Genomic DNA, 57,671 nt, shown 5'->3' with positions numbered 1-57,671 from the left:
GGGTAATGATCTTCATATCCCCATGATGGACCACACTCGTATGCAAATTCGCCTGATTTCCGAAGGACTCCACCGCTGCTTTCAGGCGCGTCAGTCCGAGCTGCTCCACCAGAGGCTTATTGTTTTTCAGCGTCAACCGGATTTCCTCAATACCTTCTTTGGATATGCCAATCGCATTTTGAAGGAGCACGCTAGCGGTGGCAGGATCGTTATCAAGAAGCCGTTTGGCGGCTTCCATCTGAATCAGCGCTCCCGTCATTGCATGTCCGAGACCGTCATGGATTTCCTGCGCAAGGCGGTTGCGCTCCTCCAGCTTCACCATATATTCCGAGGTGCGGGCAAATTCATAGTTATCATTCTGCTTTTTTGTCAGCCGCTGCAGATCATGCCGCATCCTGTCGATCGCCGCATCCTGTCGGTCCACCTTGTCCATATACCGCCGGATCAGTGTGTAATTCAAGAAACTGAGCAACGCAATAAACGCATAGTTCGTCAGCAAAAGGTCTCGCAGGAACAGGGCGGGCAGTAGAGCCGCCGCCAGCAGGGCCGGATATTTATTCCGGATATGGAATGAAGCAATCTCATACATATTTAGCGGGAGTAAAAGGATAAAGTTAGGCTCTTCATACCATGCGCAGCCCAAAACATACGCAATAATAAGCAAAAGCACACCTTGCTTCAGCCGCGGATCCTTCACAATATGCTGCACCAGGTTTAGGGCAATATAGATTAAAAAGAATAAGATTAACCATCTACCCGATTGATCAGAACCAAAATACGTAATAATAACGATATATATGAGCAATATGATCTTTGTGCCGGTAGTCCATAGCTCCATTTGCAATCACGACCTTTCCGTCCTAACGGATTTTACCCGTCAGATAATAGATCGCGATCTGCGTCCGGTGCGAAAGTGCCGTTTTATTCAATATGGACGTGATATAATTGGCGGTTGTCCCTTCGGAAATAAACAATTCCTTTGAGATTTCCTTGTTGGACAGCCCCTGCGCAATCAGGGACATGACACCCAATTCCCGCTCCGTAAATTGACTGCGGTCGAAAGGACTCGCGGCATGGGAGCCATCCTTCTCCGGATGATCGCCCTGTTTTTGTTTTCCTTCGGCAGCAGACAGGCTGGGACAATTGCCAACTTTAGGCTCCTGGCCGCCAAGCATCTGGGATTTCAGCTTATCCAGCACTACGTCCTGGAGGACGCTGTGACCGTTATGTACACTCTTAATCGCATCGCGGATCCGCTCCGGATCGTTGTTCTTTAGCAGATATCCCTTCGCACCGAAGCGGATGGCATCCAGAATATATTCATCATCTTCGAACGTGGTCAGAATAAGCGGCTTGGTTGCTGTCTGCTCGTTGATCAGCCTCGTGGCTTCTACACCGTTCATATTCGGCATCCGCACATCCAGCAGAGCGACATCCACTTCATGCGAACGGCAGTAATCTACAGCCTCCTGGCCATCACCAACCGTAGCAAGCACTTCAAATTCCCCGAATGTATTCAGAATAATCTTCATCCCTTCCCGGATGAATGAATTGTCATCAGCAATCAATACACGAATTTTCATCATACACCCCCTTGTGGTCATTATTGTAACCGAAGGATGTATTTTATTGGAAGGGGGGAATTCAATCATCCCAGTCTCATTTCATAGACCGATTCTTCTTGCGCTGTATCCTCGAACCACTCCTTGCCTGCATATACGAAACCGATTTTCTCAAGAATCTTGTAAGAATCCAGGTTATTCGGATCAACAGAGGCATGAATGCGTTTCACGCCGCTATTTCCTCTGGCAATTTCCAGGCAGGCCTTCGCCGCTTCGGTCGCATATCCCTTTCCCCAGCTGGACTTGGCAAAATGATAGATAAGTTCGACCTCTTGAATTTCCCCAGATACATTAAAGCCGCAGGCACCCATGACCGTTTCCGTTTCTTTCTCCACAACGGCGTAAACGGATAAGCCCTTTGCTTCATGACATTCGCGGTACGCCTTTAAGATCAAAGGCAGCTTATCATGCGGGGCAGCGCCAAGGCAGTAGCGCATGACTTCTTCGTCTCCCCAGAACTTCTTGGCGGCTTCCGCATCTGTATCCTCAAATGCACGCAGTATGATGCGTCCGGTATCATATATAGCCTTCATAAACCTTTCCCCCTGTACAAGAACCCCTTAGACTCTTTATGGAAACTATTGTAACCTAAAGCTGGATTTCACTAAAATAGCTCCTCCTTGTTTCAGCCAAAAAAAAGGTACAGCGTGCATGTAATACAGCAGCTGTACCTTTTTACCTTGTTGTCATATGTGCAGTTTAGCCTTTGCTGGCACCCGATGTTAATCCGTCTACAAGCAAACGTTGCAGGAAAATAAACAGGATGGTGATTGGAATTGCAATAAGAACAGACCCTGCGGCAAACGCCGGGAAGTTCGTATTCTGATTCGAGGCAACCATATCATACAAGCCGACCGCAAGCGTCCAGTTTTCCTTCGTCCGCAGTACGAGCCTCGCAAAAATATAATCAACCCAAGGTCCAACGAACTGCGTCAGCGCCAAATAAGTAATCATCGGCTTCGACAGCGGCAGGATAATCCGCGTGAAAATCATCCAGTTGCTCGCTCCGTCGATTTTGGCTGCCTCGTCCAGCGTGCGCGGAATGGTGTCCAAAAACCCTTTGGCGATAAATGTCCCTCCGAGAGGAGCACCGGCTGCATATACAATAATGAGCGCCAGATGTGTATCGAGCAAATGCCATTCCTTAAGTAAAAGGTAGATGGCGATCATGCTCATGAATCCCGGGAACATTCCGAGGATCAAAACCGTCGACAATGCCGTTTTGCGTCCGCGGAAGCGGAAACGTGAAACCGCATAACTGGTCAACAGGGTGAGCAGTACACCGATAATCATGGACAATATGGCGATTTTCAGGGTATTCATATACCATTGGCCAAACAAAATGCTTTTGGAATGAAACAATTCCCGGTAATGATCCAGCGTTAAACTCTCTGGAATCAGGGTTTTGCTGTACAACGATTTACCGGACCGGAATGATCCCAGGAGCACCCAGAGCGCAGGATAGATCGCAACTACCGACATGATGATTAAAATGATATAGCTCAGCCCCAAACGGAAGCCTTTTTTCACTTTACGTCCGCTCATTGGATCATATCCTCCTCTTTAAATGACTTGGTCCGGCGATAGTTATAGATAGAGAACGTAGCAATGATCAGGAATATAATGATGCCGACGGCGGAAGCCATATTGTATTTATTCTGATCCAGCGTCAGTTTATACAGCCAGGTTACGAGCAGATCCGTCGCACCCGCATATTGGTAGTCCCCGACGACGGGATTCCCGTTCGTTAACAGATAAATGGCGCCGAAGTTGTTGATATTGCCTGCAAACTGCATGATCAATGTAGGCGCCGTCGAGAACAGTATCATCGGCAGCGTCACGATGCGGAACTTTTGATACCCGCTTGCGCCGTCGATATCTGCCGCTTCGTACATATCCTTCGGAATCGTCGTCAGTACCCCCATGATCAAAATCATGGAAACCGGAATACCAACCCACATGTTGACGACAATGACGGTGACTTTAGCCCAAAATGGGTCTGTTAGCCATGGCAGGCCGCCTAACCCCAAATATCCGAGATATTGGTTGATCGGGCCGAACTGGCCGTTAAACATGTTTCTCATGACAAGCAGCGAGATCAGCTGCGGGATTGCATAAGGAATAACCAGAATCGTCCGCCACAGCCCCTTGAATTTGATGCCCTGCTGGTTAATCAAAAGCGCCACGAGCAGGCCGCCCAAATAGGTGGTAAATGTGGACAGAATTGCCCAGATAATAGTCCAGCTCAGAACGCCGAAAAAGGTATGGCTCCACGTCTTGAGGGTTAACAGATCCCGGAAAGTCTGAAATCCTACCCAATCGACGAGTTTAGCCGGAGGAATATGATTCGGTGCCGAATAGTTCGTAAATGCCAGCATGATCATAAAAATGATCGGCATGATCGTAAAAAACAAAATACCGATCGCAGGCAGGCTCAGAAAAGACTGCGCGAATTTATAGTCCATAATGTACCGGACCGACTGCTTAAAGCTGTTAGGCTTTATGCCTTTTTCCCGGTTTTGCGCCGTTTTGTAGGCATCCCGGACATTCATGATGTACAAGATGATAAACAAAACAAAAAATAAAAGCGTAATCAAGCTTTGGACCAAAATAAAAATGGAGTGGTCCCCATCAAGCCACTTGCCTTTGACCAGTCTCCGGGGTGCATCTCCGAGTGTGACGATCCCCCATAAAGATCTGCCTAAATTTCCGCTGAAATAAAAAATCCCCCAAGCCTCGACAAGCAGGAAAATGACGCCCTTGATGAACTGGCGGTTATATATTTGTCCCAGTCCCATGCTTAAAATCGACAGTATCGTTGCCTTACTGCGGTGCCTTTGCATCAGCCCTCTCCCCTCCCCGAATTCTAAGAAAAACGAACTCAACGCTACGTAGGAAAACCGTCTTTACTGCATATCCCTTGCAGCCCAAACGCCTTCTAAGGTGAATCACCCGCCGCTCACCGAGCGGCGGGTGGGTTCATCATTATTTTCAAACCATTGCATTGATTACTTGGTGGCGCCGTTGTTCAAATCTTTGATTTGCTGTGCAGCCTTATCCATGGCTGTTTTTGGATCCATGTTGTTATCCCAAATTTCTGGAAGAGCTGCGTTCACAGGGCTCCATACGTTGCCCATTTCAGGAATGGAAGGCATTGGCTGAGAGTTTTTGGCTTGCTCTGCAAATGCGGATACATATGGATCGTTTTTGATTTGGTCGGCTTCCAGAGCTTCATTGTTCGTAGGGATGGAGCCGACTTTTTCGTTCAGCAGCAATTGAGCATCTTTGGTCGATGCAAATTCAGCGAATAATTGGGATGCGTTTGGATACTTCGTAAACGAGTTTACATACCAAGCTTTGATGCCGGAGAAAGAAATAGCCGTTTTGCCTCCGATAGACGGAATCGGAGCGATGCCCAGATTATCACCGAGGGCTTTCTTATAGCCGCCAAGCTCCCATGGTCCGTTGATATCCATGGCTACGTCGCCGGAGTTAAACAAACTGCGTTTGATATCCGGATTGATGTCGCCGCTCTTCACAGGCAGAATGGATTTCAGTTCCTGGTATACTTTCAAGCTTTCCAAAGCGCCTTCGTTGTTGATGCCGATATCGTCTTTGTCGGTGCCGTTCTTGCCGAAAATGTATCCGCCGGTCGTTGCGATGAACGGATAGTTGAAGTACATATTGCCCGTTTCCCACATGATGGCGTATTTTTTCTTCGCGTTATCCGTAAATGTTTTACCGAAGGCGATGACGTCTTCAAACGATTTTGGAGCTTCTTTTACAATGGACTTATTGTAGTACAGGGCATAGGTTTCAGCCGCTCTTGGATATCCATACAGCGTACCGTCATAAGTTACGCCTTGAATGGAAGCCTCAGTATTGTTCTTGGTCGTTTCATCTTTAAATGTATCGTTTGCAAGCAAAAGTCCTGCTTCCACGGCTCTGCCCAGGTTATCATGCGGGAAAATGACAACGTCAGCAGCAAGGCCCGAAGGTCCGTCCTGGGACAGCTTCGTAACTTGGTCCGTCGGTGCTACTTCTTCGATTTTGACAGGCACGTTATATTTTGCAGTGAATTGTTTTGCGATCTCGTCCGTGTACGCTCTCTCGTCTTTACTTTCCCAAACAACGATCGAAGCTCCATCCTCAGGCTTCAAAGCCTCAGTGGTTGTGGATTCATCCTTGTTATCCGTAGCAGGCGCTGTTGTATCTGTATTGGTGCCGGACGTTGCCGGCTCCTCTGCAGTCTTACTTGAGCTGCCGCATGCTGTAATTGAGAATGCCATGGTCAGCGTTGCAGCCAGTGCCATAACCTGTTTTATTTTCATTTCAAAATAACCCCTCTCCAAGATATAAACTTGTACGCATCCGATTACAGCGCAAACGATTTCACAAAAAGGATGACTGATCTCTTTTGTATGTATTTAGACCATATCTCATGAATAATTTGTCAGGTAAGCGCTTTAATCATGCGTTTATCATACACAATGCGTAATATTTTGTAAAAACGTTTGCACAGTGTATTTTAAGCCATATATGCCCATTCTACGGTTATTATCTAGGAATATCTCCAAATATCACATGATTCCTGTTAATTTCATCTTGTATTATTGTAAAACGACTGTGGAATAAGCTGGAAGGATTACAGTATTTTTGTGCATTGACGCGGTGCTGCTGCTGTTTCTGATTATTTTCCCGAAAGAGGACAGGTCTGCTGAATCCAACGGAATATCCTGTGGTTGACCTGACAGGTTGTGCAAAACAAGCACAGTTTGTTGTGCACTTCTGCGCACAAAAGAAACGATTGCCGGATTTTTCGTATCCACGCTTTTCAAATCTCCATCCCGAAGTGCAGGCAGCTCATTTCGCCAATGGATCAGGTTCCGGTACGCGGACAATAGTGAATCCGCTTGCCTTGTTTGGATCTCCACATTGGAAGTTGCTTGATCCGCACCGCTGACGGCCCGGTTTTCCCAGGTGGTCTGTCCCTTTTCCCCGCCACTCTTCGTCCAGGCAAATGGTTCGCGGATATGCTCATCGGGCTTTACGCCCTGCATGCCAATTTCCTCACCGTAATAGATAAACGGGTTCCCTGGAAGCGTGAGCAGCAGTGCCGCCGCCATTTTGGCGTGGTTTGTATCCTTACCGAGCTGGCTCATCACCCGGTCCTGATCATGATTGGACAAAAAGACGGCATCAACGAATTGATTTTGGGATTTGTCCATGTAGAACTGGTTGGTTCGTTCCAGCGTAAAGCCAAGATTATTATCCTTCTCCTGCTTGACCGCACTGATTATGCTGTCCGCGAGGTTAAAGTCAAAGGCAGAATTGAACGCGCCGTCCAAATATGGGGCGACAACCGCTGCTGACTTCTCCCATATCTCACCGACCATATAGGCTTCCTTGTTCACGCTATCCATGCTGCTGCGGAATTCCTGCCACCATGCGGTGTTTTTGGCTGTGGTTGCCGTACCGCGATCGCTTTGCAGGTTCTCGTAAATATGCTTGGCTCCATCCACCCGAAAACCGTCAATGCCAAGCTTCAACCAGAACTGGCCGATGTTTTCAATTTCCTTGCGGACTTCCGGATTATCGAAATTGAGATCAGGCATACCTTCCCAGAACGTCCCGAGATAATGCGTACCGCCGCGTTCAAACCACGGATTGCCGCTGCCGGCTGCGCTCGTACCCGATGGACTGATTCCCTGGTCCTCTGCCCATACGTACCAATCGCGGTATTTGCTGTTTTTGTCTTTGCTGGCCTCAAGAAACCATGGATGCTTCACACTGGTATGATTGACAACAAGGTCCATAATGACCTTGATTCCACGCTTATGCGCTTCCTCCACCAGCTTTTTCATGTCCTCCAGCGTTCCGTAATCGGGATTAATATTCCGGTAATCGGTAATACCATAGCCATGATAGCTTGGCGACGGATTGACCGGCATCAGCCAGATTCCGCCTACTCCCAAATCATCATGGGTATCCGGATTGCCGTCATTGAGATAGTCCAGCTTCTCCGTCAATCCCTTGAGATCGCCGATCCCGTCTCCATTTGAATCATAAAAAGACCGGACGAATACCTCGTAATACACGGTCGAGGACTGCTCATGAATTGCGGCTTGCGTCCCTTTTCCGTTCTCGGAAGCGGATGCCCCTTTCACCTGTGATTTGTCTGATGGCTCCGTCTGCTTCACACCTGTATCCTGACCCGTTTGCTGTTCTAAAGGCACGGCTGTTTTCTCCCCGCTGCTGCAGCCGGCAAGCAGTGAGCCCGCCAACATCGCTGCTGTCATACCTGTTCCAAAACGCTTGAATGCCTTCGCATGTGATTCTTTAAACTTCGGTTTTTTTAACTTTGGATTCATGCCATCCTCCTTGGTTAGAGCGCTTTATGATGTTCCTTATTACGCAGAATACGCTGTACAAAAACGTTTGCGCAACCACTTTTTCTTGATATTTACATTTTCATCCGTTGAATGGCCGGTTCCAAAACAAATTTATGCCCTTATTTTCCCTTTACTCGGGTTTTAGCCGGTTAAGCTCATGCTTATGCCTCAAAATCCGCACTTTGTTGCTATTTTCTGTGAATATCACTGGGGACATGAGGAACCATATTTACAAGCCCCAGGGATTTGGATTAAGATATCAAGTGTAAAATAGCACAATCAGGGGAACTGGCGTTCCTATGAAATTAAGAACGCAAACGGTTCCACAGGGAGGTAATAATGTCTGTAACGATAAAAGATGTCGCCAAAAAAGCGGGCGTTTCCCCCTCCACCGTGTCCCGTGTGCTGTCGAATAACACCAGAATCAGCCGTGAAACATCCCAGAGAGTACGGGATGTGATGGAGGAGCTCGGATATCATCCGAACATTATGGCCAAAAGCCTTGTCTCGCGGACCACGGAAAGCATTTGCGTGATCCTGCCGAAGCCCGCTGAAGAGCTGTTTCTGAATATGTTCTTCATGGAGCTGATCCGCGGGATCGTCACCCAGGCCAATCGCTCGGGATACGATGTACTGATTAGTTCCGGCGGCAGCGAGCAGGAGGAAATTGAAGCGGTATCACGCCTTCTGAAGGGAAAACGGGTCGATGGAGCCATACTGCTGTACTCCCGCAAGGATGATCAGGTTGTTGAATTTTTGAAAAATAACCAGTTTCCGTTCGTCCTGGTCGGACGGAGCGAGAAATTCCCAGACATTCTGTCCGTGGATAATGACAACGTCCAGGCCGCCTACGATGCCACTAAGCACCTGATCTCGCTCGGCCATCAGCGCATCGGCTTTGTCAGCGGTCCGCCGAACCATATTGTATCGCGTGACCGCATGAAAGGTTATGTCACCGCGCTGGAGGAAGCCGGACTTGAGAAGCGCAAGGAATGGATCGTCGAAGGCGAATTTTTGCAGGAAAGCGGCTACCGTGCCATGTCCTTTTTCATGAATCTTCCCGAGCGGCCAACCGCCTTGGTTGTGGTGGATGATCTTGTATCCCTCGGCGTTTTACGTGGATTGTATGAGCTTGGCTACAAGGTTCCTGAGGATTTATGCATTGTCAGCTTTAACAATCTTTCGATTGCCGAATTATCGACACCTCCTGTCAGCAGCATGGATATCGGCATTTATAATCTTGGATATACCGCTTCGCAGGCATTGATTCAATCCATCCAGCATGAGGGGGAAAGACAGTTCCAAAAGCGTCATATCATCCCGCATCGGCTGGTTATCAGAGAATCATCGTTATATTCGCCGCCTAAAAAGCCATGATTACTGGTATTCCTGCCAGCAACTATAAAAACGTCAGATAGATCAACCATTTTATCGCCTGGTAGAACCCTTTTAAAAATTTCCTCTTGACGACCGGGCCTGTTTGACGTTATTTTCACAGAAGAAGAACCTTTCCTTATTTCAGGAATCATTCTCGAGAAATAGGGAATTATGTTATAAAATATACACAGACTGGATTTCGTAAAATCCGTGAACAGGTGAAGCATCTTTGGTGCTTCATTTATTTTCAGAAATTGTTCAAACGTTTGCACAACTACCAAGGAGGACTTCTTCCATGACACTTCATACTCCGATTCGAGCTTGTCTGTTTGATCTGGACGGCGTACTTGTCGATACTGCGAAGTATCATTTTCTGGCCTGGAAACGGCTCGCCGAGGAACTTGGCTTTACTTTTACAGAGCATGACAACGAGCGCCTGAAGGGCGTCAGCCGAATGGCTTCGCTCGATATTTTGCTTGAGATTGGCGGAGTTTCGCTTGATGACGAAACGAAGATTTCGCTCGCCGAGAAAAAGAATGGATGGTACGTAGATTATATATCGCATATGGATGAATCAGAGATTCTTCCGGGTGCGCTAGCGTTCTTACAAGATCTGAAAGCAGCCGGCATTCTCGTTGCTCTTGGTTCAGCCAGCAAAAACGCATTGACCATCCTGAACAACACCAAGATGGTACCTTACTTCGATGCCATTATTGACGGAACGAAAACGGCCAGTGCCAAGCCTGATCCGGAAGTATTCCTGCTGGGCGCGAAAGAGCTGAATGTCAGCCCTTCCGAATGCATCGTGTTCGAGGATGCCGAAGCCGGCATTGAAGCAGCGATCCGCGCTGGTATGCGCAGCATCGGAATAGGCTCCAAGGCTACACTTGGCCGCGCTGATGAAGTCGTTCCCTCCCTGCAGGAAATGTCGATCAGCCGGCTGAACGATATTTTCCCGGCTCAGTAATTCGGGTTATTTCCCTGGAAATCGAAAATAAATGACATCAAGTCTTCGCAAAATACAGAATACAACCATGTTGAATCAATTTCATATACCTTCAGCCGCTTCAATCAAGGCTATATATAAATCCAAACGGTTTTATTGGTCTATATATAGTTTCAATATTATCGTTTTAGTGAGTTATGAAATTGATTCGTTTATTTCTAAATAAGCTACCCTACAATGTTTTCAAAGGAGCCGGTTACTGTGAAGCAATATTTAAAGCTCGATAAATGGAACATCATCGAAGAGGATTTCCAGCTGCATCAGCATGAAATCTCTGAAAGTATTTTCAGCATCGGAAATGGATACATGGGCCAGCGCGCCAATTTTGAAGAAGCCTACAGCGGTCCATCGCTGCAAGGCAGCTATATGGCAGGCGTTTACTATCCCGACAAAACACGTGTCGGCTGGTGGAAGAACGGCTATCCGGAGTATTTTGCCAAAGTGCTGAACAGCACCAACTGGATCGGTATCAACATTGATATTGACGGACAACCGCTGGACCTCGCCACCTGTACTGTTAAAGATTTTTCGCGGGTGCTGAACATGAAGGAAGGTACGCTTTCCCGCAGCTTTACCGCTGAACTGGAGGGCGGCAAGGAAGTTCGCGTTGAATCACTGCGCTTTGTTAGCATGACCCGTCATGAAATCGGCGCGATCCGCTATGCCGTTACCCCGCTCAATTTCAGCGGAACGCTTACCGTAACTCCATACCTGGATGGTGACGTACAAAATAAGGACTCTAATTACGAGGAAAAATTCTGGGCAGAGGTCTCTAAGGAATTCGGTGAAAACGATGCGGCATTAACCATAAAGACCAAAAAGCTCGACTTCCATCTCACCTCGGTAATGAAGTTTGAAATCAGCAAAAACGGTGAACCACTGACTTTTGAAGCTGAACAAATTGAAAAAGAAAAATACGTGGGATCCCGCGTACAGATTCAAGCCGCAGAGAACGAACAGATCGTTATTTATAAGTATGTGGCCAATGTTACTTCCCGCGACTTTGGCTTTGGACAGCTGGTCGATGCCGCGCGCGGTGCACTTCAAAGCGCTGTAGAGGCCGGATTTCAGGAACTGCATAAAGAGCAGATTCAGGCATGGGCCGACAAATGGCGCGACAGCGATATCGTGATTGAAGGCGATGTGGCTGCGCAGCAGGCGATCCGCTTTAACATTTTTCAGCTGAACCAAACCTACAGCGGCGAGGACGACCGTCTGAATATTGGACCGAAGGGCTTTACCGGTGAAAAATACGGCGGCAGTACCTACTGGGATACCGAAGCTTATTGCCTGCCGTTCTACCTGAGCACAGCAGACTCTTCCATCGCCCGCAACCTGCTCATCTACCGCTACAAGCATTTGGAAAAAGCGAAGGAAAACGCGCGCAAGCTTGGTTTCACCAAAGGAGCCCTCTACCCGATGGTTACCATGAACGGCGAGGAATGCCATAATGAATGGGAGATTACCTTTGAGGAAATCCATCGTAACGGCGCCATCGCTTATGCGGTTTACAACTATGTGAATTATACCGGGGACTTCGATTATCTGGGCCAATACGGTCTGGAAGTTCTCGCTGAAAATGCCCGATTCTGGGAGGAACGTGTTAACTACGTGCCAGCCAAGGATCAATATGTGATGCTCGGCGTGACAGGTCCGAACGAATACGAAAATAACGTCAATAACAACTGGTATACGAACCGCATCGCCTCGTGGACCATGGAATATACACTGGAAGTGCTGGATTACCTGCGCGAAAATGAACCTTCCCGCTATAATGAGCTCGTGGAGAAGCTGCATTTGACCACAGATGAAACAGAGAAATGGCATGAGATTATTGATAAAATGTACTACCCTTACGATCCTGAACGTGAAGTCTTCCTGCAGCAGGACGGCTTCCTGGATAAAGATCTAACGCCTGTAAAGGATCTCGATCCCAAGCATCTGCCACTGAACCAAAACTGGTCCTGGGACCGGATTTTGCGCTCTGCCTACATCAAACAGGCTGATGTCCTGCAGGGTCTCTTCTTCCTGGGCGACCGCTATGATCTGGCCACGAAAAAGCTCAATTTCGACTTCTACGAGCCGCTGACGGTACATGAGTCCTCCCTCTCCCCTTGTGTACACTCCATTATGGCGTGTGAGCTCGGTTACAAGGAGAAGGCTTATGAAATGTACCTGCGTACCTCGCGCCTTGATCTGGATAATTACAACAATGATACCGAGGATGGATGTCATACGACCAGTATGGCCGGTACGTGGATGTCCGTAGTTCACGGCTTCGGCGGCCTGAAGGTCAAGGATGGCGTTCTGCAGCTGAACCCGTTTAACCCGGGACACTGGAAGTCCTTCTCTTTCAAAGTGATGTTCCGCGGCTCGCGCCTCAAGGTAACGGTTGGCGAACATGATGTGATTGTGGCCAACGAATCCGAAGTGCCTGCCGATATCAACGTGTATGGCAAAGATTATACGGTCGGCGGTATGGGCAACGTAAAAGTCGCACACTAAGATAGAGACTTCTAACGATGTACTTCACAAGAGACGGACCGCATTGTACGGTCCGTCTTCTCTTTTACGCGTTGTGGTAAAGAAAGAGCGGCACAAGCTTAAACGCTTGTGCCGCTCTTATATTGCAGGTTTTCCTTTGGGGTATTTTACCCCGACTGTATTGTATAAAACCGGGTTCTGAACCAACAACCAGAATGTATAATAAAGGTATTCGTTACTCATGGATAGAATATGTATATGTATGGATATGTAAAATACAACGCAGGGTGATTTCAATGAAATTTCTAACTATGTACCGAGACGAACCGATGTGGTTTAGAGTCGTTTGGATGGGTGCGGTGATCGCCATGATTGTCCTCTTAATCATCGGTCGTTGGAGATACGTTCCATTATGCGCCTCTATCTTTTATGTCTTTTTTTCCATCCGCCATTGGAAGAACAAAGAAGAAAACAAACGGATTCCTTATCTTATCACTGCTATATTATTCTTCATTTCCTTTCTGGGAATGATTGGTGTGATATAGACAAATCCCTAAACCAAAAACCGTAGCCCCTCACAGGACTACGGTTTTCATTTTTCCATATGTAGTTGTTACACGGCCCGCTGTGCATCAAATGGAGGACGGTCGGAGGGTTTGCCGAACAAATAGCCTTGGGCAAGCTGAATGCCAGAATTACGGCAAAATTCAAACTCCTCCCGGCGTTCAATGCCTTCAGCAAGCACGTGGCCGCCAAACTTTTCAGCCCGGTCAATGATATTCAGGATTTGATCTCTTTTGGCAGCGTCCTGATCACAGCAGTCGATCAAGCTGCGGTCAATCTTCACATAATCCGGTTTCAACATCGACATCACTTCCATCGTCGAGTAGCCGGATCCCACATCATCCAGTGCCACCTTCATCCCATGATCGCGATACGCCTTGAAAATTTGGAGGAGGTGATCCATGTTAACGATTTTTTCCGTTTCCACCACTTCAAACACAAAGTCTTCAGGATCCAGGTGCAACCGGTCAATGGTTTTAAAGGTATGACTCAGGCAATATTCAGGATTATATATGGATGATGGCAAGAAATTAATAAAGCGTTTGATGCCCTTCGGCAGCCACTCCGCGCTGGTCTCGATCGCCGAAATTCGGGCTGCCCGGTCCAGGAAGGAGTGCATCCCGGTTTCCCTGGCGATTTCAAACAATTGGTACGGTTGAAAATGAATACCGTTTGGCGCAGGACGCAGCAGGAACTCGAAGCCGACTATTTTCTCCGAAATATCGACAATGGGCTGCATATGGCTTGAAAATTGCCCCTGTTGAATAATGTCCACCACGTTATAATGATTCATTCTCGCCCTCATCTGGGCGAGTGAAATCCAAGGACTGCTGCTTTCATCCCGCCCCCGGCCTGTAATGGAAATGGACGTTGCCTCCACGATATCTGCCGGAAGTATGTACAGGCTATGCATCAGTTCAAGAAGTTCATCCTTCGTATCGTAAAATACAATGATATCCTCAACGCCTGTTTCCGATGCAAGTTGTTTTTCATGGATGACTGCAGATACCAGATGATGTCTAGGCTTGAATCGGACCCTTCCTTGATCTTCTACAGGTTGTATGGGGGCGCATCCGCTGCAGTTCATGTAGTTCCTCCTTGGCATATTTTGCCGAAAATTGTTGATTTGATTATAGCACGGCGCCCTCAATTTGTGTGTGAGGTTTTGTTAATTTTAAACAATATTTTAACAAAACAAGGCCGACGGTTAACCTTAACCGTCGGCCTTGTTCTTTGGCTATAACATATGTCACATATGACTTAAGGGATCAAAATTTGTTGTCCAATTTTAAGGCCACGGACATTGTTGATTCCATTTGCCTTTGCAATTTTTTTCCAATCCACGCCGAACTGAAGTCCGATGCGGTAGAGATTGTCGCCCTTCTTGATCACATAAACCTTGCCGTTTGTAGACGGTTTGGTCGGTTCAGGTTTAGGCTCAGGCTTGGTTGTCGGCTCGGATGGCTTTGCCGGAACCGTAGGAACCGAAGGAGTTTGTGGCTTCTCTGGCTCTGCCGGAGTCGTTGTTGGCTCTGTGGAAGGAGCTGCTGCGCTTACGGACAGATCCAGGCCGTATTTGGCAAAACCATTTTCAGCGGCACCAACATACGACATATTCTTGCTTTTCGCTACCAAATCCTTTGCATCCGGAGAGGAAGTGAATGTTACATCCAGCTTCTTGTCGACCTGAGCAAACGACCAGTTGTTGTCCGCGGAAGGATTGATCGTTTCGTTTTCGCGGATGTAGTCAATAATAACCTGACGGTTTTCGTCCGGAGCTGCCATGATAATGCGCTTGCCATCCGGATTGGCCAATTTGGAGGACGAAGCACGGTAGTTGTTTGTTGCCACAACAAATTTTTGCTTCAGATCGATTGGCTTGCCATTGTACTGCAGGTTTTTGATACGGTTGGCATCGGCGTTTACCAAGCTACCTTTAAGATCATATTTTACTGGCTGTGTCACATCGATTTGGTACGTCACGCCATCAATAACATCATAGTTGTATGTTGGGAAATCATTATTGATAAGCGGTTGTTCCGTTGTTTTGGAAGGATCGATCTGGTTGAACTGTCCAGCGGACCATTCGAGCCAGTTTTTCACTTCTTCGCCAGTCACGACTACAGCGTGTACAGTGTTCGGATACACGTAGAGGTCAGAGACATTCTTAATCGCGATTGTTCCTGCCGGAATATTTGTATAATATGAAGCGCCTGAGCGTCCGCCTGCTTTAAATGGAGCTCCTGCAGAGAGAACTGGAAGGTTTTCGTATTCAGTACCTTTCAGGTTCTTTTCAACATACCATTTTTGCGCGTTGGTCACGATTTGGATAGACGGATCATCTTGCACAAGTGCGAAATAGCTGTTAATGGGTGCAGTGGTTTTGCCTACAGGGCCGCGAACGTAATCGATGGTTGCGTCATGCTCTGTTTTAACGGCGTCTACGATCTCTTGATCCGCATCCACCAGTGCTTTTTTAGTGGCTACATCATAAACGGCACGGGTTTCGGTTTTGGAGTCACTTACCTTCCATTTGCCGTCTACCATTTCGAGGTCCAGATCGATAATGCCGAGGTGGTCACCCCAATATCCAGGTTCAACAGATGGCACGCCATTGATGGTTCCCTTGTCGAGATCCACACCTTTTTTGCCTTTGAACTCAGCGCTTGGGAATGTTTTATGGGCATGTCCGAACATGATCGCATCGATGCCTTCAACCTGGCTCAGGTACAGAACGGAGTTTTCCATCAGCTCGGTTTGCGGAATATCCTCAAAGCCGGAGTGAGGAATCGCGACGATCACGTCGGCTCCTTCTTTTTTCATCTGAGGGATGAATTTCTTAGCCGTTTGGATGATGTCTTTTGCGATAACCTTGCCTTCAAGATTCGCACTATCCCACTGCATGATTTGAGGAGGTGCAAATGCGATAACGCCAACCTTAACGGTTTGCTCCTTGCCGTTCTCATCAATCACTTTCTTGTCCAGTATGGTATAAGGGGTAAAATAGTTCACATCATTGCTGTCATCTTTATCCCCGTCGTCTTTGTAAATATTGGCGTTAACGATCGGAAAGTTTGCTCCCTTTTCAGCCAGCTTCAGAAAATCGAGTCCGTAGTTAAATTCATGGTTCCCTACGCCGCCCGCATCATAACTCATTAAATCCATCGCTTTATATACCGGATGAGTTTCGCCCGGCTTGAGCGGGTTTACTTTAGCCACGTAATCTCCGAGCGGATTGCCCTGAAGAAGATCACCGTTGTCGAACAGCAGGCTGTTTTTTGCTTCTTTACGCGCTGCATTGATCAGGCTGGCTGTTTTGGCAAAGCCGTATTCGTCCGTTGGCTTGTCTGCATAGTAATCATAGTTGACCATATTCACATGCAGATCCGATGTTTCCATCAAACGGAGCTTTACTTTGGAGCCTGTACTACCGTCTGCGTACGCAGAAAACGGGAGCGCCAATACGTTGAATGCAACGGCGGCGGCGGCAATACTTTTTACAACTTTTTTACGGGACTTCGACATTTTACCCCTCCTAAATATATGTACCTCAAAAGTACAATGCACGGACCGTTTTGTAACCGTTCTCTAAAATAACCACCGGTTAAATCCTTCTATGGTCCAATAGTAGTTTATATCGATTCCATCCCAAAATAAAGACAAAAACACCCATTTGTAAAAAAATAATACCTGGGACCCTGTCCCAGGTATTATACAAGATTTTACATACTGGCTTTTAGTTCGAAAACACTAGCACAAATGGCTTTTCTACTCAATCCACTCATGTTTTTCCCCGTTGTCTGATGTGTATTCAATCCGCACCGGCTTGATCTTGAGAATGACATAGTCCGGGTCCTCGGGGCCTGAAAATGTCATTTTGAACTCCGGTTTCCAGATCTGCTTGCGAAGTTCATCGTTATCCGAAATACTGCAGACGCCTTCGATTTCCACGACATCCTTGGTACCGCCCTTCTCATATCCGAGAAGCAGGGAAACATGCGGATTTTCCTCAAGCTCCTCCACCTTATGGGTTTTGCGGTCGGTCACCATATGTATGCTCAACCCCTGATTATAGAGCGCCATATAGCGCTGCTTTGGCCGATTGCCTTCAACGGTGGCAAAGGAGCAGAATTCATTATGATCCATAATTTTCGCAATATTTTGTTCCATTTCAATTTTAGCTTCCATTCGCTATCATTCTCCTATCCATTGATAAATAGCTTTCATGCACGTATATGTAGTGTACCCTTTCCGAATTTGGATGAACCGTTCAGGAGAATTTTACAAGAATCGGTGACGCAGGAGATATGGCTTGGTATGATGAGGATGAGAAAACGTTTGTCATAAATACTATAAGAAGGAGCTCATCATGAAACGGTTATTATGGATAGGATGTTTATCCTACTTTCTGATTGGTCTGGCCCATGTCGTGCTCGGTTCAGTACTTCCTGTACTTCTCGAGCATTACGGCCGTGAATACAGCGAAGGCGGGACGCTTATTTTCACCCAGTTTGCCGGTTTTCTGGCAGGGGTGCTTGTCTCTCCTTTACTTAATAAACGATTCGGCAAAAGAGGCGGTTTGCTGATTGCGGTTTCCCTGCTTTGCGCAGCCGAGCTTGCTTACATGCTCCTGCCACCGTGGGGGTGGTTGTACCCTATAGCCGCATGCGCCGGTTTTGGCTTCGGCATGATTGAGGCAGTGATCGGAACGATTATTATTGCAGCCATTAAGGAAAAAACGGCGGTGGCCATGAGCCGTCTTGAAGTCTTTTTCGGTGTGGGAGCCATGCTCATGCCGCTCATCGCAAGCGGATTAATTACGCAGGGCTGGTGGCGTTTTTCCTTTCTCGTCATTTCTTTGTTTTCACTTGTCACCTTTTTCTTCTGGACCAAAAGCTCCTTTGGTGAAACCATTGATGCCGAGCTCGGCATGAAGCAGCTGACAGCATCCATCAGCGGTTCAAACACCGAGGTCATTAGTGAACCCAAGAAGCCTTTTCCCTATCAGGGTAAATCCCTATGGATTCTGCTGATGTTCATGCTGTTCTTCTTTATTTATGTCGGGACTGAGATGAGTCTTGCCAACTTTATGCCTGCCATATTGATTGAGAAGCTTGGTATGAAGGAAGCCGGAGCGGCGCTCAGCGTCACCTGTTTCTGGATCGCCATGTCTGTGGGACGGATTTTCGCAGGTACAGTCGCTGAACGCATTCATTACCGGGTATACGTATTTTTCAGCTGCGCGGTGACGCTGGTCCTGCTGGCCATCTTCCCTCTTACCTCAAGCGTCTGGTCAGCCTTTACCGTTATTTTGCTGCTTGGTCTGTTCATGTCCGGCATTTTCTCCATCGCTCTTGTCTTTGCGAGTAAAATGCTTGCGGGAAGCGAGGAATCTACGCCGAGCATCCTCATTGCTTCCGGAGGGGTGGGTGGTGCGCTGCTTCCACTGGTTATCGGCTGGTGCATGGATCATCTCCAAGTAAACCAAACGGCCTGGCTGCTGGCGGTCTTCACGCTTTTCATGGTTGCTCTAAGCTTTGCGGCATTCCAGATCCAGCGCAAACAGCGCGCATATAAAGAGCAGCAAGTGATTCAGGCTGGCTCGTAGCCAAAATAACTAAATCACCAATTCGTAACTGCAAGCCATCCATCTTACACTTTAAAGCGTCCCGGATCCGGGACGCCTTCTTCACTATGCAACCCTTACCTCATCTTGGATATTCCACCACTGATCAGATTCACCTTAATATCAATGTTATCGATACTGCTTGGATCCAAGGCTATTTTTTCCTTGGTGTTCAGCTTATGCCACTCCTTCGGCATACTGCGAAAGAATTTTGCCGATAGCCCATAAGCATCCACGTTCATATCCAAGCCCTTCAAGTAAGTCTTCATAATTTCATCTTTAATTTCCTTAGTAGCCTGCAGTTCAAGCTGTCTCTTATGAAGGCTGGTGCTCAATTGCGGGAGCGTGGCCTGCATGGATACTTTGATGTCGAACGCGGGCTTGCCCTGTTTCAGCTTTGGATGTACGGAGGTTTTAAGCTTATTCATGACCATCAATGCCTTTACTTTCTTTTCTTCCTTGATCACCAAGGGCGTCCTTTTCGTCCTTTTCTCCAGCCATCGAAGCCCTAATATATCATTGCCCTCCAGGCAGCCCCGGTATTGCTGATTATCCAAAAAACAGACTCCGGTCATGCTGATGTTAGGAGAAGGTTTTTTGTTATCGTACCAGCCTGACTTAATATCCAGATAAGGCAACAGCACCGTCTCGCCTTTCTCTTTCCACTTCCTTATAAAGTTATACAGATACATCGGAGCGATGATTGAGTTCTGTTCATACGTATGCATTGGGCTATTAAGCTGCGAGTAGATCACGGATAAATCACTGATTGATGCCGTATTGAGTACTTCTTCGATAGGTTCCTTGGTCGCCATGGTCCAAACCGTATAACGAAATTCATAATACCGGTCCCATACTTCCAAAACCTGTGTAATTAAGCCGCCCTTCAAGGCCGCCTCGCTAAATACAATCGTTTTCACATTGCTCCAGACAATCCTTTGCGGGCTTGAATTGTACAGATTGAAGATCGCGGTATCAAACGAATCTCCCTCCGCTCTCCCTACGGATGTCTTCTGCGCCTGGGTCTGCCCCGACTCTTTCTTGGCAATGCCGCTGAAGTTAACCATTTGGATATAAACCACGACTTTGTCTTTTACATAGTCAACTCCGAGTGTATTTACGTAAATCATATGCTCGATTTCCCTTGCACCCCAGCAGCCCGTCAGCAGCGTGGAGAAAAGCGCGGTGACAAGAATGCATCGGATTATTTTCATGCTCATTCTCATCCTTTATTTTCCGAGTTGTCGGTGAATTTCCCCTTGCCCCACGGCATTCTGAAAAAAACTTTATATATGTCCTTAAAGCGCGGCGGAGATACTGGAGACAGATAGTAGGTGCCGAAAGAACGCAGATTAACCAAAAAGAGGACCAGAGCCAGCAGACTTATTAACGTACCAAACAGACCTAGAATTCCGCAGATTAAGAGCACGGCAATACGAACCAAGCTGACAACGCTGACCAGAGGCTGGTTCACGAGCGTAAATGTGGCGAGTACAGAAATCGCTGTAACCACAATCGTGCCGGGAGCAGCAATGCCGGCACTGATGGCTGCTTGACCGATAATTAACCCGCCCACAACCGAAAGAGTCTGTCCGAACGAAGAGGGCAATCTCATTCCCGCCTCCCGGAATATCTCGAACAAAAGGAGACTGACCACTGCTTCCAAAGGAGCCGGTAGAGGCACGCCTTGTCTGGAATTCACTATGGTTGCAAGTAATGTAAAAGGAATCTGGTCTTGGTGGAACGTCGTGATTGCCGTCCAAAACCCAGGCAGAAATATGGAGAGCAGCACTCCGCATATCCTTAAAAGCCTCGTGAATGCAACAAAGATATTAACGTTATGGGCATCCTCCGATGTATTGAGCAGAAAATTAAAAGTCGCCGGTCCTATAATCACTGTCGGTGAGCCGCCCATCACCAGTATAAACTTGCCGTGGAGCAGCGAATTGACGGCATAGTCCGGCCTTCCCGTGTAAGACATCCGCGGAAAAAAGGAGAAACCCATCAAACTTTCTTCCAGCTGGGTACTGCTGACGAGCCCTTTGATTTGTACACGAGACAGCTTGGCCTTAATCTCATCGAGAACATGCTGCTGAACCGTGTCTTTTAGGTATAACAGATGAACTTTCGTAGCCGTCTGGGACCCAATCGTGAATTCTTCAACCGCCAGTAACTCGGTTTTGATCCTTTTCCGAATCAAAGCAATATTGGTAAATGTATCTTCCGTGAAGCCATCTCTGGGTCCCCTTGTCGACACTTCCGTATTCGGTTCCTCCGGCGTCCGTTTGGGCGGATCGGCCAAGGTCACGGAGTAGAATTGATTCGAGGGCTTAAAGATCAGCAGGAGATCACCATTCAGCACGGTTTCTCTCATCGATGCTTCCACCTGATCCGTTTGAAGGGTATTCATGTGAAATGGAATTTTTTGTTCCAGATTCATTTCACTTGTTTGGAATATATCCTCCGGAATATTTTTTAATTCGGGTATGATGTATTGCTCCACTTTATTGACATTGCATAGTCCCTCGCAATAAACCAAGTGTACGGTATAGTCCGAATTCGACAAGGCGATTGTCCTTCTCTGAATGTCCGCGCTTGAACCGAATAGCCGTAAAGCCGTTTCTTCAAGTGTTTGGTTTTCCTTTTGATCATGCTCCTTCAAGACGTCACCTTCCCCTTTCGGTGGGCCAAACTCGCCAGCCCGGCAATAATCACTGAAAATATCAGCACTCCCCATAAAGAAAACGGAAGCACGTAAAAAGACATCATCTTTAGGAAGAATTTATCGCTAAAAGGGATGGTTGAGAACACGGCGACGGCCAAAAAAATGCAGCCAAGTATCCATATCTTCCCCCTTTTACTTTTAATTTGAAATATATCGAGAATGAGAAACATGGCCAGGGAAATTCGCAGAAATGCACCGCTGAACCATTGGTACACGCTGAAAAAATCCAAATGCTCGATGTAGCGGCCAATCATCAGCAATCTCCATTCCTCATACGCAGGAAAGCGGAGCTTATCGGCTTCATCCGCACCAAATTCAACAATCGAGCCGATAATCGGACCCATCGTGAGACCCAAGAGAAGCAGAATCATGATCATATAGGATAGATATGTCAGGCGCGACTTGATGTGATGCTGCAAAAACAGAAGCATGATGACCTCAGCAAAACCGGCTCCTGCATATACGGCCCCGTTCCAAACCGGCTGAATGCCGTGTTCCATCATCGGCCGTAATAAGGAATAATCCTTGTGAGGCGTGTTCGACAGCATTACAAAAAAACCCAGCACAACCACAAAGGGCAGCAGGATGCCTGCGGTATGGGCCAAGGAATGGATACCCAAATAAGCGTTTGTCGCAGAAATCAAAAGGAACAAGAAGGTGAATACCACAATGGGCGTCTCCGGAGAGAAGGTCAGATGGATCCAGTACACGGTGTCCCTGGTTGTAAGCGTACATATGGCAAATAGATATACGCCCGTGATACCTGCAAACATGCGGCCTACTATGGGGTGGTAAGCTTTCGAAAGCCATTCAAACAGATGCTGCTTATTGGTTTTGGCACTGCTGATATGCAGGATAAAAATCCAGACCAGCGCACATGCACTAGCCAGAAGCACGGAAATCCAAGCGTCCCGTTTAGCTGCATCCAGCATAATAGGAATGATAATAACATGATTCAGAAGGCCTGTACTGAGCATAATGATCATGACGGATTGCGCAAATGATATGGGTGCTTTTATTTTCCTCATCCTCCTAAATAGACCAGGGCCTCTCCTCCATCCTTATAATGGCATTTACCTGAAGATTTATACGCCTTCTTTTAGGGCCTTAGCGGGAATGGATTGAATTCCTGCAGAGTTAAGACTATAATACACATTGATATACCCGTAACTTCATAAGAATCCGGGGTGCTGGAATTGGCCGGCTGAGATTGTATCCCTTCAAGATACTGACCCTTAAACCTGATCTGGGTAATGCCAGCGTAGGAAAAGCATCGTCATGGCGCTTCGCCATGCCCATCTTGCGCCCTAAGCGTCCCGTATACGGGGCGCTTTTTTGTTGAATGATAGAGTCATCGGAAGACATAGGCTGTCATGATTCTCTTATTCAACTCTCAGATATGGAAGGAAACGATTCTGCTGCAATGAAGGGGAGAAACCTGGTAAGGAGAGAGAAAAAATGAAAACGAAGAAGATCGGACTGCTTCTACTAGCCTTTCTGCTCATGCTGGTAGCTGCCGGCTGTGGAAGCAAGAACGCCCAAACGACGGATGCGGGCAAACCATCCGGTGAATCATCCTCCGCTGCGGATGGAACTGGAACCAAGAAGCTCAAGGATGTGAAGGTCGTCCTGGACTGGACGCCGAATACGAACCATACCGGATTGTACGTAGCTAAGGATCAGGGCTATTACGAAGAAGAAGGCCTGAATGTCGAAATCGTGCAGCCCGGCTCTGGTGGAGCGGATGCCATGGTGGCATCCGGCAAAGTGCCCTTTGGCGTCAGCGTTCAGGAGAACGTGACCCAGGCGCGTACGCAAGGCGTGCCTTTGGTATCGATCGCGGCCGTCATTCAGCATAATACATCCGGTTTTGCCGCTCCGGTGGACCGGAACATCAAGAAGCCAAAGGATTTTGAAGGCAAAACCTACGGCGGCTGGGGCTCTCCTGTCGAGCAGGCCGTGATCAGCTCGATCATGGACATCGACAAAGGTGATGTGAGCAAGGTCAAAATCGTTAACATGGGCGAAGCGGATTATTTTACAGCCGTGAAGCGTGATATCGATTTTGCCTGGATCTTTTACGGATGGACCGGTATTGAAGCCGAGCTGCGAAAACAGCCGCTTGATATGCTGTATGTGAAGGACTTCTCTGACAAGCTGGATTACTATACACCGGTTCTGGTCACGAATGAGAAGCAGATCAAGGAAGATCCCGAGCTTGTGAAAGCCTTTATGCGCGCCACATCTAAGGGATATCAATATGCGATCGACCATCCTGAGGATGCCGCTAATATCCTGATCAAGGCTGTGCCTGAGCTTGATAAGGACCTGGTCATGGCCAGCCAGAAATGGCTCAGCCCGAAATACAAGGACGATGCAGCGCGTTGGGGCGAGCAGAAGGAACAGGTGTGGAAGGGTTATTCCGATTGGATGTATGAGCATAAACTGCTCGAGAAACCGCTTGAGGTTAGCGGCGCTTATACCAATGACTTTTTACCTTAAGGAGGCGCTTTCCCTCTCAGCACTCTGCAAACTTTTACAATACCGAGTTTCATTATCATATTGAAAAGGAAGTGATCGGGTATGGCACATACCCTGCTCAGCATTCAAGTTATTCCAAAAACCCCGAACAATGAAAATTCCATTCCCTACGTGGACCGTGCGATCGAAGTCATTCAGCAGTCCGGTGTAAAGTATGAGGTGCATCCTCTCGAAACAACGATGGAAGGCGAGCTGGAAGAACTGCTGGAGGTTGTACGCAATATGCATACGGCCTTGGTGGAAGCCGGAAGTCCAAGCATCATCTCACAGATTAAAATCGCCCATAATCCGAGCGGCATCAGCATGGAGCGTCTAACGGAGAAATACCGTCCATGAGACGTTGGTGGAGTCATGTGTGGCCGCCCTTTGTGGCGGTCCTCTTCTTTTTGACCGTATGGCAGCTGTGCACCTCGCTGTTTCATATCGAGCAGTGGATTCTGCCCTCCCCGGCGGATATCGCGAAGCAAACGGCTGATGGAGCCGGAGATTTATGGGGCCATGTCTGGGCTACAGTCAGACTGACCTTGGAGGGCTTTATCATCGGAACCGTCGTGGGACTGATTATCGCACTTATTCTTCATATGATTCCTTTTCTCAAGTCGGCACTATATCCGCTGCTGATTTTAAGCCAGAACATTCCGACAATCGCGCTCGCTCCGCTGCTGATGATCTGGTTCGGCTTCGGACTGCTGCCCAAGCTGATCGTCATCACGCTCGTCTGCTTCTTCCCGGTTGCCGTTGCAACGATGGGCGGGCTGAAGCAAACAGACCGGATGATGCTGAATTACATGCGGATGATCGGCGCGAGTAAACAGCAGATCTTTACCAAGCTGGAGCTTCCGCATGCGCTGCCTTCGATATTTTCGGGTATTAAAATCGCGGCAACCTACAGCGTGATGGGTGCAGTCATTGCCGAATGGATCGGAGCCGATAAAGGCATCGGCTATTATATGATGCTGCAAAAGGCAGGATACCGCACCGACCGCATGTTTGTCGCCATTATGATCATTGTTGTACTGAGCCTGCTGATGTTCGGACTTATCGCCCTGCTGGAAAAATGGCTCGTGCGCTGGAAACCGAAGCAGGAAGGCTAATGCCGCGGCTGCAGAAAGGAGCTCTTTTACATGTCAATTTCAGAAGAAACACGAATTGCTGCCCATTCACCAGCAGCTCAGTCTGAGCTGCCTCCCGCTCTTGAAGCCTCTGGCATCAGCAAGGCCTTCCGGACCAAACGAAGCAGTCTTCAGGTGCTGGATAATGTGTCGCTGACCGTTCAAAAGGGGGAGTTTGTCTCCATTGTTGGTCCATCCGGCAGCGGTAAGAGCACGCTGTTCCATATCATTGGCGGCCTCGTGAAGCCGGATACGGGAACCGTGCATATGAACGGCACGGAAGTGACCGGTCAGCAAGGGCATATCAGCTACATGCCCCAGCAGCCCGCACTTTTCCCATGGCGGACCATTGAGGATAATGTGCTGCTCTCGCAAGAGGTGCAAGGCACTGTCGACAAAGAAACCCGTGAGAAGGCCCGCTATTGGCTCGACAAAGTCGGGCTGGGCGGGTTCGAGAAGGCCCACCCCCATACGCTCTCGGGCGGGATGCAGCAGCGGGCGGCTTTCCTGCGCGCCCTGCTCAGTCCGCAGGAGCTGATGTGCCTGGATGAGCCTTTCAGCGCGCTCGATGCGCTGACGCGAAGCGACATGCAGCGCTGGCTGCTGGATATCTGGGAGGAAAGTCGGCGCTCCGTGCTTTTTATCACGCATAATATTGAAGAAGCCCTCCTGCTCTCCAGCCGCATCTATGTCTTTTCCGGCCGTCCGGCCTCGGTGCTGCAAACCGTTGATGTGCCGTTTCCGCGGCCCCGCCGGGAGGAGATCATCGAGCATCCGGATTTTATCAAGCTGAGACGGGAGCTCTCCGGCTGGATGCGGGAAGAGCAGCGGAAGATGCATCTTCAATCCTAGGCAGGATTAACTACAGACAATATTAAAAAGGGAGCCCCTGGTCAAACGACCTGTGGGACTCCCTTTTTTCCGAGTTATAAATAAATATCTAGTTTTCTACTATACAAAAGCTCCCGCCGTCACGATGCTCTGGTACGTTGCATTGACGTTCATTGGACCTGCCTCCGGCACGCCGGTCTGGTCGTAGAGCAGCCGATCCGCTTCCAGCTCCTCAAGCCTGTCCACGCGCCCTTCGACGTAATCCAATACGCGGTCCTCTGCGGACCGGATACGTGCAAGAAGACCGCCATAGCGGATATCGAGCACTTCCCAGCCGAATGGCTTATACGTCTCCATCCACATGTGGCGATGCGCGACGCGCAGCTCATCTGCACGGCGATACAGCTCAGGCAGCGCCTCTTCCGCCAGGCGGCGCAGCTCGCTCTTCTGTCCTTCGTCATAGAAGCGCTTGAGCTGCACGCCCATCGTACTCTTCAGCGCAAGCACGCGCGCCAGCTTCTCGTACATGCCGAACAGCTGATCGAAGGGTGCGTCCAGGGCATCGCGGTAACCGCCCAATTCCTTCGCCATCTCTTCGTAATAGCCCGGCAAAACCGTTTCCGTATCCGGCTCGATATGCTTGTCGAACAAGCCAATCAGCAGATCCTGCCATAGCAGGTATTTGGACGGGTTAGCCATCCAATAGTTCTCCGGCAGGACGCCTGGTACTTCATCCATCAGGCTGAGCGCCACCACAGGCTTAAACAGATCTGCACCGGTACAGGCGTTAAGGCGTCTTTGCAGATTGTCATGATCTACGTCATTTCCATATCCATGCTCAGCAAACAGCTGCAGACCCGGTAAAATGGTGAGATGATTGTTCTCGTTCCCATTATCTGCCCAAGCCGTCGCGAGTACCTCATCCAGCTGCTTGGTTTTGGCCGCGCGCAGCGCCGGATGGCTGATATTCCACGTCTTGCCGTAGTTCGGAACGATGTTGTTCCAGATATGAATGCCTCCGGCAAAGATTGGCTTGGAACCGAATTTCAGATGCTTTTCGTACATCAGGCCGTAGCCTTCCTCATCCGCCTTGCCGTAATCCCAATATACGAATTGGACGCCTTTCGGAATCTGGTCCATCTTATCCTCGGAAAAGTCGGCGTTCATGTTATACAATCCGCCTTGCGTGTCGTTCGACAGCAGATTGAAGTACATATCGCTCCAGATCATCGGCTTCAGGTCGTAGCGCTCCGTAATCTCCAGCACCTTCGCCACATGCTCGTTCATCAGCTCAAAACGGTTGTGGTAGCCGTGCTTGCGCAGATAATTTCCGAGGCCTACCTGAAATGCTTCGTCCATTCCGATATGAATACGCTTGGTGCGGTAGGTTTTGGCCGCGGAAGCGATCATTTGCTCTATAAATTCATAGGTCTTAGGCTCACCGACCAGCAATATATCCTGATGGTCCTTCATACCCGCTGCATAATTCCATTTTAGCGCCTGCGCCAGGTGGCCCAGCGTCTGGATGCATGGAATCATCTCAATGCCGAGCTGATCCGCATATGCATCGCATTCCTGCAGCTCTTCCACCGTATAACGTCCACGCATATATCCGAAATAAGGCTGCTCCTTCACTTCGAAGGTATCCTCGGTGTACATCATCAGACCGTTCAGCCCCATCAATGCCATGTAGCGGATAAACCGCTTGACCATTGGAACCGTCAATACCCCATTGCGGGAAACATCCAGCATCGTGCCGTTAAAGCTGAATTTCGGCTCCTCTGTAATTTCAAATTGATCCTTCTCCCCTGCATGCTGTACGAGCAGACCAAGGGCACGGAAAAAGTGGATTTTATCCTGATAGCGGATGGTACCTTTACCATCCTGAAGCTTAACTAAGATCGGACCAGGTGCCTGAAGCACCTCAACCGGAAGCCCTGTCGCAACCAGCTCTATATGTAATATTTCCGACAACTCTGCCATGCCTTCGGTAAGTCCGCTGGTTTGTCCGTAAACGTGAATCTTCACTGCTTCTTCCTCCTCTGAACCGGATGCAGTGCCATAATTTTTACACACTGCTATGGCAAATATGGCAAACATCTTGATCTATCTACTATAGCATTTTAGGAGGGGGAGCGGTACCGTAGCATAAGCTTTTTCGCCCCTTCGCAGTAAGTTTCCATTTTTGTTCACAAAAGTGTTTTTCAGAATTCATACGGAATAATTTCAGCCTCAGCTGGGGATCGTTGTATAGGAGGTGAATCTATGAAAACCAGAGTTGAAACGTTTCTGCTGCTGCTGCTGACCATTCTTTTATCGTCTATTCCGACTACTGCCGCAGCGGCCGGCGATCAGCCCAAGGAACCGAAGCTGCTGCTGTACCAGGATATCATGATGGAACTCCTTCTTCCCGATATTCAAAACGCCGTGAATGATTATTATAAACACCGGCTGGCCGAGAACCCGCTCGTCTATCCGTACCAAATTGAAATCCTTCAGGCTAAACGGGTTAATGGCGGACCGGGAGACCGTGGATTCCACTTTTCCATTACGCTGGAGACGATGCCTGTCCTCGGACCGCATATTACAGTCGGGAAGGACCGGATGACCTTCGAGGTCTCTCCCCTCTATCCTGACAAAATCAAGCTGATCACCTTCAAGCATCTTCAAACCTTCGAGCTTCCTTCCAATATGCAGGAGCTGCTTAAGAGTACAAAAGGAACCCCTTGAACGGGCACGGCAGCACATGAGCATCTTGAGCTATAATGATACTACATCATCATTCTGGAGGTGCTTGATCTATGAATCTGACACAGGGAACTCGCTCTGAACCCTTTGCTCCGCTAATTGATGCGCATATTCATCTGGATTCATACAGTGAAGTCCAGCAGCAGGAAATACTGTCCGGACTGGTGGATGCAGGTGTTGAAGGCGTTATCGCCGTCTCCATGGACCACGACTCTGCCCGTGCTAATCTGCAGCTTGCGCAAAGGTACCCGTCCCTCGTCCATCCGGCTTTCGGATTCCATCCCGAGCAGCCTATTCCTGACGCAGCTGATATCCTTGAGCTTTTCTCCTGGATGAAGCAGCATGCCAAAGACATGATCGCCGTTGGTGAGGTCGGTTTACCTTACTATACGCGCATGGAGGCCACAGAAGCCGGTCTCCCCTTTGACTCCGTTCCGTATGAGGAGCTGCTGGAGCGTTTTATTGCCTTTGCCCGTGACCAGGACAAGCCGATCGTGCTGCATGCCGTCTACGAGGATGCCGATACAGCCTGCCTCCTGCTGGCAAAACACCATATAAAACGCGCTCATTTCCATTGGTTCAAAGGATCGCCTGACACAGTGCAGCATATGGCCGAACAAGGATACCTTATTTCTTTTACGCCCGATATTGAATATGAAGAGGAGATTCAGGAGCTGGCACGAGTATATCCTTCCTCCCTCGTGATGTCGGAAACCGACGGGCCCTGGCCTTTTGAGGGACCTTTTAGCGGGCAGATGACCCATCCGCGAATGACGGCTGATGTAGCATCAGCCTGGAGCCGGATTCAGGGGCTTTCACTGCCTGAGGCACGCCGGATATTGTATGCGAATGCCAAGCGCTTTTACGGTATATAACTGGTTTGCCATAAGCAAACCAGTTATTTTTTCATAAAGCCTTTGCCGTCCAAAAACTCCTTCATATGCAACCGTATCGGCTCAGCCAGTCTGTCAGCCATTACCTGCGTCCATGGCGTATCCTTTTTGCCGCCTGTCCGTTCTTGGAGGTAAGCTTTCATGGTGGCATCATAATCCTTAACCGGCTCCACGCTTTGCTCTACGGAATAGCCGTTGAAGTGAAGCACCGACTGCAGCGGAAGACGGGGACGCTGGCCCGGCTCCTGGTCAGGGACGCCGACACACATGCCGAACACCGGATAGACCAACTCTGGCAGGCCCAGCAGCTTGGACAACTCGGCGATCCGGTTCCGCACACCCCCGATGTAGACAATGCCAAGACCCAGCGATTCAGCGGCGATCGCAGCATTTTGAGCTGCCAGGGCGGCATCTACCGTCGCCACGATGAAATTCTCCGTCGTCGTTTCATAGGATGCCCGTTCCTGCAGCGTCTCTGCCGTTACCTGCTTCAGACGGTATAGGTCCGCACACCACACGAGGAAGACCGGGCACTGCTCCACATAAGCCTGGTTGCCGGCAAGCTCCGCGAGCTGCTTTTTCAGTCCGGGATCCGTAGCGGCAATCACGCTGTAGGCCTGGACATTGCTGGAGGTTGATGCCATTTGGGCTGCGGAGATTATCGCATGCAGCTGCTCCTCAGTGACTGGCGCATCTTTAAATTTGCGGATGGAACGGTGGTTCATCAGTAAAGACAGGGTATCATTCATCTGGAAAATCTCCTCCTCATTCATAGATGCAATTGGATGAATTCTCATGATTCTATATACCCGCCGGGCATACGGAGTCGACCATAAAACATCAAAATCTTCGTGTTTATGTGTGGATGTGAACCTTCTGGCCAGCAGCGCCACAAATTCAGAGTGCCCTTTTCTGAGCCATACATACAAAAGCAGTGGCAGGACTCTGTTCACAAACAGAGTCAATGCCACTGACAGGTGAAAACGGCCGTTTTCAGTCCAAGCTGCTTTTTAATAGCGCCTATTTTACAGCTTCACCCGCTGCAGACGCAGGGCATTCAGCACGACCGACACGGAGCTGAAGGCCATCGCCGCACCGGCCAGCCAAGGAGCAAGAAACCCGATGGCGGCAATCGGAATGCCGACGGTATTATAAGCCAGCGCCCAGAACAGGTTCTGCTTGATGTTGCCCATCGTGCGGCGGCTCATCAGGATAGCGTCGGCAATCGCATTCAGATCGCCGCGCATCAGCGTCACATCCGCCGCCTCCATGGCGACATCCGTGCCGGTGCCGATCGCCATGCCAATATCGGCCGTAGCCAGCGCCGGCGCATCGTTGATGCCGTCGCCGACCATGGCGATCCGCTTGCCGGTCTGCTGCAGCTTCTTCACCTCTTCGGCCTTGCCTTCCGGCAGCACCTCGGCCAGGACATGCTGGATACCGGCCTGCGCAGCGATTGCTTTCGCTGTGCGTTCATTGTCACCGGTAATCATGATGACCTCGATTCCCATCTCCTGCAGTCGGGATACGGCTTCACGGGAGGTTTCCTTGATCGTATCCGCAACGGCCACCATACCGGCATATTTGCCGTCCACGGCTACGAGCATCGCCGTCTTGCCAGCGTCTTCCAGCTGTCTCATCGCAGCCAGGGCAGTCTCTACCGGAACGCCCCGCTCCGCCATCAATTTACGGGTGCCTACCAATACCAGCCGGCCGTCCACTCTTGCCGAGACACCGTAACCAGGAAGGTTCTCAAAGTCTTTCGCTTCCGGCAGCGGCAGTGCCTTGCTTCGGTCGAGAGCGCCAGCCACAATGGCCTCTGCCAGCGGATGCTCTGACTGGCGCTCCACTGCGGCAGTCGTACGGAGCAGTGACTGCTCCGTCATCAGCGGCGCGGGAACCACATCCGTCAGAACCGGCTTGCCGCTCGTGACCGTACCCGTTTTGTCGAGCACAACGACTTCAATGGCCTGAGCCGACTCTAGATGCTCTCCGCCCTTAAACAGGATACCGAACTCCGCGGCACGGCCTGAGCCTGCCATTATTGAGGTCGGCGTCGCAAGTCCAAGCGCACATGGACATGCAATAACGAGTACTGCTATAGCCTTTTCGAGAGCCGCTGCGAATTGTCCGGGCTCCACGCCAAAATACCAGATCAGGAATGTCACGATCGCGATCCCTACGACAATCGGAACGAAAATACCGGAGATCACGTCGGCAATACGCTGAATTGGAGCTTTCGAGCCCTGTGCTTCCTCAACCACCTTGATGATCTGTGCCAGAGCCGTTTCACTGCCGACCTTCGTCGCCTGAATGCGGAGCATGCCATTTTTATTCAGCGTGGCTCCCACCACGGCATCGCCCTCACGCTTCTCTACTGGAAGGCTCTCACCGGTCAGCATGGACTCGTCCACGGATGACAATCCCTGGACGACCTTGCCGTCCACCGGGATTTTCTCACCCGGCTTGACAATCACCATGTCGCCTACTTCAACATCCTCGACCGGAATGCTGATCTCCTGACCGTCCCGAAGCACAAGCGCGGTCTTCGCCTGCAGGCCCATCAGGCTTTTGATGGCCTCGGAAGAGCGGCCCTTGGCAAGCGCCTCAAACCATTTGCCGACCAGAATCAGCGTAATCAGAATGCTGCTGGTTTCATAGTACATCTCCACCGGATGATGCATATCCATCCCGATGGATTGGATGGTCAGATACAAGCTGTAAAAATATGCAGCCGACGTTCCGAGCGCAACCAGCACGTCCATATTCGCGCTCTTATTGCGCAGTGCTTTATAAGCTCCTACATAAAACTGACCGCCGATCAGGAATTGAACCGGTGTCGCCAGCAGCAGCTGGAACCATGGATTCATAAACAGCGAGGGTACAGGTATCCATGAAGTAAAGGAGAAATGCCCCACCATCGCCCAAAGCAGCGGAAGTGAGAGAATGGCAGCCATCATCCACTTGAACCGCTTATGATTAATCTCCTGCCGGCGCAGCTCGGCACTGTCCTTGGCTTCCTGCTTCGGAAGAGCCTTGTAGCCAAGCTGCTCCACCTTTTTCATCATATCTTTAACGGTAACCATCCCTGCCGCATATTCCACATGGGCTGTCTCGAGCGCCAGATTCACATTGGCCTGGGAAATGCCTGGCATTCTGCTGAGCCCTTTCTCAATCCGCGTGGCGCAGGCGGCACAGGTCATACCGGTAATTTCAAAATCCATTGTTTCCTTCATCGTGCCATAGCCGAGCGACTCTATTTTTTCTTCCATCTTTCGCAGATCCGACTGCTTGGGATCATACGAGACGGTGGCTTGCTCCAGCGCCAAATTGACGTTGGCCCGGCTGACGCCGTCCATTCGGCTCAATCCTTTTTCAATCCGGGTTGCGCAGGCGGCACACGTCATACCGGTAATCTGCAGCGTTGCCTGATGCTCGTTCTCTCGGTTTCCTGTATTCTGCTCCATGATCTCGGCTCCTTTCTCACGGTATACCGGTACGGGGTATATTCATCCTTATAAAAAAGGGCAGCGACTGCAGACCTTAAAAGGTCCGGGCTGCCCGGTACGGTTATGGGATATCCTTAAGCTGATATGAAATCAGGCTTAGACTACATCGTAGCCTTGGTCTTCGATGGCTGCTTTAATGGTGTCGAGGCTTACTTTGCTTTCGTCATAATCCACAGTAACCTTGTTTCCAGGCAGATCCACTTTGCCGGTTGCACCTGCATTTTTCACAGCACCTTCTACAGCATTTACGCAATGATTGCAAGACATCCCTTGAACATCCAATGTTACGCTTTTCATGATATATTCCTCCTTAAGGTGTACAATCCCTGCTAAGGGATATTATTTCATTAATTTCTTAACCGTAATCAGTAACTCATCAATCACAGCATGGTCTCCAGACTCAATCCGTTCCACCACGCAGCTCCTCATATGATTCTCGAGAAGCAGCTTCCCAACTCCGTTAAGAGCGGCCTGTATAGCGGAAATCTGGTTCAGGACATCATCGCAGTAGGTGTCTCTCTCAATCAGGCCCTTGATGCCGCGGATTTGTCCTTCGATGCGATTCAGGCGGGTAATGAGATTATTCTTCGTTTGCTGGGAATGATGACTATGCCGCTCACTGCAGCCTGTCATACAGGTCTCATCCGGAAGGGCAGCAGCACTGTCCTGGTCATGGTTTTCCTGATTTGTCTCAGCAATCATCTTCATTCATTCCTCCTTTAATCGACGCTAACGTCATTATACTATACCCCCTGTAGGTATGCAAGTGATAATCATCAAATTTTCTCTTCTCATTTCCAGATACCTGAATTTGAAAAAAGCCACTCTCTTTAGAAGGAATTTCCAATTTGCAAGTCGAATAATTCTCCTTATCGCCATAGGTTCACTTTAATATTTTATATGGATATTTGCGTAAAGAATACGGATTCACTTATATTGATTTAGCGCAACCTTTTCCATACATACTTTTTATTTTACGTACGGGCCTCAGCCTCTGAGCACATCATGAACGACAGGAGAAGATGCCATGTTAAAAAAACACCTGTTTACGAAGTCCTGGATTCCGAAAAACTTGAATGCCCTCTTGTTCTGCACACTTGGCACTTTCCTGTTTTTATTCAGCATAAGACATCTGTCCTTCCACTACACACCTGATGAATGGGCGCTGCTAGGCTCCATGTTCGCAGCATCTCTGATCCTCTACTTTTATACTTTCCAGATTCCCCCCGAAGGTAGCAAACAGTCCATGGATTCGGCGGTCTATCTGGCATGTCTCTTCATTTTTGGTACTCCGGCGGCACTTGCGCTTCTGCTTCTAAGCTCGCTTTTATTTGCTTTGTTTGAACAGAAAGTATCCTGGTGGAAGCATCTGACCAATTTTTCGATATATACGATTATGATCTTCGGAGCCGGCACGGTTTTCCACGGACTCGGCGGGCAGCTCGGACAGCTTCAAAATGGTCATCTATTATCTTATGTAGGTGCGCTCATCATATACTTCACCCTGAACGTACTCTGTATTAGCATCTACTACTATATGATCGACCAAAGTGACATTTTGCATATGCTAAAAGGGCTTCTCCAGGAATCGATGCTCGTCTATCTGTGCATTCTGATCCTGTCGCTTGTCCTGACCATTCTGATCGTGAACAACGGCATTACCGGGTTGATTTTATTCCTTGGGATCAGCATATTTCTGTCTCATTTATTTAAAAAATTGTTCGATATGTACCTGCAGCTCCAGGAACGGGCCATCCGCGATCAGCGGACGGGGCTATTTAATCACAGCTATTTTGAAAGCCTTCTCGAAAAAGAAATCAAATTTGCCCGGAGTGAGAGTACTCCCCTTTCACTGGCCATGATCGATATTGATGACTTTAAACGCTATAACGATCATTTTGGTCATTTGCAGGGGGACAGGCTCCTTGGCCTCTTGGGATCGATTCTAAAAGAGGAGGCTGCCCAGGCTGGCATTACCGCTTCCCGCTATGGCGGAGAGGAATTCACACTGCTGATGCCCGGATATACCGAGCAGGAAGCGCTTATCTTCGTGAACACGTTGCGAAAAAGAGTCAATGACACCCCCTTCGAGGGCGTGGAAGTCCTTCCGCATGCCTGTCTCTCCTTTTCCGCAGGGATTTCCGGTTACCACATTGATATTCACGACAAATCAATGTTCGTGCTTCAGGCTGATCAAGCGCTCTATGATGCCAAAAAACAGGGGAAAAATATTGCCTACATTAATGGCAGCTCCGTACCTCTTGAGCAGGAAATTGAAATTGCACAGGATGTGCGGGATATCGAGCAGCTGCTGAATCTATTCCTCTACAAGGATATCAACACATTCAAGCATTCGAAGCGGGTCTTCCGCTATGCAATGGACATGAGCCTTCTCCTTAAGCTCGATGCGGTGACGCGCAGGCAGTTTGTGCTTGGAGCCCTGATTCATGATATCGGTAAGCTGGAGATTCCTTGGGAGATTCTGAACAAAAGGGATTCGCTCACCCTGACGGAATGGGATGTGGTCAAAAAGCATGTGAACTGGGGCAAAGAAATGGCAATGACCAACGACAAATTCAAAGAATTAGCCCCGTATATCGAGCTGCATCATGAAAGGTACGACGGCACAGGCTATCCTCATGGCTACAAAGCTGCTGAAATACCGCTGCTATGCCGTATGCTGACCATCATTGACTCCTTCGATGCGATGACCTCCGAGCGCCCTTACCAAGCTACCAAATCCATAGAGGAAGCCGTTAAGGAGCTTCGCGCTTGCTCTGGAACCCAGTTTGATCCTGAGCTATCCGAGCTGTTCATCCAGTATATCGAAGGCAAATCCGGACCTGTACACGCACGCGAGGAGCATGTTATTCCAAACTTATAAAATCCAAAGGGGCTGCCACACCGCTAGAAATTATTCTAGTGTGGGCAGCCCCTGTTCATTGGCTATGAAATTTTCTGGAGAAAAAGAGTCCTAGTTGTGGGCGTTCATTTCATGTGATGTCTGATGCAGCTCTTTGATCATTTGCTGCAAAAACATGCTTTCCTGGCGGCTGATTCCGTGCTGGTTATCCTGAATAAGCAGTTGTTGAATATTCTTTTTCAGCAGTTCACTACGGCGTTCCAATACAGCTTGACTCATAAAATAAAATCACTCCTGGATCGTTTTTTGAACTTGCCGGGAAGTTCTTTATTATTATAAAGCGTTATGAAAAATATTGAAAATGTTCAGAAAATGCTTGAGCCATCCCTGACACAGCTGAGCTTGCAGGAGTGACGCTGAACGGTGCCAGCCGGAAAGATGCTCCGGATTCCTCCAATATGCCACCCAAGTTAGCTAAATAGGACATCATAATTTTCCATTTAATATTATAAATAGGTAATTACTAGTCCTTTCCCAGCCAGATTATCCAAACATTCCTGCAAATAAGTCTCATTATGCTCCGGATAAGCCATTGCTTCATTCAATGCTGTCAACTCCCGATCCGCCCATGGTTCACAGGATTTCCCTCGGTACAGCGGATTTTGCCACAAATTGTCCACATTATAAGATCTGCTCTTCATTTCATCCATAATGAGCTGATGATAGCGGACCAGCATCATCGGACTGTGTTCAAACACATAGTTCACGGTGGCGTGTTTTTTGCTCCAGCCGTTGCCGCGAAGCGCGCAGCATTCCCGGTGCTGGCCCAGCAGCTGCGGGCGGGGCAGCTTGGAAATCAATGCTTCATGCCATAAACGCATCGGCTATCCGCTCCTTTTTTTACGATAGGTTGTCTTGGCTTCTTTTGCTGTCCATTATACCGAAAAATCAGGGTTTGGGCTCTTATGCCTCGCATCGGTCAGGCCTTCAGTTTAGACCGAATAGCCCACACGGGTCATTTTCTTCTGCAGGCAGCAGCTATAAAATAATTTTTGGGCACAGGCAATACAATGTTACTACATTCACGCCTAACCCCAAGCTAAAGGGTACACAATAAAAGACAACTCGGGATGTTTGCAAACGCAGCTTTATCTGTTCATTTTTGCAAAGGCTCCACTATAGAAGGTGATGGATTGAATAAAAAAATCGGTTTTTTATCAGCATGGCTGACTGTGATGCTTATAGGAGTGCTGCTGGTTCCAGGCCTCGCCTCCGCCCACGCTTATATTGTCAAATCTACCCCTGCTGAAAATGCAGTACTGACCCAGCCGCCGTCCAAAGCGGACATTTATTTTAACGAGCCTCTCCAAAAGGCCTTTCATTCAATTAAGGTTACGGACTCATCAGGTAAAACGGTGAATCTCAGCGAAAGCCGGATTCCCGAAGGTGAATCCTCCGTGCTCGAGGCCGATTTGCAGCCTGATCTTCCAAAGGGCGTTTACGCCGTACAGTGGAAAGCCGTATCCGCTGACGGTCATCCGGTGGAAGGAACTTTCTCGTTTCAGATTGGTGAAGGCAGCGGGGGCAGCAGCAGTAATGGATCTCACTCGGTAACTTCGTCTGCCGGCTGGCCCGGAGCTGATCTCATCATTATCCGCTGGTTGTTCTATACCAGCCTCGCATTCCTCGCGGGTATTTATTGCTTCCAGCTGTATCTGCTTCCCGCAGGTTCAGGCAGCCGTCCGGCATGGTCCACCAGAAGCATCAAGCTCATGTGGATCAATATCACCGTGCTCACGGCAAGCTTCCTGCTCAGTCTGCCGCAGCAGACCGGGATTGATGCCGGCGTCGGATGGAGCGGTGTATGGTCTGAACCGTCCTTACTGCTCAAAATGCTGAGGATTACCAGCTTCGGTGAAGTCTGGCTTGTCCAGCTCCTGCTGCTGGTATTGATTATAGCCTTGGCTATTGCCGTGCCGAAAATAAAGGAAAAAGACAATACGTACATCGCCGGAACGGTCGCCTTTCTGCTCATGCTGATTATGCTGCTGGCGAAATCCTTTATCGGCCATCCAGCCGCTTCTGAGCACAAGGCCGTTGGCATCGCTATGGACTTCCTCCACCTGGGTGCAGCATCCCTCTGGCTGGGCAGCCTGCTCGCCTTTGCAGTCCTGCTGCCGAAGGAAGCCTCATTGCCGGCAGAGCCAGCGCAGCGAAAGAAAAGTTATTTTGCCATTATCCGGCGATTCAGTTTGTGGGGAACGGTTTTCGTGGTCCTCATTCTGATCAGCGGAGTATACGGCAGCCTGCAGTATGTACCAACGTGGTATTCCCTGTTTCATACGCCGTACGGCAAGGTGCTGCTGGCCAAATGTGCCCTGCTTCTCATCATGCTGCTTCTGGCTGCCTGGAACATGCTGCGCGGACGGCAGGAAAAGCGTAACCATGGCGCAGGTGTCTGGCTGGAACTCACTGTCGGTATTCTCGCCTTGGTGCTTGCGGCTGCGCTGACCAATATGCCTACTGCCATGGCTTCTCCCGGTCCGCTGCATGTAACGCAGACGCTCGAGAACAAGAATGTCATTTCGCTTGATATCAGTCCGAACATTACAGGCGTGAACGAATTTGAAGTGAAGGTTCAAGACAGCAAGGGGCAGCCGGTGCAGGGAATCGAGCAAATCAAGCTCACCCTGACCAGCCTGGATATGGATATGGGTAAATACGAGATCGTCATGCCGGGAGGCAAAGCCGAAGGCTATAAAGTCAAGGATTTGATCAGCATGGCAGGCAAATGGAATGTTCATGTGCATATGCTGACCGACAAGCTTGAAACCTGGGATACCGATATTGTGATTCATGTCGGTAATCATTAATACCGTAAACTGTGAATCATATTAAAATTTCCGACTCGCTACTAAGATTAGTGATGGGCATTGTGCGTGTTGTCCATGATATCTCGAGTCGGACTCCATCAAAAACACAAAGAATCCTTACCGGATTCACCAAAGGAGAGAAACCAATCTAATGAAAATATCCAAACGTTTTCCGTTTATCGCTACCGCTGCGGCGGGTCTGCTGCTGTTCTCTGGCATCGCAAGCGCGCATGTGACCGTGAAGCCTGCTTCATCCCAGCCTGGAGCCTGGGAGACCTATACCATCAAAATTCCGTCTGAAAAAGAAATCGCGACCACCAAAGTCACATTAAAGGTGCCTGAAGGTGTGGAGCTCATGCAGTATCAGCCCATCCCGGACTGGAAAATCACCACTGAAAAGGACAGCGCCGGCAAAATCAGCAGCATTACCTGGAACGCGACAGCTGAAGGCATCAATGCCGGGGAGTTCCAGCAGTTCAATTTCGTGGCCCACAATCCTGAAAAGGAAACAGACGTAGCCTGGAATGCGTTCCAGTACTACAAGGATGGAAGCATTGTGGAATGGACCGGTGATGAAGGCTCTGAATCTCCGCATTCCATCACGAAGATCGTGACGGTTGCTGGTCAAGAAGCAGAGTCATCCGGTCACAGCCATGATGCTGCAGCGGATCACCAAGACCCAAAAACGGACAATTCAAGCAGTGCAGATACAGCTTCTGGAGCAGCGGATAGCTCGTCCTCCAGTGGCGTACAAACGGCCACACTTGTGGTTTCTATTGCTGCACTTGTCCTGTCCATCATTTCATTGTTTGCTGCTTTATCCAAGAGAAAACGCTGATCCGAAAGTATATTCGAGCCCGCGCCTGATAAAGGTGCGGGCTTTTTCATGTCCGCTCTAAATGGACAAAATCGATTACATCTTATGACAAATCAAGCATGATGCCATAAGATCGGCAATATATTGTAAAGATGTACCTATCGTCCAAGGTGCAAGCTGCCTGACGTAATGACTCACGAAGGGAGGTCAAAAAATGATCGAGTTCCGCGGAGTATGTAAAGCTTACGGCAGCTTTCAGGTTCTTCAAAACATCAATCTTCAGATCGAGGAAGGCGAGGTCGTCGTCATTATTGGTCCCTCCGGCTCTGGAAAGAGCACGCTCCTCCGCTGCATCAACCGTCTTGAAGCCATATCCTCCGGCGAGCTCACCGTCAATGATACGCGGCTTCATGACAAGAAAGTAGACATCAACCGGTTCCGCCGCGATATCGGCATTGTCTTCCAGCATTTCAACCTGTATCCCCATAAAAAAGTGATCGACAATATCACGCTCGCTCCCCTTAAGGTACTGGGATTGTCCAAGGATGAAGCGGAAGAGCGAGCCCTGGCATATCTGACCCGTGTCGGTATTGCTGACAAAGCCCAAAGCTACCCGTCCCAACTCTCCGGAGGCCAGCAGCAGCGGGTTGCCATCGCCCGGGGACTCGCCATGAAGCCGAAAATCATGCTGTTTGATGAGCCTACCTCCGCCCTTGATCCGGAAATGATCGGCGAGGTGCTGGATGTTATGCGGGCATTGGCCCATGAAGGAATGACCATGGTGATCGTCACCCATGAAATGGGCTTCGCCAGGGAGGCAGCCGACCGGATCGTGTTTATGGACAACGGACAAATTGTCGAAGAGGCTCCAGCCTCCACTTTCTTTCAGCAGCCCCGCGAGGAGCGTGCACGATTGTTCTTAAGCCGCCTGATCCGCCATTAGGCGGCGCACTTACATATTGAAAGGGGTAGAAAAGAGATGAAGAAAAGATCACGTTTGAGTGCTTTACTAGTGCTGCTGACGGTCTGTTTGGTATTCGTTGGGTGCGGCAGCAAGAAGGAATCTGGCACAATAGATGCGATCAAAGCACGCGGTAAAGTCATAGCCGGTGTAAAGTACGACACAAAGCTTTTCGGACTGAAGGATCCCGCCTCAGGCAAGGTCGAAGGCTTTGACATCGATATCGCCAAGGCACTCGCCAAGAAAATTTTTGGCGATGAAACGAAAGTGGAACTGAAGGAAGTTACCTCAAAAACCAGGATTCCTCTGCTTCAAAACGGGGATATCGACCTGATTATCGCCACAATGACCATTACAGAGGAGCGCAAAGAACAGGTGGACTTCAGCGACGTATACTTCAAAGCGGGGCAGTCTCTTCTCGTCAAAAAGGGAAGCGAGATTCAAGGCCTGCAGGATCTGAAAAAAGGCGTTAAGGTGCTTACAGTCAAAGGATCAACTTCGGCGAAAAACATCCGTGAAAAGGCACCGGATGCCAACGTGCTGGAATTCGAAAATTATCAGGACGCATTTACCGCACTAAAGGCTGGGCAGGGAGAAGTTCTTACGACGGATAATGCTATTCTCCTTGGCATGCAGCAGCAGGACCCGAATTACGTTCTGGTAGGTGGAAACTTCACCGATGAACCTTACGGCATCGCGGTCAAAAAAGGCGATGTGGATTTCGTGGCACAGGTCAATGATCTGCTGAAGGAAATGAAATCCAGCGGAGAGTACGACAAACTTTACGAGCAATGGATGGGCGTGAAGCCGGAGTAACCGGAGTCAAGCCTGAGCGGGAGGGCATCCTGCCTTCCCTTCTTGCCTTCCTACGGATCACGATATCCGGGAAAGGAGTGAAAATGTGTGACAGGTCGGTTCAATATTCATATCCTGTTTGATCATTGGGACCGCTTTTTGCTCGGGTTCGTCCATACCATCGAATCCAGCGCCATCGCTCTCATCGGCAGCTTTATTCTTGGCACGATTATTGCTGTCATGCGCATATCACCCGTCAAGCCGCTGAACTGGATAGGTACGGCCTATGTTGAGTTTATCCGCAACATTCCGCTGCTGCTCGTCGTCTTTTTCTTTTTCCTGGGGCTGCCGTCGCTCGGCGTTCCGCTTGACGGCTTCACGTCAGGCACGATTGGACTCATGGTATATACCGCTTCTTTTATTGCCGAGAGCATCCGCGCCGGAATCCAGACCGTTCCATCCGGACAGACGGAGGCCGCGCGGGCTACGGGACTCACCTATATCCAGACCATGCTGCATATCGTGCTGCCGCAGGCCATCAAAATCGTATTGCCCTCCATCAGCAACCAGTTTATCAACTTGGTTAAAAACTCATCTATTCTCGCCGTCGTGGCCGGTCTTGATCTGATGTATTATGCCGATTTAATCAATGCCGATACGTTTCTGCCGGTTACCGTCTATACCCTCGTGGCCATGTTATATCTCATCCTCACCCTCCCGCTTAGCCTGGCGGTGCAATATATGGAGCGGCGGTTCAGGTCAGCGGACCATTAAGAGCTTACTTTTGTGAAAGGAGGCTTGAGGCATGGATTTTGCAGGAGCGTATTCCTGGCCTAATCTCTCCTTTATTTTGCAGGGATTCGGCATGACCCTTCTCGTCGCCGCCCTCGCGATCCTGTTCAGCTTTATACTCGGGAACATTCTCGGTATCCTGCGTTACGCACGCATCCCTGTGCTGTCACGGCTTCTGGCGATCATAATTGACATCGTACGCAATTTGCCCTTGCTGCTTATCATCTTCTTTAGTTATATCGTCCTTCCGCAGTTAGGCATCAAGCTGTCTCCATTCTGGGCGGCCATTGCAGGATTAACGCTGTTCGAGGGTGCGATGATTTCCGAAATCGTCCGCAGCGGCCTTGTCTCGGTGGATCGGGGTCAGATTGAAGCCGCACGTTCCTCAGGCCTTAGTTATATCCAGACCATGCGCCATATCATTTTGCCGCAGGCGCTGCGACGCATGATGCCGCCGCTGGTAAGCCAGTTCATCTCGCTGCTGAAGGATACTTCCCTTGCCATCGTCATTACACTACCGGAAATTATGCATAATGTGCAGATTTTGCAGGGCCACAGTCCAAATTACGTCATACCGGCGTTGATTTTGGCAGCGCTGCTGTATTTTACGGTCAACTATACATTATCGATTATTGCCCGGAGGCTGGAAGCCCGAAGGATTTGATGAGGTTCAGGACGATGGCTTCTTTGCAGCCCGCTTACCTTTTACAGGCAGCGGGCTGCCTTCGTATAATCCAATCGGGAATAATCATGGGATATTCTTTTGTGCTGGCTGCTGTTTTCAAAAAGAAGGGAAATGATACAAAAAGACGAAGTTGTATATCCTAAACTGTATTACCAAGGAGGAATCCGAATGTCTTTTTTAAACCTATTGGAAAAGTACGCGGAGCTGGCCATAAAAACCGCAGTCAACATTCAGCCAGGTCAATCGCTTTGGATTAACGCGCCCATCCATACGCCGGAATTTGTCCGCATGATCACGGAGCACGCCTATAAAGTAGGAGCCAAACTGGTACATATCGAATGGCAGGATGAAATCAGTACGCAGATCAAATACCATCTTGCGCCGGATGAAGCTTTTGAAGAATATCCTTTATGGAGAGCACAAGCTGTCCAGCAGTTTGCGGAAAACGGCGGTGCATTCCTGTTCATCGAATCCAGTAATCCGGAGCTGCTTAAAGGAGTCGACCCCCAGCGGGTCGCCGCCAATTCCAAAGCTGCCGGTACCGCGCTGGCCAAATGGAGAGAATATATGTCCGCGAACAAGATGACATGGTCAATCATCGGAGTACCCTCCACAGGCTGGGCCAAGCTGGTCTTTCCTGAACTGGATGAAGATGCGGCTGTCCAAGCCTTATGGGAGGCGATATTCAAGGCATCCCGCGTGGACCAGGATCATCCCGTTCAAGCCTGGCAGGAGCATAATGCCACCCTTCACGACAAAAGAGCTTATCTGAACAGCAAGCAGTACAAGAAGCTGCATTACCGCGCTCCGGGAACGGATCTGACGGTTGAGCTTCCGGCGAACCACATCTGGAGCGGCGGCACAGCGGTCAACGAAGCCAAAAATCTGTTCAACCCGAATGTGCCGACAGAAGAAGTATTCACCTCCCCGCACAGAGAGGGTACACATGGAGTGGTACGCAGCAGCAAACCCCTCAGCTACCAGGGCAACCTGATTGAAAATTTCAGCCTCACATTTGAGGATGGGAAAGTCATCGATTTTGAGGCAGAAAAAGGCTATGAATCATTGAAGGCGATGCTCGGTATGGATGAAGCAGCACGTTATTTGGGAGAAGCTGCGCTCGTACCGCATCATTCTCCCATTTCAGAGTCGAACCTGATTTTTTTCAATACCTTATATGACGAGAATGCCTCCAATCACTTGGCACTGGGCTCAGCATTTCCAACCTGCCTGGAAGGCGGCCTCTCGATGTCCCGTGAGGAGCTGGATCAAGCCGGGCTCAACCACAGCATAATTCATGTTGATTTCATGATCGGTTCCGCTGAAATGGACATTGATGGAATTACGCAAGACGGTCAGATTGAACCCGTATTCCGGAACGGGAACTGGGCATTCTAAATCATACTCAAAAAAAACAATCTACTTGCCTTCCTAAGGCATGCGGATTGTTTTTTTGTCGGTTTCTGATCATCTCTTTATGATTAATTCGAGCCTATCCGATATGTTATATTTCTGGACTCATGATGCTGAATCAATCCTTCAAGCGCCTGTACCGCGGCGTTCGCTACTTCTATATCCTGCTGGCTTGTGCCTCCGCTTACGCCTATACCACCTATGATCATCTCTCCAATTTTAAGTGGAATTCCTCCGCCCAGTATCACGATTTTCCCATGGTTGGTCGTATTGATCCCAAATGAAGGATTACCTGGTTGAGCGGCCTGAGCAAGGTTCGAAGTCGGCATTTGCAGCGCCACACTGGTCCATGCCTTGTTTTGCGAAATGTCGATCCCCCCTATTTTGGCATGATCCATCCGGTGAAACGCGACCAGATTGGCTCCATAATCAACAATTGCGATATTTTCCGCAAGGCCCATCTCCTTCGCCTTCTTTTCAGCTGCTTCGAGCAGAAACTTGGCGATATCCAGCGTTATTTTCACTCGTACAATCCACCTCTCATTTGCGTTTATGTACTATATGGTCATTCGCACAATTTAGTGAATCCATGCTGCCGTTTCGCAAGAAATCCTCCTCGGATCATGTGATGATTTTCGCCAAAAAGAGGTGGCTTACGTCAAACGTTAACTTGAAAATAGCTTTGCGATTTTGTGCAACATTTTGTGCAACACCCTCGTCTAGGATCATGAAAGGCAAGCATAATTTAACAATTTATGTGCTGCCAGAAGCATCCCTAACCGTTCGTACAAGCACACATATACAGGAGGAATATCAGATGAACAAAATGTACAAAGTGTTAGCTACAGCATCTATTTTGGCCATGGCTGCCGTGCCGGTGGCGGCAAACGCGCAGGATGTTCCGCACGAGGCGGTTCATAACGGGCAAGGAATCATTCAAAACCAAGTCAAAGTGGTCCCTGGTACCATGGGACAAATCACTGATTTCGTAAACGATCAAACAGGTAAATTCATTACCGTTACCGGCCGCGGACTGGCCCCTAGCGATCAAAGCCAAATCATTCTGTCCATTACTAAAGATACTAAAATCGTCGATTCCAAAGGAAAAACCGTTGCTCTGAAAACGATTATGGATGAGAAAAAAGTAGTGAAGGCCTTCTACAGCCCGAACATCACGAAAAGCCTCCCTGCCCGCGGAGCAGCCTTGACGCTTGTGGTTCAGGATCAAAGCTTCACAGCGATCGAAGGTACCGTCTCCGAGGTTAGGAATGGTAGCATCCTTGTCAAAGGAACTGATATTTATAATTCAAACGAAGATACCATTATTCTGCACTTTGCGGACAAAGCAACGATTCTCGATCAGGACGGCAAAGCTGTTGAAGCCGGAGCTATCAAGGAAGGCATGAGTGTTAAAGCGTTTTATGGTCCTGCCGTAGCGATGAGCCTGCCGCCGCAATCGACGACGAACTACGTTCGCGTCAACACCGATAAAGAAACGGGTGAAGGTGAAGTGGGACAAGAACTCGCTGCAGGCACGGATGGAGTCGTCACGAGCACGGAAGGCGGTAAAGTTACGCTCATCGGCAAAGCCCATGAAAAGGGCGGCGTGAACTACGTCATCCTCACCGTGGACGACAAAACACAAATCGTCGATGAAGACGGAAACGCCTTGACCAAGGACGCGCTGAAAGACGGAGTCCATGCCGACGCCTCTTACAGCAACGTGATGACCATGATCTATCCGGCCCAAACCCATGCGAGCAAACTCGTGGTGAAAAAAGCCGAATCCGTCAAGATCGAAGGTACCATCGCGCCTTTCGACAGCACTTCGAAAGATCAAGTGTATGTCAATGTTGGCTCCGACGATTCGAAGAACAATGACGTGATTCTGAACATCTCCAAGGACACGCAAATCATTGATGATCTTGGCGGCGAAGCAGCCCTACGTGCAGGCACAAAAATAATTGCTTACCATTCTCCAATCATGACTCGTTCGCTTCCTGGCATCACGAATGCCGAAGTAGTCATTGTCACTTCCGTTGAGAATGCCGTAACACCTCGATAAGAACGCCATATGGTAAACGTAAAACCCAGCCGATCTCTTAAGGATCGGCTGGGTTTTTTCATGTCCGCTTTCTTTTTGCCAACGTCATTGATAACGGAATCAGAAACACAGTGTAGGCGGCCAGCATGTATATGCAGAAAATAAATGAATGGATATAGCCTCTTGCATCCGTCTGTTGAATTCCCTCCTGAACGCCTGTTTGAAGGGCATAATGATCCAGTGAATTCATCCACAGAATGCCAATGAGTCCAATGCCGATGGCGTAGGCGACCTGCATTCCAGTAGTCAGAATGCCTGATGCTGAACCAATATCCTGCTTCGGTACTTTGGAGAGTACAATATTCGTGAGTGGAGCAGCGATGAAGCCTTGACCGATTCCAAGTATGGCAAGCGCCGGGATCCATAGGTATACATTTGGAGAAATCCCCGTTGCATTTACGGTGAGGGCAAGGAACAAATATCCGATGGCAGTCAGAACGGAACCTAGCGTCAGCACATGCGGACCAAGCTTGCCCGTCACCCTGGCCGACAACAGAGAAGCGAGGAAATATCCAAGTCCCATCGGCAATATGATGGCTCCAGATTTTAGAGCTGTAAACCCAAGCCCGATTTGCAGCAAATAGGCGGCGATCAGGAAAAAGGCTGCTTGCGATGACATGAGTAGAAAGACCACAATCATCCCCAGCCCAAATCCGCGCTGACCAAACAAATTCACGTTCATAAACGGGTCGCGGCTTACAAGCAGCATCTTCTTCTGAGACCATACAAACAAGGCCAGCATCGGGGCGGAAAGGATTAGACTCATGACGAGCTCGATCGGCCAGCCTTCCTTCTGACCCTGTACGAGCGGGTAGACGAGTAGGAATAAGCCAGCTGCAACAATTATCGCACCATACCAATCCATTCTGGACCGGCCCATATCCTTTGATTCCGGAATGAATGGGACCATAGCCAAGATCGACACACCAATCGGTATACTGAAGAAAAAGACCATTCTCCACTCCAGTCCCCACGGATTCCACATCAGGAGGAGTCCACCAATGAGCTGTCCGGTTGTCGCTGCCAATCCTTGTGCAGCACCATAGAGTCCGAATATGCCCCCGCGCTTTTCCGGCGGATATTGAGCCTGAATGAGTGATAATACCTGCGGAGAAATCAGCGCTGCACTGAATCCTTGGATGACCCTGACTATCGTCAGCATTCCAATCCCATTCGATATACCGCATAGCAATGAAGTGAGCGTAAAGCCGGCTACGCCAATGAGCAGCATTTTTTTACGTCCATACCGGTCACCAAGCCGCCCTCCGAGAATGAGAGCAACCGCATAGGCTAGTGTATAAGCAGAGATGACAAACTGCACACCATAGAAATCGGCATGGAGTCCATGCTGAATAGAAGGCGTTGCGACGTTCACAATAAAAATGTTAGCAACAGCCATAAAGACAGACAGCAGCATAACCGCTAGCATCAGACGCGGACGCTGGCGGGATTGAACCACCGTATGCGTAAGCTCCAATGTGAGTGAATTTGCCGATTGGGGCATAGGCGATATGTTCCTCCTTTAAACATCCCGGATGAATTGACAGCAACCGGAATATTCCTTTAGAATAAACGAGACAGATCTGTCTCATTTGTTATCGTATGATACAGACAGATCTGTCTCATGTCAATTGAAAATTTACCTTATTTAGAAACCGGGTGATCATAATGACAAAGAAAGAATCTGCGAAAGAGCGAATCTTACGGGTTGCCTCCGATTTATTTTATCGGGAAGGCGTGCGTGCCGTAGGTATTGATCGTATTATCGAGGAGTCCGGTGTAGCTAAAGCGAGCTTCTATCGCAACTTTTCCACCAAGGATCAACTCGTTGTTGCATACCTGGAACTGCGATCCGGTAGAAGAGAAGGAAACATCGAAGAGATAAAATGTCGTTTTCCTGATTCGCCAAAAGAACAGCTTTATGCCCTGCTTGACGATTTGGTCGAACGGATGAACAAGTCCGATTTCCGCGGATGTCCATTCATGAACGCTGTCGTTGAATTTCCTGACCCAGGCCATCCTGGACACCAGTCTGCGGTTGAAAGCCGTTACTTGGTTTGGGGAAAAGTAGAGGATATTGCCAGGCAAGCCGGCGCCAGAGACCCGGCCGAGCTTATGTTCCAGCTACGAATCCTCAGCGATGGAGCCATGATGAGTGCCTATATTGATGCTGATACATTCCATTCTGACTACTTTTTAAGCGCTGCAAAACGGTTGATCGAAGACCAATGTCCGCATTCACACTCTCCCAGCTAAAATTCATTTGAAGCAGAAATGCAGGAGCGGCCTTATTGTCGCCCCTGCATTAATTCAGGAAATACAAAAAAATCCAGATCCACAAAAAAACCAGGCCCATGAATGGAACCTGGTTTCACTAAGAATAATGATTTTTCCGTTATTTATTTTCGAGTTTTGCCTGCTCCACTCTCTTCAGTGCCGCATCATACGTATCAATCAGCTTTTGTACGCCAAGCCCGTTAATCTCCTCCACGTATTTATCCCATTCGCTCAGGTTTCTCGTACCCAGGACGAATTTGGAGAAATTCTCTTCCCGGTACTTTTTCACCGCCTGCCCTGTTACCGACAGCACTTCATTCTCCGCATCCGTAAAGGCGGGCTTAGGCTGCATGGCCGGTGGATCGTATTTGGCTGCTTCCTCGTATGCCTTCTTCAAATCAGGCGAGAACAGAGACAAATGCGCGTCATAATCGATCCATGTATACGTCCCGCTCGTCTGCAAACCGGTCTGCTTGCGCATTTCCGTGACGTCCGTAAACTCCGCCTTGAATTTCTTTTGTCCGCTGTCCTCGGTGTACGTCTCGCCCTCTTTGCCCCAGCTGCTGAGCGTCCGGCCTTCCTCGCTGTAGAAAAAGTCCATGTACTTCATGACGTCATCCTTATGCTTGGAGGTCGAAGCAACCGTCAAACCGCCCTCCAAGTAATGAAAATACGGGTTCTGCGGCTTCATGCCGTCCAGGCCGGCAGGAGGAGCCATGAACTGCAGGCTGTATTCAGGGTTATCCTTTTGCATCGCATTATTGAAAAAGTCCACGCGGCTGATATAGTCGATCGTTATGAACGATTGTCCGGTCGACATGACGTCCTGCCACTGCTTGGTCTGAATCGAGAGGAAATCCGGCGGGATGAGCCCTTCCTTATAGAAGGTATGCCACATGGAGACCATGGCCTTGTAATTCTCCTCTGTCGGTCCGAATTTCCACTTCTTCTCGTCGAAATTATAGTAGACGTCGCTTCCGCTGGCGAAGTTGGTCGTCAGGTTGGCCATCATTTCATCGGGAATTTGGCCGAAGCGCATGGAGAGCGGATAGCTGTCCGGGTAAAGCGCCTTCAGTTTTTTCAGTACCTGATGCAGCTCTTCGTACGTTTTGGGGGCAGCGAGATTGTTTTTCTTGAACACATCCTCGCGGTACAGCCAGATCATGCGGTTCGTTTCCCCAAAGCCCTGGTTCGGGAACATATACATTTTGCCGTCCGCGGACAGCGCCGCTTTGGCTTCCTCCGGGTACTTCTCCATCCATGCCTTCAGGTTTGGCATCTGGTCGACATGGTCAAGAATGTTCTCCAGGGCTCCCTGATCCCCGTACTTGTTGGAGTCGCGGCGGCCGGACATGTACATCAGATCGGGCAAATTCCCCGAGGCCATGACCAAATTGAGCGTATCGCTCAGCTTGCCGGACGGCGTCTCCACGTTCAGCGACACGCCGGTCTGATCCTTGATCCAGCTCCAGATCGGCCAATCCTTGCTGTACGGAAACGTTGCGTTATTATCCAGCAAGGCCGTTAATGTGACCTCACTCTTTGGCTTGGCAACGGGATCCGCCTGACTTTTCGGCTCCGTCCCGGAGGACTTCTCCGTCCCTGAAGAGCAGCCCGCTACCGCAAACACGACCAACAACGCCGCGATCAGACTTACGTACGAACGTTTCTTTCCCTTTCCCATGAGTATATCCCCCTTTGAATTTGATGATCCTTTTTCGGCTTAACACGGCAAACTTTGCGTGACGACTGCTGCAGCAAACAATCATTCCTCCGAACGCTATCGCTTCTTCAGAACGATTTCGTTCCTTCCAACTCCTTCAACTTCCTTCAAGTACTAAAAACGAGAGCCGAGTGTCCCCTTATCCCTTCACCGCGCCAATCATCGAACCCTTGACGAAATATTTCTGGACGAAAGGATACAGGATCAATATCGGAAGTGTGGACACCATGATCGTGGCGTACTTCAGCGAATCCTCAACGACCAGATTGTCGCCGCCGATCTGTGTCACCTGCCCGGAGCTGACGCTGCCGGCAAGCACGAGATTGCGCAGGAGCACCTGCAGCGGAAACAGTTCCTGGCTCCGCAAATATAAAAGCGGATACAAAAAGTTGTTCCAGATCCCGACCGCGTAAAACAGCGAGATTGTCGCAAACACAGGCTTTGACAGCGGCACGATGATCCGGAAGAAGATCCCGACGTCATTCAGTCCGTCCATCCGCCCCGATTCCTCCAGCTCTTTCGGGATCCCGCTGAAAAAGGTGCGCATCAGGATCAAATTCCAAGTGCTGACGGCACCCGGCAGAACCATGCCCCAGATCGTATCCACCAGTCCAAGGGAACGGACGACAAGGAACGTCGGAATCATGCCCCCGCCGAAAAACATCGTGAACACGATCATCAGGGTAAAGCCTTTATGGAACATCATATCTTTGCGGGACAGCGCGTACGCCCCCATCGATGTGATCAGCATGGCGATGGCCGTACCCAATAGCGTATAAACAAAGGTATTCCGGTAAGAAGTCCATATTTTCGGATCTCCGAGCACCAGCTCATACATCCGCAGGTTGAAGCCCTTGGGCCACAGCGTCACCTCTCCCTTCATCACGTACACGTCCCCGCTGAGCGACACCGCGAGCATATACACGAACGGATACAGCATGACGGCGGCTACCATCAGCATGATGAGCGTATTGACGATCGTAAACAAGCTGATGCGGCTCCGGCCGCGTCCCGTGGTCACCATAGGCTCGTTCCTCCTATCCGCCGGCTGAGAGAATTGGCTGAGAAAATAAAGATGAAGCTGATCACGCCCATAAACAGATCAATGGCTGAGGCATAGCTGAAGTTTCCCTGCTCCATGCCTACCCGGTACACATAGGTACTGATAATATCGGCCGTACTGTATACAGCCGGGTTATACATCAGGAATACTTTTTCAAATCCGATCTCCAGCACCTTGCCGATATCAAGAATAAGAATGATCATGATGGTCGGCGCGATTCCGGGTAAGGTCACATGCCACAGCTTCCTCCATCTTCCGGCTCCATCGATTCCGGCTGCTTCGTACAGCTGCGTGTCGACCGCGGTCAATGCCGCAAGAAAAATGATCGTCTCCCAGCCGATATGCTGCCATATTTCCGAAATCACGTAGATCGGCCTGAACAGCCCAGGTTCCATCATGAAATTAATCGGCTTTCCGCCAAGCGAGGTAATCAGCTGGTTAATGATGCCGCTTGTCGGTGAGAGGAACATGATGACCATGCTGGCGACGATGACATTTGAAATAAAATGCGGCAGATAGCTGAAGGTCTGCACCCATTTTTTGAATACGGCGTTCCGCAGCTCATTCATCAGCAGAGCCAATATAATCGGGGCCGGAAAACCGAATACCAGCTTGTAAACACCGAGCAAAAACGTGTTCCGCATCAATATCCAGAAATCCGGGTTGCTGAAAAACATGCGGTAGTACTTTAAGCCAACCCAATCACTTGCCCATATCCCTTTGAACACATTATAGTTCTTGAACGTGATGACCAGACCGAACATCGGGGCGTATTTGAATACCAGATAATACAGCAGGCAGGGCAGAAAGAGCAGCCACAGGTACTTGCTTCGCCGGAAGGCTTGCGCCATCCGATTTCTTCCTGGACGAGCACGAGGACGCGCCTTCAGCACCACCCCGGAGCCTGCCAGATCCGTCTCCACCGGTTTCATTTCACATCCGCACCTCCCTTTCGCAAAATGCATTTCCTTTCTGTACCGAAAGCATACCGGATCAAACCAGGGAAAATAAATCCGCATGTTTGCGGCGTCATCCCCTTTTTTTCGGGTCAGTGGAAAGGTTGTAGAGAATTCCGAAAAGGTGAATATTGTGTGAACGCGAAAATAAACCTTATGATATAGTCACTTTTAAGCCGCCGCTTTGCCATCGACTATAACCGACCACAATTTGCTTGGAGGTGTTCATCCGAATGTCGTTTGTTCTGAAGAGAAAGCTTGGCTTTCCAACGCTTTTCACCAAACTGCTGTCCGGTTTTCTCGCCGTCATCCTGCTGCTCACCGCCTTTAACCTCGTTTCCTTCTTCTATTTGAAGCGGCAAATCCACAACGAAATCGTCAAATATAATGAACTGGGCATGAACCATGCGGTAGAAGGCTATGAGACCCAGTTCCGATTGACCCGGGAGATGGTGCTTGGCTTGAATCAGGACCCGCTGTGGACGACATACGTCAACCAGCTGCGGCATGTCAAAGACAACAAGGCATACGGTTATGTCAACTACGCGATTGCAGAGATGAAACGCCTGTACACAAATCCTTTTCTGGGCATGGATAATCTCATGATTTATTTTCAACAGGATGATTACGTTATCGAGAAGGACGGGACAAGCAGCGCTAAATCAATGTTCAACACCTATTACAACAGCCCGTCCTATCCTCTGGCATTCTGGAATAAGCAATTTAAGGAGGCTTACGCCTTTCAGGTCTTCCCTGCGGCTGCATTTGCCGAGAACACGCCGGGCTCCGCACGTTCGAAGGGGATGCTGATGCCTGTCATTATTAAGATGATGCCCTACAAGGATATGTACCTGGTTGCCATGCTTGATGCGGAGCGTCTGGCCCGGAATCTGCAATCCACAATGAGCGGAAGCTTTTATATTCTTGACCCGGAAGGACGCGTGCTCTATACGCCCCAGTCCGGTCCGGACGCCGGTGTTCTGCCTGCGTTTGATTCGCTGGATGGCCATCATTCATTCGTTCAGACTGACGACTCCTATTTTTTCTATAAAAAAGGCAAGGACACGGGCTTCATCTATATCAGCAGGGTTCCGGTCCAAAGCATTTCCGCCCAGCTCCTGAATTTGAACCTTTTACTTCTTTCGCTCCTGGCCGTCGTAGGCCTGCTGGTCGTTCTTACTTACTTATTCAGCCGTCGGGTGCATCGTCCAATCCGGATCATGGTCGATACCCTCCGGACAGACGAACCCGAGCCTGCGCAGGGACCTATACGCGAGTTTGAGCTGATCAGCCGCAGAGTTCAGCATATGCGCTCCACCCATCAGCGTATCTCCAGCGATTTGGCCCGTAAAAATTCGATGCTTCGCCACTACGCTTATACAAACCGGTTGAAAAATATCCATATGAACCTCAGTGAGCTGAAGGAGCTTGCGGATGCCAGCATGCCTTATGTCATGATCGTTTATCAAATCATATTCAAGGAAGGCTACGCGCAATATCATCTGGAGCAGGAAAAGGGTGCTTATTATGTGCGGGAATACATCGATCATATATGGCAGCAGGTCTATCCTGAGTCGGTAACGATCCAAACCGAGCCGTGGCAGGTGCTGTCCATCGTGTTCCTTCCGGGTGAATCTGCTGAGACAGCTTCACGGCTGCGGCATCTGCAGGAGGTACTTAACCTGGATCGCGGCTTATATCTGGTGACGATGGCAGACAGTCCGGTACAATCCGCGGGAGTGCCTTTTACGGAGACCTACGCCCAGGTTAGCACGATGCTGAACCATCGCAGGCTTCTCGATCAAACGCAGTGGATCCATCCGGAAGAAGGCGATCCCGGAAGGGAGACCCGCTTCCACAGAGCGCTGTGGGAGCAGGAATTCCAGAACCGGCTGCTGAGCGGAAGCGAGGAAAGCTTGCAAGAATGGATTGAAAAGAATATGACCCTGCTTGAGAAAAAACAGGCTGCTGCCCGCGAATACCACCAATTCGCCAAGGATGTAGCCGATGAGCTCGATAAGCTGCTTCGCAATCTCAATCTGTCTGCTGCTTACAACGCCATATCGGTGCCGCCGCTGGACATAACCAGGCATTTCTATTGCAGTGATCAGTATAAAACCTGGTTCCGCAGCCTGCTGGACCCTGCCCTTCAACTGATCCGGCGCAAGACGGAGAATCATGATCCCATGACCTCTTTTGTCATGGCCTATATTAACGATCATCTGGAGGAAGATATCAATCTGGATATGATGGCCGACAAATTGAATATTACATCCGGCTACCTGTCCACTTATTTCAAGGAAAAAACCGGGCAGAACTTCAGCGATTATCTCAATGACATCCGCATCCGCACCGCTAAAGACATGCTGCAAAATCTGGACCTGCGCATTCAGGATGTCGCGGTCCGAGTCGGCTATCAAAACGTCAATTCCTTCATCCGCATGTTTAAGCGGCATGCAGGTATGACGCCGGGTGAATTCCGGAAAAAGTATGCTTCTTGAAGCCATCTTCATGAAGCCTGACCGGTTACCTGTAATGTCTTGCTTCATACTTCCTCTGCAATGTAGAACGGGACGTTTCCCTTAAGCTGTAATCAACTTAAGGGAACGTCCCGTTTGGTTTTCGGAGAATACGGATTACTTCGCCTCAGGCCGGCTGGCTGAACTGCAGCTTTCCACGTTTATACGTCTCCTGAATTTTTATCTTTCCTGTCTGAAGCGTGAAGACGGCAATGTCTGCCGGGGCACCCGGCACAAGCCCGGCCTCCGTCTCCAGGTTCATCAGCCGGGAAGGAGCGATGGACGCCATGTCCCATGCCTCCCCAAGGCTGCAAATCCCGGCGGACAGCATATGCCAGATCCCGGCAGTGAGCGGCAAAGCCGACCCGGCCAGCAAAGCCGGCTGTTCGGTGAGATGCAGCCGCCCTTGCGGCGTGAGCGTGACATTGCCACCGACGGGTGTGTCATAGATTCCCGGCGGCATGCCGCCAAGACTTACGGCATCGCTCACCAGGATCAGCCTGTCACCCTTGACCCTGCGGGCAATCTTGAGGAAAGCATCAGGAAGGTGAAAACCATCGGCAATGACGCTTGCCCATAACCGGTCCTCTGCCAGCTGATCCCAGATGTAGTTGGGATGACGCGGCAGCACAGGATGGGCGCCATTGCCCAAATGCGTGGACAAACGCGCTCCGGCTGCTGCTGCCTGCTCGATCTGGTCGCCGGTTGCGGCCGTGTGTCCGATAGCCACGGCGATACCGCTCTCCACGCAACGGCGAATGAAGTCCTCGCTCTCCGGCCACTCCGGGGACAGCGTTACGATCCGGATGCGTCCGCCTCCCGCCTGCTGCCAGTTTTCCAGACACGGAGGCTCAGGGGCCCTTACGAATGTCCGATTATGAGCCCCACGCGGGCCATCCTCTGGCGAAATGAACGGACCTTCCAAGTGGATGCCGGCAATGCTGTGCAGCGCATCTGCTCCGCCCCCTTGCCTTTCAAGACGAGAACATGCCTGATGAATAACCTGCAGTCCTTGATGGATCGATTCATCCGCTCCCGTAATTATCGTAGGGTAAAACGAGGTGACTCCTTCTGCCCACATTCGCTCAATGAACGTGATAACATCCTCTTCCGATAGATCCGGAGCATTCATATCGATGCCGCCGTAGCCGTTGATCTGCAGATCGACCAGGCCTGGCGCGATCCATGGAAGCGCCTCTTCGCCTACCTCATTCAAGCCATCTGCAGGGATATCCCTGCAATCGGTAATGATCCCTCCAGCCAGGCTAAGCATGATCGTTTCTCCCGTGCGGTAATGCCTTCCTGTCAGATATGAAACGGAAAGAGGAGTACTCCGCAGATCCATGTATCCATCGCCTTTCATAGAGTTACTTTTTCAAGCAGCTTATCCGGCAAGCTCTCAATCTCCCGGACAAGAATCCCGGTCGAGATACAGTAGACAGTCCTTATGCGTTCTTAAGACAGACGCAGGACATGAAGGGGATACCGGCCCCTTCAATGCGCCTTGCACCGCATTTCGTTTGGATGCTCCCGGCACAATGCAGAACAGCCTCTCAGCCGATATCAGTGCCGGAATCGTCATGGTCAGTGCATACTCCGGCACATTTTCCAGAAGGTCGAAGCATCCGTCATGAACCTGCTGCTCTCTGCACAGGTCATCCAGCTGAACTCTTTTAACAGTAAAAGGATCGTTGAATTCAGCCACCGGCGGATCATTAAAGGCAATATGCCCATTCTCGCCAATGCCCAGGCAGACAATATCCAGCGGAGCTTCCTGAAGCAGTGCGGCATATCGCTTGCATTCCTGCATCGGATCTACTGAACCATTCATCAAATGGACTTCCCCCGGGTTAACACGGCTGAAGAGTCTCGTGGTCAGGAAATGACTGAAAAGCTGCGGTGCCCCCAGGCTAAGTCCGATATATTCATCCATATGAAACGCTGTGACCCGCTTCCAGTCGATTCCTTCCGCTTGCATAAGATAGTGAAGAAACTCGTTTTGGGAAGGTGCTGCGGCAAATATCATGCGAAGGGTTCCTTGCGCCTTCAGTTTTTCTCTCATCGCCTCGGCCACATCATCAGCGGCAGCCCTTCCCATCTCGTCACGGCTTGAATACTGCCGGATCTGCATACGGTCAATGGTCCATGCCCTTTCGGCTGAAGGGGCTCTCATCATATATGCTTCCTCCTTCTGAAGGTAGTTTAGAATCCACAACCCTTCAAGGCTTGTCAGCTGATCTTCTGTCCATGCTGTCCCAACAGATTAAGAAAGCCTTCCAGGCATTCAACCGTCGCTTCTTCTCCGCCGGCGGAAAATCCATATCCCGCCGGACGCTTCAGCTGTTCTTCACTCAACGTGGAAGTGAGCCGATAATGGGTCTCCACGACAAGCCAGCCATC

At 49.5% G+C, this 57,671-nt stretch carries 49 protein-coding genes, 2 pseudogenes and 1 riboswitch (2 of these 52 cut by a window edge); of the genes and pseudogenes, 22 read left to right on the top strand and 29 right to left on the bottom strand.

Going from position 1 to position 57,671, the window contains the following annotated elements; genetic code table 11:
• From E6W40_RS23155 to E6W40_RS23125, 8 genes and pseudogenes are all read right to left on the bottom strand, one after another.
• Positions 1-838 carry the 5' portion of a sensor histidine kinase gene (locus tag E6W40_RS23155; protein WP_136607917.1) on the bottom strand. 275 nt of this gene lie to the left of the window's left edge, so only the first 838 of its 1,113 coding nucleotides appear in the window; it begins with the start codon at positions 836-838; its stop codon lies beyond the left edge, outside the window.
• A 22-nt stretch (positions 839-860) separates the two neighbouring features.
• Positions 861-1,061: pseudogene (locus tag E6W40_RS30550) on the bottom strand (response regulator transcription factor); the annotation flags it as partial.
• Positions 1,062-1,177: 116 nt separating this feature from the next.
• Positions 1,178-1,604, bottom strand: a pseudogene (locus tag E6W40_RS30545) (response regulator); the annotation flags it as partial.
• Positions 1,605-1,648: 44 nt separating this feature from the next.
• A complete protein-coding gene (locus E6W40_RS23145) occupies positions 1,649-2,155 on the bottom strand; it encodes a GNAT family N-acetyltransferase (RefSeq protein ID WP_136607915.1) in 507 nt (168 codons plus the stop codon).
• Between the two features lie 166 nt (positions 2,156-2,321).
• On the bottom strand, positions 2,322-3,167 hold the full coding sequence (locus tag E6W40_RS23140; protein WP_136607914.1) for a sugar ABC transporter permease: 846 nt from the start codon (positions 3,165-3,167) through the stop codon (positions 2,322-2,324).
• Complete coding sequence (locus E6W40_RS23135; protein ID WP_136607913.1) at positions 3,164-4,465, bottom strand: carbohydrate ABC transporter permease; 1,302 nt, start codon at positions 4,463-4,465, stop codon at positions 3,164-3,166. Before E6W40_RS23135 ends, E6W40_RS23140 begins: the two co-directional genes overlap by 4 nt.
• A gap of 165 nt (positions 4,466-4,630) precedes the next feature.
• Complete coding sequence (locus E6W40_RS23130) at positions 4,631-5,953, bottom strand: sugar ABC transporter substrate-binding protein (protein WP_136607912.1); 1,323 nt, start codon at positions 5,951-5,953, stop codon at positions 4,631-4,633.
• A 279-nt stretch (positions 5,954-6,232) separates the two neighbouring features.
• Complete coding sequence (locus E6W40_RS23125) at positions 6,233-7,993, bottom strand: alpha-amylase family glycosyl hydrolase (protein WP_246073141.1); 1,761 nt, start codon at positions 7,991-7,993, stop codon at positions 6,233-6,235.
• Positions 7,994-8,353: 360 nt separating this feature from the next.
• Here E6W40_RS23125 and E6W40_RS23120 point away from each other — a divergent pair, with 360 nt between their 5' ends.
• From E6W40_RS23120 to E6W40_RS23105, 4 genes are all read left to right on the top strand, one after another.
• A complete protein-coding gene (locus E6W40_RS23120) occupies positions 8,354-9,391 on the top strand; it encodes a LacI family DNA-binding transcriptional regulator (protein WP_136607911.1) in 1,038 nt (345 codons plus the stop codon).
• 295 nt (positions 9,392-9,686) lie between these two features.
• Entirely contained in the window at positions 9,687-10,358 is a 672-nt protein-coding gene (gene pgmB, locus E6W40_RS23115; RefSeq protein WP_136607910.1) for a beta-phosphoglucomutase, read from the top strand.
• A gap of 240 nt (positions 10,359-10,598) precedes the next feature.
• A complete protein-coding gene (locus E6W40_RS23110) occupies positions 10,599-12,902 on the top strand; it encodes a glycoside hydrolase family 65 protein (protein WP_136607909.1) in 2,304 nt (767 codons plus the stop codon).
• A 275-nt stretch (positions 12,903-13,177) separates the two neighbouring features.
• A complete protein-coding gene (locus E6W40_RS23105) occupies positions 13,178-13,426 on the top strand; it encodes a hypothetical protein (RefSeq protein WP_136607908.1) in 249 nt (82 codons plus the stop codon).
• Between the two features lie 68 nt (positions 13,427-13,494).
• Here the strand turns inward: E6W40_RS23105 and E6W40_RS23100 are convergent, their stop codons facing one another.
• The 3 genes from E6W40_RS23100 to E6W40_RS23090 form a co-directional block, all read right to left on the bottom strand.
• Entirely contained in the window at positions 13,495-14,532 is a 1,038-nt protein-coding gene (locus E6W40_RS23100) for an EAL domain-containing protein (RefSeq protein ID WP_136607907.1), read from the bottom strand.
• 173 nt (positions 14,533-14,705) lie between these two features.
• Complete coding sequence (locus E6W40_RS23095) at positions 14,706-16,970, bottom strand: bifunctional 2',3'-cyclic-nucleotide 2'-phosphodiesterase/3'-nucleotidase (protein WP_136607906.1); 2,265 nt, start codon at positions 16,968-16,970, stop codon at positions 14,706-14,708.
• Positions 16,971-17,213: 243 nt separating this feature from the next.
• Positions 17,214-17,633, bottom strand: a complete 420-nt coding sequence (locus E6W40_RS23090; protein ID WP_168929017.1) for a pyridoxamine 5'-phosphate oxidase family protein — start codon at positions 17,631-17,633, stop codon at positions 17,214-17,216.
• Between the two features lie 181 nt (positions 17,634-17,814).
• On the opposite strand from E6W40_RS23090, the gene E6W40_RS23085 reads away from it, so the two are divergent.
• A complete protein-coding gene (locus tag E6W40_RS23085; RefSeq protein WP_136607905.1) occupies positions 17,815-19,053 on the top strand; it encodes an MFS transporter in 1,239 nt (412 codons plus the stop codon).
• A gap of 95 nt (positions 19,054-19,148) precedes the next feature.
• Here E6W40_RS23085 and E6W40_RS23080 read toward each other — a convergent pair whose 3' ends face one another.
• The 3 genes from E6W40_RS23080 to E6W40_RS23070 are packed head-to-tail and all read right to left on the bottom strand — an operon-like array spanning position 19,149 to position 22,824.
• Positions 19,149-20,285 carry a Ger(x)C family spore germination protein gene (locus tag E6W40_RS23080; protein ID WP_168929016.1) on the bottom strand — a complete coding sequence of 379 codons (1,137 nt, stop codon included), beginning with the start codon at positions 20,283-20,285 and terminating at the stop codon, positions 19,149-19,151.
• A gap of 8 nt (positions 20,286-20,293) precedes the next feature.
• Positions 20,294-21,733, bottom strand: coding sequence for a spore germination protein (locus tag E6W40_RS23075; RefSeq protein WP_136607903.1), 1,440 nt, complete (start codon positions 21,731-21,733; stop codon positions 20,294-20,296).
• On the bottom strand, positions 21,730-22,824 hold the full coding sequence (locus E6W40_RS23070; protein ID WP_136607902.1) for a GerAB/ArcD/ProY family transporter: 1,095 nt from the start codon (positions 22,822-22,824) through the stop codon (positions 21,730-21,732). Before E6W40_RS23070 ends, E6W40_RS23075 begins: the two co-directional genes overlap by 4 nt.
• 145 nt (positions 22,825-22,969) lie before the next feature.
• A riboswitch (TPP riboswitch) is annotated at positions 22,970-23,083 on the top strand.
• 171 nt (positions 23,084-23,254) lie between these two features.
• Here E6W40_RS23070 and E6W40_RS23065 point away from each other — a divergent pair.
• The 4 genes from E6W40_RS23065 (at position 23,255) to E6W40_RS23050 (ending at position 26,301) form a co-directional block, all read left to right on the top strand.
• On the top strand, positions 23,255-24,298 hold the full coding sequence (locus E6W40_RS23065) for an ABC transporter substrate-binding protein (RefSeq protein WP_136607901.1): 1,044 nt from the start codon (positions 23,255-23,257) through the stop codon (positions 24,296-24,298).
• An 81-nt stretch (positions 24,299-24,379) separates the two neighbouring features.
• On the top strand, positions 24,380-24,673 hold the full coding sequence (locus tag E6W40_RS23060; RefSeq protein ID WP_136607900.1) for a thiamine-binding protein: 294 nt from the start codon (positions 24,380-24,382) through the stop codon (positions 24,671-24,673).
• Positions 24,670-25,431, top strand: a complete 762-nt coding sequence (locus E6W40_RS23055) for an ABC transporter permease (RefSeq protein ID WP_136607899.1) — start codon at positions 24,670-24,672, stop codon at positions 25,429-25,431. Before E6W40_RS23060 ends, E6W40_RS23055 begins: the two co-directional genes overlap by 4 nt.
• A gap of 30 nt (positions 25,432-25,461) precedes the next feature.
• Positions 25,462-26,301: an ABC transporter ATP-binding protein gene (locus E6W40_RS23050; protein ID WP_136607898.1), complete on the top strand. Its 840-nt coding sequence runs from the start codon at positions 25,462-25,464 to the stop codon at positions 26,299-26,301.
• Positions 26,302-26,400: 99 nt separating this feature from the next.
• Here the strand turns inward: E6W40_RS23050 and E6W40_RS23045 are convergent, their stop codons facing one another.
• A complete protein-coding gene (locus tag E6W40_RS23045) occupies positions 26,401-28,308 on the bottom strand; it encodes a beta-N-acetylhexosaminidase (RefSeq protein WP_246073140.1) in 1,908 nt (635 codons plus the stop codon).
• A 237-nt stretch (positions 28,309-28,545) separates the two neighbouring features.
• Between E6W40_RS23045 and E6W40_RS23040 the strand changes: the two genes are divergently transcribed.
• Both E6W40_RS23040 and E6W40_RS23035 read left to right on the top strand, forming a co-directional pair.
• Positions 28,546-29,010, top strand: coding sequence for a DUF3888 domain-containing protein (locus E6W40_RS23040; protein ID WP_136607896.1), 465 nt, complete (start codon positions 28,546-28,548; stop codon positions 29,008-29,010).
• A gap of 71 nt (positions 29,011-29,081) precedes the next feature.
• On the top strand, positions 29,082-29,903 hold the full coding sequence (locus tag E6W40_RS23035; protein ID WP_211147067.1) for a TatD family hydrolase: 822 nt from the start codon (positions 29,082-29,084) through the stop codon (positions 29,901-29,903).
• Positions 29,904-29,926: 23 nt separating this feature from the next.
• Here E6W40_RS23035 and nfsA read toward each other — a convergent pair whose 3' ends face one another.
• From nfsA to E6W40_RS23015, 4 genes are all read right to left on the bottom strand, one after another.
• Complete coding sequence (nfsA, locus tag E6W40_RS23030) at positions 29,927-30,670, bottom strand: oxygen-insensitive NADPH nitroreductase (protein ID WP_136607895.1); 744 nt, start codon at positions 30,668-30,670, stop codon at positions 29,927-29,929.
• A 276-nt stretch (positions 30,671-30,946) separates the two neighbouring features.
• Positions 30,947-33,388 carry a heavy metal translocating P-type ATPase gene (locus tag E6W40_RS23025; protein WP_136607894.1) on the bottom strand — a complete coding sequence of 814 codons (2,442 nt, stop codon included), beginning with the start codon at positions 33,386-33,388 and terminating at the stop codon, positions 30,947-30,949.
• Positions 33,389-33,526: 138 nt separating this feature from the next.
• Positions 33,527-33,727: a copper ion binding protein gene (locus tag E6W40_RS23020; protein ID WP_136607893.1), complete on the bottom strand. Its 201-nt coding sequence runs from the start codon at positions 33,725-33,727 to the stop codon at positions 33,527-33,529.
• 42 nt (positions 33,728-33,769) lie between these two features.
• Entirely contained in the window at positions 33,770-34,063 is a 294-nt protein-coding gene (locus E6W40_RS23015) for a metal-sensitive transcriptional regulator (RefSeq protein WP_211147083.1), read from the bottom strand.
• Between the two features lie 394 nt (positions 34,064-34,457).
• Between E6W40_RS23015 and E6W40_RS23010 the strand changes: the two genes are divergently transcribed.
• Positions 34,458-36,314 carry a bifunctional diguanylate cyclase/phosphohydrolase gene (locus E6W40_RS23010; RefSeq protein ID WP_136607891.1) on the top strand — a complete coding sequence of 619 codons (1,857 nt, stop codon included), beginning with the start codon at positions 34,458-34,460 and terminating at the stop codon, positions 36,312-36,314.
• Positions 36,315-36,404: 90 nt separating this feature from the next.
• On the opposite strand, the gene E6W40_RS29600 is transcribed toward E6W40_RS23010, so the two are convergent.
• Complete coding sequence (locus tag E6W40_RS29600; RefSeq protein WP_168929015.1) at positions 36,405-36,572, bottom strand: hypothetical protein; 168 nt, start codon at positions 36,570-36,572, stop codon at positions 36,405-36,407.
• A 227-nt stretch (positions 36,573-36,799) separates the two neighbouring features.
• Positions 36,800-37,174, bottom strand: coding sequence for a TIGR02328 family protein (locus E6W40_RS23005; RefSeq protein WP_136607890.1), 375 nt, complete (start codon positions 37,172-37,174; stop codon positions 36,800-36,802).
• A 312-nt stretch (positions 37,175-37,486) separates the two neighbouring features.
• On the opposite strand from E6W40_RS23005, the gene E6W40_RS23000 reads away from it, so the two are divergent.
• From E6W40_RS23000 to E6W40_RS22970, 7 genes are all read left to right on the top strand, one after another.
• Positions 37,487-39,166 (top strand): copper resistance protein CopC, encoded by a 1,680-nt coding sequence (locus E6W40_RS23000; protein WP_168929014.1) that lies wholly within the window; start codon positions 37,487-37,489, stop codon positions 39,164-39,166.
• A 151-nt stretch (positions 39,167-39,317) separates the two neighbouring features.
• Entirely contained in the window at positions 39,318-40,004 is a 687-nt protein-coding gene (locus E6W40_RS22995; RefSeq protein WP_136607888.1) for a YcnI family copper-binding membrane protein, read from the top strand.
• Between the two features lie 193 nt (positions 40,005-40,197).
• Entirely contained in the window at positions 40,198-40,926 is a 729-nt protein-coding gene (locus tag E6W40_RS22990) for an amino acid ABC transporter ATP-binding protein (RefSeq protein WP_136607887.1), read from the top strand.
• Between the two features lie 36 nt (positions 40,927-40,962).
• A complete protein-coding gene (locus tag E6W40_RS22985; RefSeq protein WP_136607886.1) occupies positions 40,963-41,760 on the top strand; it encodes a transporter substrate-binding domain-containing protein in 798 nt (265 codons plus the stop codon).
• An 87-nt stretch (positions 41,761-41,847) separates the two neighbouring features.
• Entirely contained in the window at positions 41,848-42,513 is a 666-nt protein-coding gene (locus E6W40_RS22980; RefSeq protein ID WP_136607885.1) for an amino acid ABC transporter permease, read from the top strand.
• Positions 42,514-42,544: 31 nt separating this feature from the next.
• Positions 42,545-43,195: an amino acid ABC transporter permease gene (locus E6W40_RS22975; protein WP_136607884.1), complete on the top strand. Its 651-nt coding sequence runs from the start codon at positions 42,545-42,547 to the stop codon at positions 43,193-43,195.
• Between the two features lie 189 nt (positions 43,196-43,384).
• Entirely contained in the window at positions 43,385-44,614 is a 1,230-nt protein-coding gene (locus E6W40_RS22970) for an aminopeptidase (protein WP_136607883.1), read from the top strand.
• 83 nt (positions 44,615-44,697) lie between these two features.
• On the opposite strand, the gene E6W40_RS22965 is transcribed toward E6W40_RS22970, so the two are convergent.
• Positions 44,698-45,153 (bottom strand): GlcG/HbpS family heme-binding protein, encoded by a 456-nt coding sequence (locus E6W40_RS22965; RefSeq protein WP_136607882.1) that lies wholly within the window; start codon positions 45,151-45,153, stop codon positions 44,698-44,700.
• Between the two features lie 293 nt (positions 45,154-45,446).
• Here E6W40_RS22965 and E6W40_RS22960 point away from each other — a divergent pair, with 293 nt between their 5' ends.
• A complete protein-coding gene (locus tag E6W40_RS22960) occupies positions 45,447-46,694 on the top strand; it encodes a peptidase (protein ID WP_136607881.1) in 1,248 nt (415 codons plus the stop codon).
• Positions 46,695-46,752: 58 nt separating this feature from the next.
• Here E6W40_RS22960 and E6W40_RS22955 read toward each other — a convergent pair whose 3' ends face one another.
• Positions 46,753-48,237, bottom strand: a complete 1,485-nt coding sequence (locus E6W40_RS22955; protein WP_136607880.1) for an MFS transporter — start codon at positions 48,235-48,237, stop codon at positions 46,753-46,755.
• A gap of 164 nt (positions 48,238-48,401) precedes the next feature.
• On the opposite strand from E6W40_RS22955, the gene E6W40_RS22950 reads away from it, so the two are divergent.
• Positions 48,402-48,989, top strand: coding sequence for a TetR/AcrR family transcriptional regulator (locus tag E6W40_RS22950; RefSeq protein ID WP_136607879.1), 588 nt, complete (start codon positions 48,402-48,404; stop codon positions 48,987-48,989).
• Between the two features lie 139 nt (positions 48,990-49,128).
• Here the strand turns inward: E6W40_RS22950 and E6W40_RS22945 are convergent, their stop codons facing one another.
• From E6W40_RS22945 to E6W40_RS22935, 3 genes are all read right to left on the bottom strand, one after another.
• Entirely contained in the window at positions 49,129-50,694 is a 1,566-nt protein-coding gene (locus E6W40_RS22945) for an extracellular solute-binding protein (protein ID WP_136607878.1), read from the bottom strand.
• A gap of 178 nt (positions 50,695-50,872) precedes the next feature.
• Entirely contained in the window at positions 50,873-51,757 is an 885-nt protein-coding gene (locus tag E6W40_RS22940) for a carbohydrate ABC transporter permease (protein WP_136607877.1), read from the bottom strand.
• A complete protein-coding gene (locus E6W40_RS22935) occupies positions 51,751-52,647 on the bottom strand; it encodes an ABC transporter permease (protein ID WP_246073173.1) in 897 nt (298 codons plus the stop codon). Before E6W40_RS22935 ends, E6W40_RS22940 begins: the two co-directional genes overlap by 7 nt.
• Before the next feature lie 338 nt (positions 52,648-52,985).
• Between E6W40_RS22935 and E6W40_RS22930 the strand changes: the two genes are divergently transcribed.
• Positions 52,986-55,253, top strand: a complete 2,268-nt coding sequence (locus tag E6W40_RS22930; protein WP_136607875.1) for a helix-turn-helix domain-containing protein — start codon at positions 52,986-52,988, stop codon at positions 55,251-55,253.
• 145 nt (positions 55,254-55,398) lie between these two features.
• On the opposite strand, the gene E6W40_RS22925 is transcribed toward E6W40_RS22930, so the two are convergent.
• The 3 genes in view from E6W40_RS22925 to E6W40_RS22915 are tightly spaced (at most 54 nt apart) and all read right to left on the bottom strand, a layout consistent with a single transcriptional unit that may run on beyond the window.
• Complete coding sequence (locus E6W40_RS22925; protein ID WP_136607874.1) at positions 55,399-56,616, bottom strand: N-acetylglucosamine-6-phosphate deacetylase; 1,218 nt, start codon at positions 56,614-56,616, stop codon at positions 55,399-55,401.
• A 54-nt stretch (positions 56,617-56,670) separates the two neighbouring features.
• Positions 56,671-57,447: a glucosamine-6-phosphate deaminase gene (locus E6W40_RS22920; RefSeq protein ID WP_246073139.1), complete on the bottom strand. Its 777-nt coding sequence runs from the start codon at positions 57,445-57,447 to the stop codon at positions 56,671-56,673.
• Between the two features lie 53 nt (positions 57,448-57,500).
• Positions 57,501-57,671, bottom strand: the 3' end of a protein-coding gene (locus E6W40_RS22915) for a sugar phosphate isomerase/epimerase family protein (RefSeq protein ID WP_136607873.1). It continues 714 nt past the right edge of the window; 171 of the gene's 885 nt are visible here — the last part of the coding sequence; its start codon lies beyond the right edge, outside the window; the stop codon is at positions 57,501-57,503.

This window comes from Paenibacillus dokdonensis (genome assembly GCF_004916975.1).
In the GTDB taxonomy this organism is placed as follows: domain Bacteria; phylum Bacillota; class Bacilli; order Paenibacillales; family Paenibacillaceae; genus Paenibacillus_AQ; species Paenibacillus_AQ dokdonensis.
This window is presented reverse-complemented; position numbering and strand designations above follow the sequence as displayed.

What these genes read in the sequence shown, in the direction of transcription:
- E6W40_RS23020 (WP_136607893.1), bottom strand. Translation starts at nt 33,727, where the DNA reads ATGAAAAGCGTAACATTGGATGTTCAAGGGATGTCTTGCAATCATTGC.
- E6W40_RS22945 (WP_136607878.1), bottom strand. Translation starts at nt 50,694, where the DNA reads ATGGGAAAGGGAAAGAAACGTTCGTACGTAAGTCTGATCGCGGCGTTG.
- E6W40_RS22950 (WP_136607879.1), top strand. Translation starts at nt 48,402, where the DNA reads ATGACAAAGAAAGAATCTGCGAAAGAGCGAATCTTACGGGTTGCCTCC.
- E6W40_RS23010 (WP_136607891.1), top strand. Translation starts at nt 34,458, where the DNA reads ATGTTAAAAAAACACCTGTTTACGAAGTCCTGGATTCCGAAAAACTTG.
- E6W40_RS22975 (WP_136607884.1), top strand. Translation starts at nt 42,545, where the DNA reads ATGGATTTTGCAGGAGCGTATTCCTGGCCTAATCTCTCCTTTATTTTG.
- E6W40_RS23120 (WP_136607911.1), top strand. Translation starts at nt 8,354, where the DNA reads ATGTCTGTAACGATAAAAGATGTCGCCAAAAAAGCGGGCGTTTCCCCC.
- E6W40_RS23065 (WP_136607901.1), top strand. Translation starts at nt 23,255, where the DNA reads ATGAAAACGAAGAAGATCGGACTGCTTCTACTAGCCTTTCTGCTCATG.
- E6W40_RS22970 (WP_136607883.1), top strand. Translation starts at nt 43,385, where the DNA reads ATGTCTTTTTTAAACCTATTGGAAAAGTACGCGGAGCTGGCCATAAAA.
- E6W40_RS22940 (WP_136607877.1), bottom strand. Translation starts at nt 51,757, where the DNA reads ATGGTGACCACGGGACGCGGCCGGAGCCGCATCAGCTTGTTTACGATC.
- E6W40_RS23105 (WP_136607908.1), top strand. Translation starts at nt 13,178, where the DNA reads ATGAAATTTCTAACTATGTACCGAGACGAACCGATGTGGTTTAGAGTC.
- E6W40_RS23100 (WP_136607907.1), bottom strand. Translation starts at nt 14,532, where the DNA reads ATGAACTGCAGCGGATGCGCCCCCATACAACCTGTAGAAGATCAAGGA.
- E6W40_RS22995 (WP_136607888.1), top strand. Translation starts at nt 39,318, where the DNA reads ATGAAAATATCCAAACGTTTTCCGTTTATCGCTACCGCTGCGGCGGGT.
- E6W40_RS23135 (WP_136607913.1), bottom strand. Translation starts at nt 4,465, where the DNA reads ATGCAAAGGCACCGCAGTAAGGCAACGATACTGTCGATTTTAAGCATG.
- E6W40_RS23025 (WP_136607894.1), bottom strand. Translation starts at nt 33,388, where the DNA reads ATGGAGCAGAATACAGGAAACCGAGAGAACGAGCATCAGGCAACGCTG.
- E6W40_RS23125 (WP_246073141.1), bottom strand. Translation starts at nt 7,993, where the DNA reads ATGAATCCAAAGTTAAAAAAACCGAAGTTTAAAGAATCACATGCGAAG.
- E6W40_RS29600 (WP_168929015.1), bottom strand. Translation starts at nt 36,572, where the DNA reads ATGAGTCAAGCTGTATTGGAACGCCGTAGTGAACTGCTGAAAAAGAAT.
- E6W40_RS23035 (WP_211147067.1), top strand. Translation starts at nt 29,082, where the DNA reads ATGAATCTGACACAGGGAACTCGCTCTGAACCCTTTGCTCCGCTAATT.
- E6W40_RS23130 (WP_136607912.1), bottom strand. Translation starts at nt 5,953, where the DNA reads ATGAAAATAAAACAGGTTATGGCACTGGCTGCAACGCTGACCATGGCA.
- E6W40_RS23140 (WP_136607914.1), bottom strand. Translation starts at nt 3,167, where the DNA reads ATGAGCGGACGTAAAGTGAAAAAAGGCTTCCGTTTGGGGCTGAGCTAT.
- E6W40_RS23050 (WP_136607898.1), top strand. Translation starts at nt 25,462, where the DNA reads ATGTCAATTTCAGAAGAAACACGAATTGCTGCCCATTCACCAGCAGCT.
- pgmB (WP_136607910.1), top strand. Translation starts at nt 9,687, where the DNA reads ATGACACTTCATACTCCGATTCGAGCTTGTCTGTTTGATCTGGACGGC.
- E6W40_RS23005 (WP_136607890.1), bottom strand. Translation starts at nt 37,174, where the DNA reads ATGCGTTTATGGCATGAAGCATTGATTTCCAAGCTGCCCCGCCCGCAG.
- E6W40_RS22985 (WP_136607886.1), top strand. Translation starts at nt 40,963, where the DNA reads ATGAAGAAAAGATCACGTTTGAGTGCTTTACTAGTGCTGCTGACGGTC.
- nfsA (WP_136607895.1), bottom strand. Translation starts at nt 30,670, where the DNA reads ATGAATGATACCCTGTCTTTACTGATGAACCACCGTTCCATCCGCAAA.
- E6W40_RS22925 (WP_136607874.1), bottom strand. Translation starts at nt 56,616, where the DNA reads ATGGATCTGCGGAGTACTCCTCTTTCCGTTTCATATCTGACAGGAAGG.
- E6W40_RS23015 (WP_211147083.1), bottom strand. Translation starts at nt 34,063, where the DNA reads ATGACAGGCTGCAGTGAGCGGCATAGTCATCATTCCCAGCAAACGAAG.
- E6W40_RS23060 (WP_136607900.1), top strand. Translation starts at nt 24,380, where the DNA reads ATGGCACATACCCTGCTCAGCATTCAAGTTATTCCAAAAACCCCGAAC.
- E6W40_RS23040 (WP_136607896.1), top strand. Translation starts at nt 28,546, where the DNA reads ATGAAAACCAGAGTTGAAACGTTTCTGCTGCTGCTGCTGACCATTCTT.
- E6W40_RS22930 (WP_136607875.1), top strand. Translation starts at nt 52,986, where the DNA reads ATGTCGTTTGTTCTGAAGAGAAAGCTTGGCTTTCCAACGCTTTTCACC.
- E6W40_RS22920 (WP_246073139.1), bottom strand. Translation starts at nt 57,447, where the DNA reads ATGATGAGAGCCCCTTCAGCCGAAAGGGCATGGACCATTGACCGTATG.
- E6W40_RS22990 (WP_136607887.1), top strand. Translation starts at nt 40,198, where the DNA reads ATGATCGAGTTCCGCGGAGTATGTAAAGCTTACGGCAGCTTTCAGGTT.
- E6W40_RS23145 (WP_136607915.1), bottom strand. Translation starts at nt 2,155, where the DNA reads ATGAAGGCTATATATGATACCGGACGCATCATACTGCGTGCATTTGAG.
- E6W40_RS22935 (WP_246073173.1), bottom strand. Translation starts at nt 52,647, where the DNA reads ATGGCGCAAGCCTTCCGGCGAAGCAAGTACCTGTGGCTGCTCTTTCTG.
- E6W40_RS22960 (WP_136607881.1), top strand. Translation starts at nt 45,447, where the DNA reads ATGAACAAAATGTACAAAGTGTTAGCTACAGCATCTATTTTGGCCATG.
- E6W40_RS22955 (WP_136607880.1), bottom strand. Translation starts at nt 48,237, where the DNA reads ATGCCCCAATCGGCAAATTCACTCACATTGGAGCTTACGCATACGGTG.
- E6W40_RS23085 (WP_136607905.1), top strand. Translation starts at nt 17,815, where the DNA reads ATGAAACGGTTATTATGGATAGGATGTTTATCCTACTTTCTGATTGGT.
- E6W40_RS23095 (WP_136607906.1), bottom strand. Translation starts at nt 16,970, where the DNA reads ATGTCGAAGTCCCGTAAAAAAGTTGTAAAAAGTATTGCCGCCGCCGCC.
- E6W40_RS23090 (WP_168929017.1), bottom strand. Translation starts at nt 17,633, where the DNA reads ATGGAAGCTAAAATTGAAATGGAACAAAATATTGCGAAAATTATGGAT.
- E6W40_RS23055 (WP_136607899.1), top strand. Translation starts at nt 24,670, where the DNA reads ATGAGACGTTGGTGGAGTCATGTGTGGCCGCCCTTTGTGGCGGTCCTC.
- E6W40_RS23070 (WP_136607902.1), bottom strand. Translation starts at nt 22,824, where the DNA reads ATGAGGAAAATAAAAGCACCCATATCATTTGCGCAATCCGTCATGATC.
- E6W40_RS23080 (WP_168929016.1), bottom strand. Translation starts at nt 20,285, where the DNA reads ATGAAAATAATCCGATGCATTCTTGTCACCGCGCTTTTCTCCACGCTG.